At 71.5% G+C, this 54,585-nt stretch carries 57 protein-coding genes (2 of these 57 only partly in view); 34 read left to right on the forward strand and 23 right to left on the reverse strand.

Annotated features, from left to right (window positions below):
• From ACFYTE_RS18470 to ACFYTE_RS18490, 5 genes are all read right to left on the reverse strand, one after another.
• Positions 1 to 122, reverse strand: the start of a protein-coding gene (locus tag ACFYTE_RS18470; protein ID WP_388710982.1) for an aldehyde dehydrogenase family protein. Its footprint begins 1,342 nt before the window's first position; the window shows 122 of its 1,464 coding nt (coding positions 1-122); it begins with the start codon at positions 120 to 122; its stop codon lies beyond the left edge, outside the window.
• Positions 119 to 850, reverse strand: a complete 732-nt coding sequence (locus ACFYTE_RS18475) for an SDR family oxidoreductase (protein ID WP_388710985.1) — start codon at positions 848 to 850, stop codon at positions 119 to 121. The genes ACFYTE_RS18470 and ACFYTE_RS18475 overlap by 4 nt, the downstream gene beginning before the upstream one ends.
• A 121-nt stretch (positions 851 to 971) precedes the next feature.
• On the reverse strand, positions 972 to 1,763 hold the full coding sequence (locus ACFYTE_RS18480; protein WP_388710988.1) for an enoyl-CoA hydratase: 792 nt from the start codon (positions 1,761 to 1,763) through the stop codon (positions 972 to 974).
• Positions 1,764 to 1,773: 10 nt separating this feature from the next.
• A complete protein-coding gene (locus ACFYTE_RS18485) occupies positions 1,774 to 2,931 on the reverse strand; it encodes an acyl-CoA dehydrogenase family protein (RefSeq protein ID WP_388710991.1) in 1,158 nt (385 codons plus the stop codon).
• Positions 2,928 to 3,788 (reverse strand): acyl-CoA dehydrogenase family protein, encoded by an 861-nt coding sequence (locus ACFYTE_RS18490; protein ID WP_388710994.1) that lies wholly within the window; start codon positions 3,786 to 3,788, stop codon positions 2,928 to 2,930. Before ACFYTE_RS18490 ends, ACFYTE_RS18485 begins: the two co-directional genes overlap by 4 nt.
• A gap of 151 nt (positions 3,789 to 3,939) precedes the next feature.
• Between ACFYTE_RS18490 and ACFYTE_RS18495 the strand changes: the two genes are divergently transcribed.
• The 13 genes from ACFYTE_RS18495 (at position 3,940) to ACFYTE_RS18555 (ending at position 17,499) form a co-directional block, all read left to right on the forward strand.
• Positions 3,940 to 4,731 carry a TetR/AcrR family transcriptional regulator gene (locus tag ACFYTE_RS18495; RefSeq protein ID WP_388710997.1) on the forward strand — a complete coding sequence of 264 codons (792 nt, stop codon included), beginning with the start codon at positions 3,940 to 3,942 and terminating at the stop codon, positions 4,729 to 4,731.
• Between the two features lie 167 nt (positions 4,732 to 4,898).
• On the forward strand, positions 4,899 to 6,065 hold the full coding sequence (locus ACFYTE_RS18500; protein ID WP_388711000.1) for an acyl-CoA dehydrogenase family protein: 1,167 nt from the start codon (positions 4,899 to 4,901) through the stop codon (positions 6,063 to 6,065).
• Positions 6,066 to 6,094: 29 nt separating this feature from the next.
• Positions 6,095 to 6,862: an SDR family oxidoreductase gene (locus ACFYTE_RS18505; protein WP_388711003.1), complete on the forward strand. Its 768-nt coding sequence runs from the start codon at positions 6,095 to 6,097 to the stop codon at positions 6,860 to 6,862.
• A 100-nt stretch (positions 6,863 to 6,962) separates the two neighbouring features.
• Positions 6,963 to 7,730, forward strand: a complete 768-nt coding sequence (locus ACFYTE_RS18510; protein WP_388711006.1) for a FadR/GntR family transcriptional regulator — start codon at positions 6,963 to 6,965, stop codon at positions 7,728 to 7,730.
• A 120-nt stretch (positions 7,731 to 7,850) separates the two neighbouring features.
• The gene (locus tag ACFYTE_RS18515; RefSeq protein ID WP_388711009.1) at positions 7,851 to 8,651 is read left to right on the forward strand and encodes an enoyl-CoA hydratase/isomerase family protein; all 801 of its coding nucleotides are present in this window, start codon (positions 7,851 to 7,853) and stop codon (positions 8,649 to 8,651) included.
• Between the two features lie 2 nt (positions 8,652 to 8,653).
• On the forward strand, positions 8,654 to 9,670 hold the full coding sequence (locus ACFYTE_RS18520) for an acyl-CoA dehydrogenase family protein (RefSeq protein WP_388711012.1): 1,017 nt from the start codon (positions 8,654 to 8,656) through the stop codon (positions 9,668 to 9,670).
• Positions 9,667 to 10,842 (forward strand): acyl-CoA dehydrogenase family protein, encoded by a 1,176-nt coding sequence (locus tag ACFYTE_RS18525; RefSeq protein ID WP_388711015.1) that lies wholly within the window; start codon positions 9,667 to 9,669, stop codon positions 10,840 to 10,842. The genes ACFYTE_RS18520 and ACFYTE_RS18525 overlap by 4 nt, the downstream gene beginning before the upstream one ends.
• Before the next feature lie 13 nt (positions 10,843 to 10,855).
• Positions 10,856 to 12,439, forward strand: coding sequence for a FadD3 family acyl-CoA ligase (locus ACFYTE_RS18530; RefSeq protein WP_388711018.1), 1,584 nt, complete (start codon positions 10,856 to 10,858; stop codon positions 12,437 to 12,439).
• On the forward strand, positions 12,439 to 13,623 hold the full coding sequence (locus ACFYTE_RS18535) for a CaiB/BaiF CoA transferase family protein (RefSeq protein WP_388711021.1): 1,185 nt from the start codon (positions 12,439 to 12,441) through the stop codon (positions 13,621 to 13,623). The genes ACFYTE_RS18530 and ACFYTE_RS18535 overlap by 1 nt, the downstream gene beginning before the upstream one ends.
• Complete coding sequence (locus tag ACFYTE_RS18540) at positions 13,620 to 14,423, forward strand: enoyl-CoA hydratase/isomerase family protein (protein ID WP_388711024.1); 804 nt, start codon at positions 13,620 to 13,622, stop codon at positions 14,421 to 14,423. Before ACFYTE_RS18535 ends, ACFYTE_RS18540 begins: the two co-directional genes overlap by 4 nt.
• Positions 14,420 to 15,556, forward strand: a complete 1,137-nt coding sequence (locus ACFYTE_RS18545; protein WP_388711027.1) for a thiolase family protein — start codon at positions 14,420 to 14,422, stop codon at positions 15,554 to 15,556. Before ACFYTE_RS18540 ends, ACFYTE_RS18545 begins: the two co-directional genes overlap by 4 nt.
• A 14-nt stretch (positions 15,557 to 15,570) precedes the next feature.
• Positions 15,571 to 16,719 carry an acyl-CoA dehydrogenase family protein gene (locus ACFYTE_RS18550; RefSeq protein WP_388711030.1) on the forward strand — a complete coding sequence of 383 codons (1,149 nt, stop codon included), beginning with the start codon at positions 15,571 to 15,573 and terminating at the stop codon, positions 16,717 to 16,719.
• Between the two features lie 3 nt (positions 16,720 to 16,722).
• A complete protein-coding gene (locus ACFYTE_RS18555; RefSeq protein WP_388711032.1) occupies positions 16,723 to 17,499 on the forward strand; it encodes an SDR family NAD(P)-dependent oxidoreductase in 777 nt (258 codons plus the stop codon).
• A 13-nt stretch (positions 17,500 to 17,512) separates the two neighbouring features.
• On the opposite strand, the gene ACFYTE_RS18560 is transcribed toward ACFYTE_RS18555, so the two are convergent.
• Both ACFYTE_RS18560 and ACFYTE_RS18565 read right to left on the reverse strand, forming a co-directional pair.
• Entirely contained in the window at positions 17,513 to 18,766 is a 1,254-nt protein-coding gene (locus ACFYTE_RS18560; RefSeq protein WP_388711035.1) for an amidohydrolase family protein, read from the reverse strand.
• The gene (locus ACFYTE_RS18565) at positions 18,760 to 19,776 is read right to left on the reverse strand and encodes a CoA transferase (RefSeq protein ID WP_388711038.1); all 1,017 of its coding nucleotides are present in this window, start codon (positions 19,774 to 19,776) and stop codon (positions 18,760 to 18,762) included. The genes ACFYTE_RS18560 and ACFYTE_RS18565 overlap by 7 nt, the downstream gene beginning before the upstream one ends.
• A 3-nt stretch (positions 19,777 to 19,779) precedes the next feature.
• On the opposite strand from ACFYTE_RS18565, the gene ACFYTE_RS18570 reads away from it, so the two are divergent.
• The 4 genes from ACFYTE_RS18570 to ACFYTE_RS18585 all read left to right on the forward strand — a co-directional run bounded on the left by ACFYTE_RS18570 (position 19,780) and on the right by ACFYTE_RS18585 (position 22,571).
• Positions 19,780 to 20,793: an enoyl-CoA hydratase/isomerase family protein gene (locus ACFYTE_RS18570; protein ID WP_388711041.1), complete on the forward strand. Its 1,014-nt coding sequence runs from the start codon at positions 19,780 to 19,782 to the stop codon at positions 20,791 to 20,793.
• 87 nt (positions 20,794 to 20,880) lie between these two features.
• Positions 20,881 to 22,194, forward strand: coding sequence for a cytochrome P450 (locus ACFYTE_RS18575; RefSeq protein WP_388711044.1), 1,314 nt, complete (start codon positions 20,881 to 20,883; stop codon positions 22,192 to 22,194).
• Complete coding sequence (locus ACFYTE_RS18580) at positions 22,191 to 22,379, forward strand: ferredoxin (RefSeq protein WP_388711047.1); 189 nt, start codon at positions 22,191 to 22,193, stop codon at positions 22,377 to 22,379. The genes ACFYTE_RS18575 and ACFYTE_RS18580 overlap by 4 nt, the downstream gene beginning before the upstream one ends.
• Positions 22,380 to 22,418: 39 nt before the next feature.
• On the forward strand, positions 22,419 to 22,571 hold the full coding sequence (locus ACFYTE_RS18585) for a hypothetical protein (RefSeq protein WP_388711050.1): 153 nt from the start codon (positions 22,419 to 22,421) through the stop codon (positions 22,569 to 22,571).
• 81 nt (positions 22,572 to 22,652) lie between these two features.
• On the opposite strand, the gene ACFYTE_RS18590 is transcribed toward ACFYTE_RS18585, so the two are convergent.
• Positions 22,653 to 23,267, reverse strand: coding sequence for a TetR/AcrR family transcriptional regulator (locus ACFYTE_RS18590; protein ID WP_388711053.1), 615 nt, complete (start codon positions 23,265 to 23,267; stop codon positions 22,653 to 22,655).
• Positions 23,268 to 23,406: 139 nt separating this feature from the next.
• Here ACFYTE_RS18590 and ACFYTE_RS18595 point away from each other — a divergent pair, with 139 nt between their 5' ends.
• The 4 genes from ACFYTE_RS18595 (at position 23,407) to ACFYTE_RS18610 (ending at position 26,374) form a co-directional block, all read left to right on the forward strand.
• On the forward strand, positions 23,407 to 24,213 hold the full coding sequence (locus tag ACFYTE_RS18595; RefSeq protein WP_388711056.1) for a TauD/TfdA dioxygenase family protein: 807 nt from the start codon (positions 23,407 to 23,409) through the stop codon (positions 24,211 to 24,213).
• Positions 24,210 to 24,914 carry an SDR family NAD(P)-dependent oxidoreductase gene (locus ACFYTE_RS18600; RefSeq protein ID WP_388711059.1) on the forward strand — a complete coding sequence of 235 codons (705 nt, stop codon included), beginning with the start codon at positions 24,210 to 24,212 and terminating at the stop codon, positions 24,912 to 24,914. The genes ACFYTE_RS18595 and ACFYTE_RS18600 overlap by 4 nt, the downstream gene beginning before the upstream one ends.
• Entirely contained in the window at positions 24,911 to 25,432 is a 522-nt protein-coding gene (locus ACFYTE_RS18605; RefSeq protein WP_388711062.1) for a carboxymuconolactone decarboxylase family protein, read from the forward strand. Before ACFYTE_RS18600 ends, ACFYTE_RS18605 begins: the two co-directional genes overlap by 4 nt.
• A 108-nt stretch (positions 25,433 to 25,540) precedes the next feature.
• Positions 25,541 to 26,374, forward strand: a complete 834-nt coding sequence (locus tag ACFYTE_RS18610; protein ID WP_388711065.1) for a TetR/AcrR family transcriptional regulator — start codon at positions 25,541 to 25,543, stop codon at positions 26,372 to 26,374.
• A 131-nt stretch (positions 26,375 to 26,505) separates the two neighbouring features.
• On the opposite strand, the gene ACFYTE_RS18615 is transcribed toward ACFYTE_RS18610, so the two are convergent.
• The 6 genes from ACFYTE_RS18615 to mftG all read right to left on the reverse strand — a co-directional run bounded on the left by ACFYTE_RS18615 (position 26,506) and on the right by mftG (position 33,094).
• A complete protein-coding gene (locus ACFYTE_RS18615; protein WP_388711067.1) occupies positions 26,506 to 27,273 on the reverse strand; it encodes a carboxymuconolactone decarboxylase family protein in 768 nt (255 codons plus the stop codon).
• 64 nt (positions 27,274 to 27,337) lie between these two features.
• Positions 27,338 to 28,819 (reverse strand): aldehyde dehydrogenase family protein, encoded by a 1,482-nt coding sequence (locus ACFYTE_RS18620; RefSeq protein WP_388711070.1) that lies wholly within the window; start codon positions 28,817 to 28,819, stop codon positions 27,338 to 27,340.
• A 267-nt stretch (positions 28,820 to 29,086) separates the two neighbouring features.
• Positions 29,087 to 29,860 carry an SDR family oxidoreductase gene (locus ACFYTE_RS18625; RefSeq protein ID WP_388711073.1) on the reverse strand — a complete coding sequence of 258 codons (774 nt, stop codon included), beginning with the start codon at positions 29,858 to 29,860 and terminating at the stop codon, positions 29,087 to 29,089.
• Positions 29,857 to 30,642, reverse strand: coding sequence for an SDR family oxidoreductase (locus ACFYTE_RS18630; protein ID WP_388711076.1), 786 nt, complete (start codon positions 30,640 to 30,642; stop codon positions 29,857 to 29,859). Before ACFYTE_RS18630 ends, ACFYTE_RS18625 begins: the two co-directional genes overlap by 4 nt.
• 99 nt (positions 30,643 to 30,741) lie before the next feature.
• Positions 30,742 to 31,407, reverse strand: a complete 666-nt coding sequence (locus ACFYTE_RS18635) for a TetR/AcrR family transcriptional regulator (protein ID WP_388711079.1) — start codon at positions 31,405 to 31,407, stop codon at positions 30,742 to 30,744.
• A gap of 157 nt (positions 31,408 to 31,564) precedes the next feature.
• Positions 31,565 to 33,094: a mycofactocin system GMC family oxidoreductase MftG gene (gene mftG / locus ACFYTE_RS18640; protein ID WP_388711082.1), complete on the reverse strand. Its 1,530-nt coding sequence runs from the start codon at positions 33,092 to 33,094 to the stop codon at positions 31,565 to 31,567.
• An 87-nt stretch (positions 33,095 to 33,181) separates the two neighbouring features.
• On the opposite strand from mftG, the gene mftA reads away from it, so the two are divergent.
• The 7 genes from mftA to mftF are packed head-to-tail and all read left to right on the forward strand — an operon-like array spanning position 33,182 to position 38,445.
• The gene (gene mftA, locus ACFYTE_RS18645) at positions 33,182 to 33,319 is read left to right on the forward strand and encodes a mycofactocin precursor MftA (protein ID WP_388711085.1); all 138 of its coding nucleotides are present in this window, start codon (positions 33,182 to 33,184) and stop codon (positions 33,317 to 33,319) included.
• Positions 33,319 to 33,633, forward strand: coding sequence for a mycofactocin biosynthesis chaperone MftB (mftB, locus tag ACFYTE_RS18650; protein ID WP_388711088.1), 315 nt, complete (start codon positions 33,319 to 33,321; stop codon positions 33,631 to 33,633). The genes mftA and mftB overlap by 1 nt, the downstream gene beginning before the upstream one ends.
• Positions 33,626 to 33,841: an XdhC family protein gene (locus ACFYTE_RS18655; RefSeq protein ID WP_388711091.1), complete on the forward strand. Its 216-nt coding sequence runs from the start codon at positions 33,626 to 33,628 to the stop codon at positions 33,839 to 33,841. The genes mftB and ACFYTE_RS18655 overlap by 8 nt, the downstream gene beginning before the upstream one ends.
• A 39-nt stretch (positions 33,842 to 33,880) precedes the next feature.
• Positions 33,881 to 35,083: a mycofactocin radical SAM maturase gene (gene mftC / locus ACFYTE_RS18660; RefSeq protein ID WP_388711094.1), complete on the forward strand. Its 1,203-nt coding sequence runs from the start codon at positions 33,881 to 33,883 to the stop codon at positions 35,081 to 35,083.
• Complete coding sequence (mftD, locus tag ACFYTE_RS18665; RefSeq protein ID WP_388711097.1) at positions 35,080 to 36,282, forward strand: pre-mycofactocin synthase MftD; 1,203 nt, start codon at positions 35,080 to 35,082, stop codon at positions 36,280 to 36,282. Before mftC ends, mftD begins: the two co-directional genes overlap by 4 nt.
• Before the next feature lies 1 nt (position 36,283).
• Positions 36,284 to 36,985, forward strand: a complete 702-nt coding sequence (mftE, locus tag ACFYTE_RS18670; RefSeq protein WP_388711099.1) for a mycofactocin biosynthesis peptidyl-dipeptidase MftE — start codon at positions 36,284 to 36,286, stop codon at positions 36,983 to 36,985.
• A complete protein-coding gene (gene mftF / locus ACFYTE_RS18675) occupies positions 36,982 to 38,445 on the forward strand; it encodes a mycofactocin biosynthesis glycosyltransferase MftF (protein ID WP_388711102.1) in 1,464 nt (487 codons plus the stop codon). Before mftE ends, mftF begins: the two co-directional genes overlap by 4 nt.
• 554 nt (positions 38,446 to 38,999) lie before the next feature.
• Here mftF and ACFYTE_RS18680 read toward each other — a convergent pair.
• The 7 genes from ACFYTE_RS18680 to ACFYTE_RS18710 form a co-directional block, all read right to left on the reverse strand.
• Complete coding sequence (locus ACFYTE_RS18680; RefSeq protein ID WP_388711105.1) at positions 39,000 to 39,233, reverse strand: ferredoxin; 234 nt, start codon at positions 39,231 to 39,233, stop codon at positions 39,000 to 39,002.
• Positions 39,230 to 40,426 carry a cytochrome P450 gene (locus tag ACFYTE_RS18685; protein WP_388711108.1) on the reverse strand — a complete coding sequence of 399 codons (1,197 nt, stop codon included), beginning with the start codon at positions 40,424 to 40,426 and terminating at the stop codon, positions 39,230 to 39,232. The genes ACFYTE_RS18680 and ACFYTE_RS18685 overlap by 4 nt, the downstream gene beginning before the upstream one ends.
• A gap of 82 nt (positions 40,427 to 40,508) precedes the next feature.
• Positions 40,509 to 41,345: a mycofactocin-coupled SDR family oxidoreductase gene (locus tag ACFYTE_RS18690; protein ID WP_388711110.1), complete on the reverse strand. Its 837-nt coding sequence runs from the start codon at positions 41,343 to 41,345 to the stop codon at positions 40,509 to 40,511.
• Between the two features lie 54 nt (positions 41,346 to 41,399).
• Positions 41,400 to 42,848, reverse strand: coding sequence for an SRPBCC domain-containing protein (locus ACFYTE_RS18695; protein WP_388711113.1), 1,449 nt, complete (start codon positions 42,846 to 42,848; stop codon positions 41,400 to 41,402).
• Entirely contained in the window at positions 42,845 to 43,324 is a 480-nt protein-coding gene (locus tag ACFYTE_RS18700) for a (2Fe-2S)-binding protein (RefSeq protein WP_388711116.1), read from the reverse strand. The genes ACFYTE_RS18695 and ACFYTE_RS18700 overlap by 4 nt, the downstream gene beginning before the upstream one ends.
• A complete protein-coding gene (locus ACFYTE_RS18705) occupies positions 43,317 to 44,192 on the reverse strand; it encodes an FAD binding domain-containing protein (protein WP_388711119.1) in 876 nt (291 codons plus the stop codon). Before ACFYTE_RS18705 ends, ACFYTE_RS18700 begins: the two co-directional genes overlap by 8 nt.
• Positions 44,189 to 46,591: a xanthine dehydrogenase family protein molybdopterin-binding subunit gene (locus ACFYTE_RS18710; RefSeq protein ID WP_388711121.1), complete on the reverse strand. Its 2,403-nt coding sequence runs from the start codon at positions 46,589 to 46,591 to the stop codon at positions 44,189 to 44,191. The genes ACFYTE_RS18705 and ACFYTE_RS18710 overlap by 4 nt, the downstream gene beginning before the upstream one ends.
• Before the next feature lie 142 nt (positions 46,592 to 46,733).
• On the opposite strand from ACFYTE_RS18710, the gene ACFYTE_RS18715 reads away from it, so the two are divergent.
• Both ACFYTE_RS18715 and ACFYTE_RS18720 read left to right on the forward strand, forming a co-directional pair.
• Complete coding sequence (locus ACFYTE_RS18715) at positions 46,734 to 47,357, forward strand: TetR/AcrR family transcriptional regulator (RefSeq protein WP_388711124.1); 624 nt, start codon at positions 46,734 to 46,736, stop codon at positions 47,355 to 47,357.
• A gap of 337 nt (positions 47,358 to 47,694) precedes the next feature.
• Entirely contained in the window at positions 47,695 to 48,372 is a 678-nt protein-coding gene (locus ACFYTE_RS18720; RefSeq protein WP_388711127.1) for a CBS domain-containing protein, read from the forward strand.
• 257 nt (positions 48,373 to 48,629) lie between these two features.
• Here the strand turns inward: ACFYTE_RS18720 and ACFYTE_RS18725 are convergent, their stop codons facing one another.
• Entirely contained in the window at positions 48,630 to 49,655 is a 1,026-nt protein-coding gene (locus ACFYTE_RS18725) for an ADP-ribosylglycohydrolase family protein (RefSeq protein WP_388711130.1), read from the reverse strand.
• Entirely contained in the window at positions 49,652 to 50,620 is a 969-nt protein-coding gene (locus tag ACFYTE_RS18730) for an ADP-ribosylglycohydrolase family protein (protein WP_388711133.1), read from the reverse strand. The genes ACFYTE_RS18725 and ACFYTE_RS18730 overlap by 4 nt, the downstream gene beginning before the upstream one ends.
• A gap of 142 nt (positions 50,621 to 50,762) precedes the next feature.
• Between ACFYTE_RS18730 and ACFYTE_RS18735 the strand changes: the two genes are divergently transcribed.
• The 4 genes in view from ACFYTE_RS18735 to ACFYTE_RS18750 are tightly spaced (at most 10 nt apart) and all read left to right on the forward strand, a layout consistent with a single transcriptional unit that may run on beyond the window.
• Positions 50,763 to 51,773, forward strand: coding sequence for a LacI family DNA-binding transcriptional regulator (locus tag ACFYTE_RS18735; protein WP_388711136.1), 1,011 nt, complete (start codon positions 50,763 to 50,765; stop codon positions 51,771 to 51,773).
• Positions 51,774 to 51,783: 10 nt separating this feature from the next.
• Complete coding sequence (locus tag ACFYTE_RS18740) at positions 51,784 to 53,130, forward strand: ABC transporter substrate-binding protein (RefSeq protein WP_388711139.1); 1,347 nt, start codon at positions 51,784 to 51,786, stop codon at positions 53,128 to 53,130.
• Complete coding sequence (locus ACFYTE_RS18745) at positions 53,127 to 53,999, forward strand: carbohydrate ABC transporter permease (RefSeq protein WP_388711142.1); 873 nt, start codon at positions 53,127 to 53,129, stop codon at positions 53,997 to 53,999. Before ACFYTE_RS18740 ends, ACFYTE_RS18745 begins: the two co-directional genes overlap by 4 nt.
• Positions 53,999 to 54,585, forward strand: the 5' portion of a protein-coding gene (locus ACFYTE_RS18750) for a carbohydrate ABC transporter permease (protein ID WP_388711145.1). 244 nt of this gene lie beyond the right edge of the window; only the first 587 of its 831 coding nucleotides appear in the window; the start codon lies at positions 53,999 to 54,001; the stop codon falls past the right edge of the window. The genes ACFYTE_RS18745 and ACFYTE_RS18750 overlap by 1 nt, the downstream gene beginning before the upstream one ends.

The raw sequence follows: 54,585 nt of genomic DNA on the forward strand, positions 1-54,585 counted from the left end.
GCCGGCGTCGCCTCGGGCGCGTGTCCGACCAGTTCCCCGGTGGCGGGATTGTGTGAGGCGAAGGTCGCCTCGGCGGTGACGAGTTTGCCGTCGATCAGCTGTGACCTGGTGGGGATGTTCACAGCCGCACCACCGATCCGCCGTCGACGGCGACGACCTGGCCGGTCACCCAGTTCGCCGCGTCGGAGAGCAGGAACAGGAGCAGGCCCGCCGGGTCCGCCGGCTGCCCCATGCGTTTGAGTGCCAGCGACCGCACCAGCACCTCGCGGACCTGCTCCGGGATGATGTCGCGGGACCCCTCCGTGTCCGTCGGACCGGGCGCGATCGCGTTGACGCGGATGCCCCGGTCGCCGAGTTCGGCGGCGAGGGAGGCGGTGAGGTGGTTGATGCCGGCCTTGGCGAGGCCGTAGAAGCCGGTGGCCTGCCAGGCCGCGGTGGAGGACTGGTTGACGATGGCCGAGCCCTCCTTCAGATGCGGCAGGACGGCGCGGGTCAGGTGCAGTGCGCCCAGTAGGTTCACCTTGAGGAACCGGTCGAGGTAGTCGTAGTCGACGGTGGTGAGGCCCTCGCGGCGCATGCCCTGGAAGATCGCGGCGTTGTTGACCAGGTGGTCGATGCGTCCGAACTCGCGGATCACCGTGCCGGCGAGCGCTTCGGCGGACGCCGGATCGCCGACGTCGGTCCGCACGAAGAGGGCATCGCCGATCTCTTTGGCGACACGCTGTCCCTGCTCCTCGTTCAGCTCGGCCACGACGACTCGCGCGCCCTCGGCGGCCAGTGCTTTCGCGTATCCCTCTCCGATGCCCTGGCCGGCTCCGGTGACGATCGCCACCTTGCCCCTGAACCGCATCCCAGCCTCCCTGCTCGGTTGGTCGGAAACTACATTCTCTATTTCGGCGAATCAAGGATTCAAATGAGAGAACCTGGTACTGGCCGGCGACGACGTGTCCGTCGAGCCGTCGATGTGCTCCTCAGCCCTGTTTGAGGTGCTGCTTCATGTCGTCAAGGCGGGTCAGGATCGGGAAGCCGTGCACGCTCAGCGCGTGGCCGTGGCCGGTCTGGTGGACGTCGAACACGGACTGGAGCGCGGCGTAGAAACCCTGGACGTCCAGGGTCTGGTTGACGGCCCGCTTGGCCTGGCGCAGCCCGAAGGCCGGCATCCTCGCGATCCGGGCCGCCAGCTCACGGGCGCAGTCGTCCAGCTCGCCGAGCGGGACGACCTTGTTGACCATGCCCGTCTGCTCCGCCTCGCGCGCGGTGAGCGGCCGGCCGGTGAACAGGATCTCCTTGGCCTTGCGCGGGCCCAGCTCCCAGGTGTGCCCGTGGTACTCGACCCCGCCGATGCCCATGTGCACCACCGGGTCGGAGAACTCGGCGTTCTCGGCGGCCACGATCAGGTCGCACGGCCAGCACAGCATCAGCCCGGCGGCGATGCACTTGCCCTGGACGGCCGCGATGGTGGGCTTGGGCACGTTGCGCCACTTCAGCGCGTACTCCAGATAGCGGCGAGTCTCCGCGTCGTAGATCCACTCCAGGGTGATCTCGCCGGGGCCGGGCCAGCGGTCCTTCAGGTCGTGTCCGGCGGAGAAGTGCCGGCCGTTGGCCCGCAGCACGACCACCCGGACCTCCTCGTCCCGGTCCGCACGGGTCCAGGCGGCGTCGAGGTCGTCGAGGAGGGCCATGGTCTGGGCGTTGGCGGCCTCGGGACGGTTGAGCGTGATGACGGCGACGCCGTCTTCGGCTTCGTACAGGATCTGTGCCATGACCGGCGTCCTAACGCGGTAGGCCGAGAAGGCGCTCGGCGATGATGTTGCGCTGGATCTCGCTGGTGCCGCCGGCGATGGTGCCGGCGAAGCTGCGCGCGTACCGCTCGAACCAGCTGGAGACGAAGGGCTCGTGGTTCATGTGGTGGCAGGGGCCGGTGCGCGCGGGATGCCGTAGCCCGTCGGGGCCGTGCGCCTCCAGGGCGTGCAGCGAGGCGGTCTGGACGGCTTCACTGCCGAGCAGCTTGAGCACGGAGATCTCGGCCGGGTTCCGGTCCGGGCCGAGCTGCCGGTAGCCGAGCAGCCGCAGCGCCGTCAGATCCATGAGGAGGGTGGCGTACCACTCCTGGTCGCCTCCGACGTCCGCGGCGTCGTCGACCAGGTTCTGGAGGCGTTCGGCGTACGACAGCCACAGCAGGGTGCGTTCGTGACCGAGGGAGCCGCCCGCCACCCGCCAGCCCTCGCCCAGCGGCCCGACCAGGTTCTCGCGGGGCACGCGGACGCCGGTGAGGAACACCTCGTTGAAGTCGTGGTCGTCCTCGGCGGCGATCGACCCGAAGGGCCGGCACTCGACGCCGTCGGTGGCGGTCGGGATCAGCAGCGCGCTGAGCCCCTGGTGCTTGGGGACGTCCGGGTCGGTGCGCACGAAGGTCAGCAGCACATCGGCGTCGTGGGCACCGGAGGTCCAGATCTTCTGCCCGTTCACCGTGAAGACGTCCCCGTCGAGGACGGCCCGGGTGCGCAGGGCGGCCAGGTCGGAGCCGGCCTCGGGTTCGCTCATGCCGAGCGCGGCGGTGATCTCGGCGCGCAGGATCGGCACGGCCCAGCGCCGCTTCTGCTCCTCGGTGCCGAAGGTGAGCAGGGAGGCGGCGACGATGCCGAGCCCCTGGGGGTTGAAACTGTGGTAGATCCGGCGGCGGGCCAGCTCCTCCAGGTGGGCGAGTTGCTGGGGCAGCGTGGCGTTCCGGCCGCCGTACTCGGGTGGCTGTCCGGGCAGCAGCCAGCCGGTCTCGAAGAGGGTGCGCTGCCAGCGGCGGGCCCACTCGGGGATGTGGCCGCTGGAGCGGGAGCGTTCACGGGCCTCCGCCTCGGTGGGCAGACGGGCGTCGAGGAAGGCGGAGAACTCCGCGCGGAAGGTCTCCACCTCGGGGTCGTCGGCGAGCTTCATGCGGTCAGCAGGGCCTTCCTGTGGGCGGACGCGGTGCCGAGCAGCAGGTCGCAGGCCTGGGCCCGCTTCAGGTGCAGTTGCAGTTCGTTCTCCCAGGTGAAGCCCATCGCGCCGAACGACTGCAGACCGTGCCGGACGACCAGGCGCTGGCACTCCCCCGCCGCCGCTTTGGCCATGCGTGCCGCCCGGCCGCGGCGCGGGTCGTCCTCGGCGATGGTCAGTGCGGAGAACTGGGTGAGGGCGCGGGCGCGTTCGATCGCCACGTGCATGTCGGCGGCCTTGTGCTTGACGGCCTGGAAGGAGCCGAGCGGCCGGTCGAACTGCGTGCGCTGCTTCACGTGCGCGAGAACGAGGTCGAGGATGCGGCGGCAGGCACCGACCGCGGTGGCCGCGAGACCCGCGAGGGCCAGGTCGGGGACGCCGGGGGTGAGGGGGCCCGCGTCGACGTGCGCCACGTGCAGATGCGGATCGAGGACGTCGACGCGCTCGGCGCCGATGCCCGCCCCGGGGACGACGGTGACGCCGTCGGGTGTGAGCAGGGCGACCTCGTCGGCGCGGTCGGCGTCCAGGACGTAGCGGCCGGTGCCGTCGAGGACGGCCGTGCCACTGCCCTCGGGGAGCCGGCCGGCCAGCGGCGCGAACCAGGTGGCGGTGGCCAGGAACGGGGTCGGGTCGGCCGCGTACCCCAGCTCCTCCAGGATGAGGACCAGCTCCAGCGGAGGCGCCTCCAGCCAGCCGAGCTTCCGGTACGTCTCCCACTGCCGGTCCACGGGCTGCGGCCGCACCTTGGCGACCGTCTCGCGCACCGTGCGGCGCAGCATCCGCTGCTCCTCGTCGAGTTCGAACTCCACGCCCACGGCCTCCGCTCTCCCGGTGGCTCCTCGTACGGCGCCACGCGGGCGAGAATAGCATTCTCGTTAAGAGCAAGTAAGAGTCTCGTTCGGCGCTGAGTGCGATTCGGTAGGGGGCACGCCACGTCTTTTCACATAAGTGGAGTACCGTTCTTCCATGAGAGTCGTCCCCGCCGAACCGGTCGAGTCCCCCGAGCCCGCCTGGCGGCAGCGCGCCGTCGAGCGTTCCACCCGGGCCGCGAAGCTGCGCGCCGAGCAGCGCGTGCAACGTTTCCTGGACGCGGCACAGGAACTCATCGCCGACAAGGGCACCACCGACTTCACCGTGCAGGAGGTCGTGGAGCGCTCCCGCCAGTCACTGCGCAGCTTCTACCAGCACTTCGACGGCAAGCACGAACTGCTGCTCGCCCTCTTCGAGGACGCCCTGTCCAAGTCGGCCGCCGAGATCCGGGAGAAGGCCGCGGCCGTGGCGGATCCGCTGGAGCGGCTCAAGGTCGCGGTGGAGCTGTTGTACGAGTCCTCCACGCCCCGCGAAGGGCAGCAGTCCCCCCTGTTCACCGACTTCGCGATCCAGCTACTGGTCAGCCACCCCGATCAGGTGGCCACCGCGCATCTGCCGCTGCTCACCTTGTTCACCGAGTTGGTGGAGGGCGCGGTCGAGTCCGGCCGGGCCGTCGCGCCCCGGCCGCGCCGCACCGCCTCCCTGATCATGCAGACGGCGATGTTCACGGCCCAGGCGCCTGCCGCCCCGGTCGGGGCGCAGCCCTCCCGGATCGGCGCGCAGGACGTGTGGGAGTTCTGCCTGGGCGGTATCACCGGGGCGGGCCCGGGAACCGGTGGCTCCACGACCCGGACCGGGAAGACCCCTGCCGCCAAGAAGACGGCGGCGAAGCGGACCACCGCCAAGAAGTCCGCCCCGGCCAGGCGCGCCGCACGCGGCACCGCCTGACACCCGCCGTCCGACGCGAAGGGTCCGCACTCGATGCGGGCCCTTTTCGCTTGCCGAGTCGACCCGTGCGCACCAACCCGCCATCCGCGCCGGACAGTTGACGGCACCTTTTGGTCTGACCTTTGATAGGTTCCACACATCGGCAGTCGGCAGAGGGGTTCCCCGCCGTGGATTTCGAGCTGACCGAGGACCAGGAGACGATCCGCAGGGCCGTGGCCGGTCTCCTGCGCGACTTCGACGACCGGTACTGGATGGAGAAGGACCGCGACCACGCCTTCCCAGAGGAGTTCTACGCCGCCGTCGCGGGCGGCGGCTGGCTCGGCATCACCGTCCCGGAGGCGTACGGCGGCCACGGCCTCGGCATCACCGAGGCCACGCTGCTGCTGGAGGAGGTGGCCCGTTCGGGGGGCGGGATGAACGCCGCCAGCGCCATCCACTTGTCGATCTTCGGCATGCATCCCGTCGTGGTCCACGGCTGCGAAGAGCTGAAGCGCCGTACGCTCCCCCGGATCGCCGACGGCGACCTGCACGTCTGCTTCGGGGTGACCGAGCCCGGCGCCGGTCTGGACACGACGAGCATCACGACGTACGCCCGCCGGAACGGCGACCACTACGTCGTCAGCGGCCGCAAGGTATGGATCTCCAAGGCGGTGGAGTCGGAGCAGATCCTGCTGCTGACCCGCACGTCCCGGCGTGACGAGGTGGCGAAGCCGACGGACGGCATGACGCTGTTCCTCACCGACCTCGACCGCGACCACGTCGACATCCGTCCGATCCCGAAGATGGGACGCAACGCCGTCACCTCGAACGAGTTGTTCATCGACGAACTGCGCGTCCCCGTCCGGGACCGGGTCGGCGAGGAGGGCCAGGGGTTCCGCTATCTGCTCGACGGGCTCAACCCCGAACGGATGCTGATCGCCGCCGAGGCACTGGGCATCGGCCGGGTGGCGCTGGACCGTGCGGTGACATACGGCCGCGACCGAGGGGTGTTCGGCCGCCCCATCGGCATGAACCAGGGCATCCAGTTCCCGCTGGCCGACTCACTCGCCCGGCTCGACGCGGCGGAGCTGGTGCTGCGCAAGGCGACCTGGCTGTACGACAACGGGCGCCCGTGCGGGCGGGAGGCGAACACCGCCAAGTACCTGTGCGCGGATGCCGGGTTCACCGCCGCCGACCGCGCCCTGCAGACCCACGGCGGCATGGGCTACTCCGAGGAGTACCCGGTGGCCCGCTTCTTCCGGGAGGCCCGGCTGATGCGGATCGCGCCGGTCAGCCAGGAGATGGTCCTGAACTATCTGGGCTCCCACACCCTGGGGCTCCCGCGCAGCTACTGAATCACCGGCATCCACGACCAGGAGCGAGAATGACCGACCGTACGGGACTGTTCGACCTCACGGGGCGCTCGGCGCTGGTCACCGGGGCCGCCGGCGGGATCGGCTCCGCGGTGGCGGGGGCGCTGGCCCGCGCCGGGGCCGCGGTGCTCGTCACCGACGTGGACGGCGACGCGGCGGCGGCCGTGGCCGAAAGGCTCACCACCTCGGGGCTCACCGCCGACAGCGCGGCGCTCGACGTGACGGACCGGAACGCCGCCGACCGCGCGGTGTCCCGGGCCGCCGCGCTCGCCGACGGTGCGCTGCACATCCTCGTGAACAACGCCGGAATCACCGCGCCCGCGATGTTCGACCAGTTGGAGGAGGACTCCGTCCGACGGCTGATCGAGATCCATGTGATGGGCGCCTTCCACTGCACCCAGGCGGCGCTGCCCCACCTGCCGACCGACGGGACCGGTCGGGTCATCAACGTCACGTCCTCGGCCGGCCTCACCGGCACCCTCGGCCAGGTGAACTACTCGGCGGCGAAGGCGGGCATCATCGGCCTCACCAAGTCGCTCGCCCGGGAACTGGCGCGCAGGCGCATCCTGGTCAACGCGCTGGCGCCGCTGGCCGCGACCCCGATGACGCAGACCATCCGCACCGACCCGAGGTTCGCGGAGCGCATGCTCGCCCGCATCCCGCTCGGCAGGTGGGCCGAACCGGACGAGGTCGCGGGGGCGTTCGTGTTCCTCGCCTCGGACGCCGCCTCGTTCGTCACCGGGCAGGTCCTGCCGGTGGACGGGGGCATGGTCATGTGACAGCTCCCGTCCCGGCTGTGTTGAATGGTCCAGCCGAAACACCGAACCGCCGAACCGCCGAACCGCCGAAAACAGGGACGCCCGACGAGAGGCCCGCACCGTGTCCAGCGCCGAACACACGCCGCCCGCGCCGCACTTCGGGACGCTCACCGTGCCGAAGGCGTCGGACGTGCTGGCGGCCGAGGTCCGGGAGCGCATCCTGTCCGGGGAGTTCCCCGAGGGCACTGCGCTGCCGCCGGAACGTCAGCTCGTGGAGCAGACGGGGCTCAGCCGGGCGACGGTGCGCGAGGCGCTGCGCACCCTGGAGGTCGAACGGCTGGTCGAGATCCGGCCGGGGCGCGGCGGCGGGGCCTTTGTGCAGCGTCCGGGACGCCAGTCCCTCGCCGACACGGTGCAGTTGGTGATCCGCGGGCAGCGCATCCGGCTGGAGGCGCTGCACGAGACCCGCGAGGCGATCGAGCCGGCGTGCGCGGCACTGGCGGCCAGGCGCCGCTCCGAGCAGGACCTGGCGGACCTGGACGCGGCTCACGCCGAACTGGTCGGGGCGGGCGAGGACGTGCCGCGGTTCCTGCGGGCCAACATCCGCTGGCACAACACCGTGGCGCGGGCCGGCGACAATGAACTGCTCATCGGGTTCCTCGCCGCGCTCTCGGAGTCGATCCACGCCTCCACGGACCTGGCACAGTTCTTGGACACGCGCATCCGCCGACTCACCGCCCGCGCCCACGCGCGGATCACGGAGGCGATCCGCGCGGGCGACGCGGAGGCGGCGCACCGACGGATGAGCCGCCATGTGTGCGGCTTCGCGCGGGCTGCCGTCGAGGTGGACGGGCGAGAGCTGGTGGACCTGCCGGCGGCCGAGGACTGATTCCCGCCCGACGGCGTCCCCGTGGCGGTCGGGGCCCGCGGCCCCGGTCGCGAGAATGGAATTCTCGTATTCCGGCAAGACCATTGACAGTATCGGTCTGACCTTTAATACCATCGCCGCATGAGCGACGTGAGCCCCGTCCTGACCGTGGCCGTCGACGGCGACGTCCGCGTCGTCACCCTGAACCGGCCCGAACGACTCAACGGTGTATCGGAGGAACTGCACCGCCGGCTGTCCGAGGTGTGGCGGGAGCTGGCGGAGGACCCCAAGGCCCGGGCCGTCGTCCTGACCGGGGCCGGACGGGCGTTCAGCGCCGGCGGCGACTTCGACCACCTGCTCCGCCACCCTCACGACCCGGAGCTGCGGGAGCGCTCGATCCGCCTCGACCGGACCATCCAGACGGAGATGATCCGCTTTCCCCTGCCCGTGGTCGCGGCGGTCAACGGACCGGCGGTCGGGCTCGGTTGCAGCCTGGCCCTCGGGTGCGACCTGGTCCTGATGGCTGAGGACGCCTACCTCGCCGACCCCCATGTGTCGGTGGGCCTGGTCGCGGGCGACGGCGGTGTGACGCTGTGGCCGCTGCTGACCAGCCTGCTGCGGGTCAAGGAGTACCTGTTCACCGGCGACCGCATCCCGGCGGCCACCGCCGTCGAGTTGGGGCTGGCCAACCGCACGGTCCCGGCCGGAAACCTGATGGACGACGCTCTCGCGCTCGCCCACCGGCTGGCCGCCCAGCCCGCGGAGGCACTGCGGGCCACCAAGGCGGCCCTGGCCGCCGTGGTGGAACAGGTGTCGCGAGGCGGCATGGAGGCCGCACTGCTGGCCGAACGGTCCACGATGACCAGCCCGGACCACATCCGGGTCATCACCGAGCTGGCCTCCCGCGCACACCGCCGCCCGGCCGCACCCGAGGAGGACTGAGCGTGCAGCCTAAGGAGTTCACCCTGGTCCGCGACGCGCTGCGGTCGTTCGCGGCCCGGCACCGCGTCGGCTGCGCCGACGAGATCGAACCGCGGACCCGCACCACCGCGCAGCGGGCGCTGGACGAACTGGGCCTCGGGGAACTGCGCCTGACCTCCCCGCCGGCCGCCACGGCGCAGGAGTGCGCGCTGCTCGCCGAGGAGCACGGCAGGCAGCCGCTGACGACCTCCCTGCTCGGCACCGCTCTCCTCGCCCCGGAACTGCTGCGCCTGCTCAAGAACCCGGCCACGGCGTCCCGGCCCACCATCGCCCTCGCCCGTGACCTGCGTTTTCCCGGTCCGTATCGGTCGCCGCTCGTCGCTTGGGACTGCGACGCGGCCGACGGCGCGCTCTGTGCCGAGCCCGACGGGACCGTGCGGCGGGCCGGCCTCGGCCCGCCCGTGCGGACCGCCGATCTGCTCCGCGGTGTGCGCGCGGTCCCGGGCGACGGCAGCGGGGAGGTCGTCGGACGGCTCGGCCCCGACGACCGGCGGCGCTGGCAGTCGTACGCCCTGGTCGTGGTGGCCGCCGAACTGGTCGGCGCGGCACGTGCGTTCGTGGAACTGAGCACGCAGTACGCCCGCGACCGCCGCCAGTACGGACGGCCGATCGGGTCCTTCCAGGCCGTACAGCACCTGCTCGCCGACGCCCGGGTCCTGGTGGATGCCTGCACCAGTGCCAGCCGGTACGCCGCCTGGTGCCTGGACCACGAGCCGCCGGATGCGGCGCTGACGGCCGCACGGGTCGCCAAGGCCGAGGTGAACACCTCGGCGGTCGAGGCGGTGTACGCGGGCATGCAGGTGTTCGGCGGCATCGCCCAGACCTGGGAGCACGTCGCCCACCTCTACCTGCGCCGGGTCCTCGTCGGGGCGCGGCTGCTGGCGACCACGGACGACCTGCTGCCGGTCCTGGCCGAGGGGGTCCCTTCCGTCGCGGCCGAGGACGCCCCGGCCGCCGCCGAACCGGAGGCGACGCGATGAGCGATCTGCCGCTGGACTTCGGCGACCCCGCCGACCTGGACCGCCTGCGCCGCGACTTCCGCGCCTGGCTCGCCGGTCACCCGCTCCCCGCACGCGGCGCCGACGAACCGGTCCCCGTCCACCTGCACCGCTGGCACCGCATGCTGCACTGCGGCGGCTGGGTCGGGCTCGACGTGCCGCTGGAGTACGGCGGACGCGGACTGACCGCCCTGCACCAGGTCGCAGTGAGCGACGAACTGGGGGCCAGGGGCGCGCCCGGAGTGCCCCGCATCGGCTATCTCGCGCACGCGCTGCTGGAGTTCGGCTCCGAGGAACAGCGCCGGCGTCTGTTGCCGCGGATGCTCGCGGGCGACGACGTCTGGTGCCAGGGCTTCAGCGAGCCGGGCGCCGGCTCGGACCTGGCCGGCCTGAGCACCCGCGCCGACCGCGGCGAATACGGCCACTACACCGTCAACGGCCAGAAACTGTGGACCAGTTACGCCCAGTACTCCGACCTGTGTCTGCTCCTGGCCCGCACCGATGTCACCGGGCCCGCGCACGCCTCCATCTCGGCGTTCGTCCTGCCCCTTGACCGCCCCGGTGTGACGGTGCGCCCGCTGCGCGCGGCGGGCGGCGACGACGAGTTCTGCGCACTGTTCCTCGATGATGTCCGTCTGACGGAGTCCGACCGCGTCGGTGCCGAAGGGGACGGCTGGGCGCTGGCCATGACCACCGTGGCGTACGAGCGCAACGCTCTGGACACCGGACACCTGTCGAAGTACGGGCTGCTGGTGGAGCGGCTGCGCCGCCGCGCGCGCGAGAGCCGTGGCAGCCTCCCCGACGGGCTGCTGTCGGACATCGGCCGGTGCGTGGTCGACTACCACGTCCTGGTCGCCCACTCCCGCCGCCGTACCGCCGAGCGGCTGGCCGGGCAGGCCGCGGGCCCGGAGTCCTCCGTCGACAAACTCCTGATGACCCGGGCCGAGCAGCGGCTGTACGAGACGGCGCTGAAGGTGTTCCCCGAGGAACTGTACGAGGACAGCGAGGAGGGCGGGGAGAGCGAGGAGGGCGGGGAGATCTTCAAGGACTACCTGTACTCCAGGGCCGCGTCCGTGTACGGCGGTACGTCCCAGATCCAGCGGAACATCATCGCCAAGCGGCTGCTGCGCCTCACCGCCGACGACCGTGGCTGAACGGAGTCCCGTCATGCGACACGACCTGGAGTTCCAGAGCATCCCGAACGTGGTCAGGGCCGCCGCGCGGCGGTTCGGTGACGCCACCGCACTCGTCGACGGGGACCGGCGCATCGGATTTCGCGAGCTGGAGGATCACATGGTCCGGGCCGTCGCCTCGGCGCAGGCCTTGGGCATCAACCCCGGTGACCGGGTCGGCCTGTGCGCGCCCAACTCGGTGGAGTGGATCGTGGCGGCCCTCGGCATCCAGGGAGCCGGAGGCATCGTCGTACCGCTCAACACCCGGTTCAAGGCGCGGGAACTCTCCTACATTCTGCGCAGGTCCGGGGCCAGAGCCCTGTTCGCCGCGGCGTCCTTCCTCGGCACCGACTACACGGCGGAGCTGAAACGGGCCGACCCGGACCTGCCCGCGCTCACCGCCACCGTGTCCCTGCTGGGGGCAAGCGATGCGGCCGACATGACGTGGGGAGACTTCCTCTCTCTGGGCACCGTGTCCTGCGCGGCGCACGAGGCCATCGACCGGCTCACACCGGACGACGTCAGCGATGTGATGTTCACCTCGGGGACCACCGGCCACCCCAAGGGCGTCATGCTCACCCACGGGCAGTCCTTGCGCGCCTACGGCTGGATGTCGGCGGAGTACGGCTTCCGTGCCTCGGACAGTTTCCTGGTCATCCCGCCGTTCTTCCACTGCTTCGGCTACAAGGCGGGCTGGCTCGCCTCGTTCCTGCACGGCGTGACGGTGATTCCGATGGCCGTCTTCGACGCGGGACGGGCGCTGGAGCTGATCGAGCGGGACCGGGTCAGCGTCCTGCTCGGCCCGCCCACCATCTTCCACGACCTGCTCCATCACCCCGGCCGCCCAGGCCGCGACCTGTCGTCCCTGCGGCTGTCCATGACGGGCGGCTCGACCATCCCGGAGTCCTTGATCCACGCCATGAAGAAGGACCTGTCCTTCGACATCGTGCTGAGCGCCTACGGGCTCACCGAGTCGGCCGCGCTGGTGACCACCACCCGCGTCGGCGACACCGAGGAGACCGTGGCCCGCACCACCGGGCGCCCCATCCCGGATGTCGAGGTCCGGCTCACCGACGCCTCGGGAGGAGAGGTGCCGCCGGGCCGGGACGGGGAGATCCGGGTACGCGGCTACAACGTCACCCGCGGCTACTGGGACGACCCGGAAGCCACCGCGGCGGCGATCGACGGCGACGGCTGGCTGCACACCGGCGACATCGGGCGCCTCGACGCGGCGGGCAACCTCGTGATCGTCGACCGCAAGAAGGAGATGTACATCGTCGGCGGCTTCAACGCCTACCCGGCCGAGATCGAGAAGCTGCTGCTCGGCTGCGAGCGCATCGCACAGGTCGCGGTCGTCGGCGTACCCGACACGCGCATGGGCGAGGTGGGCTGCGCCTTCGTCGTAGCCGCGCCGGGCGCCCGACTCACCGAGGAGGATGTCGTGGCGTGGGCGCGGGACCACATGGCCAACTTCAAGGTGCCCCGGCATGTGCGGTTCGTGGACGCGCTGCCGCGCAACGCCGGCCTCAAGGTCCTCAAGGACGATCTGCGCGCCCGGTACCAGGACGGTGAGCGCTGATGGCGGGGCCGCTGTCCGGCGTCACCGTGGTGGCGCTGGAACAAGCCGTGTCGGCACCGATGTGCACCCGTGCCCTCGGTGACTTCGGCGCCCGCGTGATCAAGGTGGAGACCCCCCGGGGAGGAGACTTCGCACGGCACTACGACGACGTGGTGCGCGGCCTCGCGGCCCACTTCGTCTGGGTCAACCGGGGCAAGGAGTCGGTCGCGCTCGACCTCAAGTCCGACCCCGGGCTCGCCGTGCTGCACCGGCTGCTGGACCGCGCCGACGTGCTGGTCTCCAACCTCGCTCCCGGCACCACCGCGAAGCTGGGCCTGTCCCCCGCCGACCTGGAGGTCCGCCACCCGGAGGTGATCGCCGTGGAGATCGACGGGTACGGCCCCGGCGGCCCCCTGTCCCACAAACGGGCCTACGACCTGCTCGTCCAGGCCGAGTCGGGGGCGTGTGCGGTGACCGGACACCCGGGTGCGCCCGCCAAGCCGGGTCCGCCGGTGGCCGACGTGTGCAGCGGCCTGTACGCGGCGCTCTCCGTCCTCGCCCTGCTGCACGGCAAGGTACGGGGGCGGGCCGCCGCCTCGGTCGCGGTGAGCATGTTCGACACGATGACGGAGCTGATGGGCTACCCGCTGACCTACACCCGGCACTCCGGTGTCGAGCAGCAACCGCTCGGCATGGGCTCGCCCGCCGTCGCCCCGTACGGCGCCTACCCCACCGCCGACGGGCACACCGTGGTCCTCGGCACCACCAACGACCGCGAGTGGCAGCGTCTGGCGAGGAATGTGCTCGGCCGGCCGGACCTGGCGGACGACGAGCGGTTCGCCACGAACGCCGCACGGGTGGAGCACCGTGCCGTCCTGGACGCCGAGATCGCCGCCTGGTGCGCGCGGCACGACCTGCGCGTGGTGCAGGAGCGCGCGGACGCCACCGGGATCGGCAACTCCCGCTTCAACACGCAGGCCGATGTGCTGGCGCACCCGCAGCTGGCCGCCCGCGACCGCTGGCGGGAGATCGAGACCCCGGGCGGTCCGGTGCGTGCGCTGCTCCCGCCCCCCGTCATCGCCGGATACGAGCCGCCGATGGGGGCGGTGCCCGCGCTGGGCGCGCACACGGACGCCGTACTCGGCGAACTCGGTATGACCCGCGCCGAGATCGGCGCGCTGCGCGAGCAGGGGATCGTGCGGTGACCGTCCTCCTCACCGATGACGCCGGCGGCGTACGGACCCTGACCCTGAACCGCCCGCACCGCAAGAACGCCCTCGACGCCGCGCTGTGGGCGGCGCTGCGCGACGCCCTCGTCGAGACCGGCCGTGACCGCTCGGTCCGGGTGCTGGTCCTCACCGGCGCGGGCGGCGCCTTCTGCTCCGGCGCGGACATCTCCCAGGGGGTGAGCGCCGCCCATCCCCTGTACCGGATGCGGACGCTGACCGAGGTCACTCTGCTGCTGCACGAGCTGCCCGTCCCCACGATCGCCCAGGTGACCGGCGTGGCGGTGGGCGCGGGCTGGAATCTGGCCCTCGGCTGCGATCTGGTCGTCGCCACCCCCGAGGCACGGTTCTCGCAGATCTTCGCGCGGCGCGCACTGTCCCTGGACTGCGGCGGCTCCTGGCTGCTGCCGAAGCTGGTCGGACTCCAGCAGGCCAAGAGGCTCGCCCTGCTGGCCGACGTGATCGACGCCGAGAAGGCACGGATGCTGAACCTGGTGACCTGGGTCGTGGCGGCCGACAAGGTGGACGCCTTTGTGAGGGACCTGGCCGCGCGGCTGGTGGCCGGCCCTCCGGTGGCCCTGGCACAGACCAAGGCTCTGCTCAACGAGAACGCGGACCGCACGCTGCGGGACGCGCTGGCGAGTGAGGCGCGGGCCCAGTCGGTGAACTTCGCCGGCGGCGACGTCCCGGAGGCGTACGCGGCGTTCGCCGACAAGAGGGATCCGCGCTTCACCGGCGGCTGGGCGGTGCCCCGGCGAACGGAGGACGACGACGCATGACAAGGGAAGCGGTGATCGTGGCCGCGGTCCGTACCGCCGTCGGCAGACGCGGCGGCGGGCTGGCCGGCATGCATCCGGCCGGCCTGTCGGCGGCCGTGCTCAATGCGCTCGTCGAGCGCACGGGGATCGATCCGGAGATCGTCGACGACGTGATCTGGGGATGCGTGTCCCAGACCGGCGACCAGTCCGGCAACATCGGCCGCTACGCGGTGCTGGCGGCGGGCTGGCCCGAGAGCGTCCCCGGGACCACGGTCAACCGGGCCTGCGGATCGAGCCAGCAGGCACTGGAGTTCGCGGTGCAGGCAGTGCTGTCCGGGCGGCACGACGTGGTCGTGGCGGGCGGGGTCGAGGTGATGAGCCGGGTGCCGCTGGGTTCGGCCAAGGCGGGCGGAGTGCCCTACGGCCCCGAAGTCCTCGCCCGCTACCGGGGCTTCTCCTTCAACCAGGGCCTCTCCGCCGAGAGGATCGCGCAGAAGTGGGGCCTGACGCGGGCCCGGCTCGACGCGTATGCCGCCCGGTCGCACGAGCGGGCGGCCGCCGCGCAGGACGGCGGGGCCTTCGACGAGCAGATCGTGCCGGTGGCCGGGGTCGCGGCGGACGAGGGGATCCGCCGGGGCACCGGCGTGCAGACCCTGGCGGGCCTCAAGCCGTCCTTCCTGGACGGCGGAGTGATCCATGCCGGCAACGCCTCGCAGATCTCCGACGGCGCGGCGGCACTCCTTGTCACCACCCCGGACAGGGCGGCGGAGTTGGGGCTGCCGCCGCTGGTGCGGCACCGGGCGGGGGCGGTGGTCGGCTCCGACCCGGTGCTGATGCTCACCGGGCCTGTCCCGGCGACCGAGAAGGTCCTGCGGCAGGCGGGGGTGGGGCTTTCGGAGGTGGGGGTCTTCGAGGTGAACGAGGCCTTCGCTCCGGTCCCGCTGGCCTGGCTCGCCGAGACCGGCGCGGACCCGGAACGGCTGAACCCGCTCGGCGGGGCGATCGCGCTCGGCCATCCGCTGGGCGCCTCGGGGGCCGTCCTGATGACGCGCCTGATCCACCACATGCGCGCACGGGGGATCCGCTACGGCCTGCAGACCATGTGCGAGGGCGGCGGCACCGCGAACGCGACCCTCGTCGAACTCATCGACTGAAAGCGGTGGTTGCCGTGCGACGGGATCTGTTCACCGCCGACCACGAGGCGTTCCGTGCGCTGGTGCGGGACGTCGTGGCGAAGGAAGTGGTGCCGCACTACACCGCGTGGGAGGAGGCGGGGCGGCTGCCCCGGGCGTTCTTCGAACGCCTCGGGTCCCTGGGTGTGTTGGGCGTGGCGATCCCGCAGAGGTACGGCGGGGGCGGGCAGAGCGACTACCGGTACAACGTCGTCCTCCAGGAGGAGGCGGCCCGCGGCCTGGTCACCCTGGGCACCGTCCGCACCCAACTCGACGTCGTGCTGCCGTACTTCCTCGCCTACGCGGACGACGAGCAGTGCGAGCGCTGGTTCCCCGGCCTGGCCTCCGGCCGGCTGCTGACGGCGATCGCGATGACCGAGCCCGGCACCGGCTCCGACCTCGCCGGCATCCGCACGACCGCCGTGCGCGACGGGGACCGCTACGTCCTGCGCGGCGCCAAGACCTTCATCACGGGCGGGCTGCTCGCCGACCTGGTGATCGTGGTGGCACGCACCTTTACCGACCCGGACGACCGCCGGGCGGGGCTCACCCTGCTGGTCGTGGAGGACGGTATGCCGGGGTTCACCCGCGGCCGGGTGCTGGACAAGATGGGCATCAAGGCGCAGGACACCGTGGAACTGTCCTTCGACGACGTCCGGGTGCCCGTCACCAACCGGCTCGGTGAGGAGGGCCGGGCCTTCGAGTACCTCGGGCACAACCTGCCCCAGGAGCGGATGACCGTCGCGGTCGGCTCGGTCGCGCAGGCCCGTGCCGCGCTCGACGCGACGATCGCGTACGTCAAGGAGCGCAGGGTGTTCGGGACGCCGGTCGCCTCCTTCCAGAACACCAAGTTCGAACTCGCCGCCGTGGCCGCCGAGGTCGAGGCGGCGCAGACCATGCTCGACAGAGCGGTCCTGGAGCTGGTCGAGGGCCGGCTGTCCGGGGCGGACGCGGCGAAGGTCAAGCTGTTCTGCACCGAGACGCAGGCGCGCGCCGTGGACCGGTGCCTCCAACTCTTCGGCGGATACGGCTACATGCTGGAGTACCCGATCGCCCGCCTGTACGCGGACGCGCGCATCACCCGCATCTACGGCGGGACCAGTGAGGTCATGAAGGTCATCATCGCCAAGTCCCTGGGGCTGTGAGACATGTCCGTGAACGACTTCGCCCACCGGCCGGGCGTCGCCCTTGTCGCGGGCGGCACCGGCGGCATCGGAGCGGCCGTCGTCCGGCTCCTCGCACAGCGTGGCAGCACCGTCGCCTTCACCTATCGCTCCGCCAAGGAGGCTGCGGCCACCCTCGCCGACGAAGTGCGGGCGTACGGCCGCCGCGCCGGCACTCTGCGCGTGGACCTCACCGACGAGGAGGCCGCAGCGCGGGCCGTCACCGAACTCGCCACGGCAGGCGGCGGCCTGCACACCCTTGTCTACGCGGCCGGACCGCACGTACCCATGACGCATCTCAGCAAGGTGACACCCGGTCAGTACCGTGCGCAGCTCGAAGCCGACGCGGTGGCGTTCTTCAACCTCGTCCATCCCGCGCTGCCGTTGCTGCGGGAGAGCCGGGGCAATGTGGTCGCCGTGACGACGGTCGCCACCCGCCGCTTCCCGGTCCGCGACGGGCTGTCGTCGGGCACCAAGGGGGCCGTCGAGGCGGTCGCGCGGGCCCTGGCCGCCGAGGAGGGCCGCTACGGAGTCCGCGTCAACTGTGTCGCTCCCGGCATGCTCACGGACGGCATCGCGGGCCGGCTCGTCAGCACCGGTGAACTCTCCGCGGAAGCCCTCGACATCACCCGGCGCAACATCCCGCTCCGCCGCTTCGGACGGGCCGAGGACATCGCGGAGGCGGTCGCGTTCCTCGCCTCCGACCGGGCCGGGTTCATCACCGGGCAGGCGCTGGGGGTGGACGGCGGCTACAGCGTGTGAACCGCGGTCCGGGTCATGGGACGACCGGTCGGCCGCCGACGTAGGCGGCCCGCACCACGTCGGCGGACAGCGCGTCCAGCGCCTCGTGCAGCGGCACGTGCAGCAGGCACAGGTCCGCCTCCGCGCCGACGGTCAGGCTGCGGACCCGGCCGGGACGTCGGGGCGAGCCCAGGAAGAGCCGCAGGGCCGCCCGCGGTGTGACGCCCTCCCCGTCGTGGCGTGCCACGGCGGCCCGCATGGCCGCCCAGGGGTCATGGGTGCCGTACGGCGCGTCGGTTCCGGCGGCCACGGGGACGCCCGCCTCGGCCAGGCTCCGGCAGCGGTAGAGGTGCGGGCGGTCGTCGACGTGGACGTCGGTGGCATACGTGTCACCCCGCTCGACCGGGAAGTGCGGCTGGGTGATCACCGTCACGCCGAGTCGCCGCAGCCACGGCACGGTCTCCGCCGGGATCACGGCACCATGCTCGATCCGGTCCCCCTCGGCCGGGCCCGCCTCCTGAAGTGCGAGCAGCGTCACGATCAGCTGTACCCGGGTGACGCAGTGCACGGCGACCGGCCGGGGCCGTAGGCCGGCCACGGTGGCGGCCAGATCCGCGGGGGTGGGCAGAACCGGATCGTCGAGCATCAGTTTCACCGGCGGGTCGACGCCCATGACGACGAGCCGCTGGGGCAGCACGGACAGCATCTGCCCGAGACCCGCGGCGGGGTACGGGTCGGCGTTGGTGAAGCCGGTGACGCCGAGCCGCGCGGCCCGCCGTCCGAGCCCGGCCAGGTCGAGCGGCACGGGCGGCACGAAGGACCGCAGCCGCTCGTCCCCCCGCCAGAAACACCCGTCGCCACCGCCGCTGTCCAGCCCGGCCGCCCACAGGGCGGCGCTGTTGAGGATCCACAGGGCACCGGTGCGGTGCTGCACCCGGACCGGCCGGTCGGGCACGATCGCGTCCAGCGCCCACCGGTCCAGGTCCCCGGCGACGCTCTCGTGGTAGCCGGTGGCCCGCACCCACTGCCCCGGTGCCCCGGCCCGCAGCGCCGCCGCCATGCCGTCGCGTCCGCCCACGTCGGCGGGGCCGACCCGCACCGAGGATGCCTCGGCCGCCAGCGCCGCGAGGTGGATGTGGTGGTCGTGCAGGCCCGGCAGCAGCGCCCCGCCGCGCCCGTCGACATCGGCAGGGCCCGCCAGGCGCGGCCCGACCGCGGCGATCCGGCCGCCCGTGACACGCACGTCCACCCGGCCTCGGCCCTCGATCTCCACGTCCCTGATCAGCACGGCCGTACCGGGTCCGCCGAGAGGGAGGCCGCGCAGGCGGCCATGGACACGCACAGCAGTTCCCCGCCTCCCCGGTCGACGGCGCGGGCGACGGCGTGGGCGGCGTACAGGCCGGTGACGGGGTCGGCGAGCGCGTCGCCGAGGAACACCGGGTCGCTGTGGGCGTCGCGGCCGGTCAGGCCGCCGGCGACCGCGGCGTCGTCGCCGAAGGCGATGCGGTCGTCGGCGCGGCCGTACCCGGTGATGCCGAGCCAGATCCGGCCGGGGCGTGCGGCCAGGAACTCCTCGGCACGCACCCCGAGGCGGCGCAGTGCCCTCGGCCGTGACGCCTCGATCACGATGTCGGCGTCGGCGACCGTGGCGGCCAGGGCCCCTGAGGCGAAGTCGAGCACCAGGCTCTCGTGTCCCTCGTGCAGCCAGTGGTAGAAGGCCGGAGACCCGAAGCGGGCCCCGTCGGGCCGCGTCGCGCTCTCCACCTTCGTCACATGCGCCCCCGCCAGCCCAAGCAACCGTGCGCACAGGGGCCCCGCCCACAGCGCGGACAGGTCGACGACCCGCAGGCCGGCGAGCGTGCGCGGCCGGGGTGCCCCGTGGCGCTCGGCCCGTACGGGACCGCGGTCGCCGCGGGCCGAGCCGAGCGCCGCGGCGGCGATGCCCAGCAGCTGGGCGCTGCGGGCCAGTTCGACCGCCGTGGTGCGCCGTGCGGCCGTTGGCAGGTCCGCGTGGGGTGCGCCGAGGAGCGCGAGCAGGGCGGGAAGGGACGCGTGGTCGTCGGCACGTGCCAGGTTGACCGCGCTCCAGCCGTCGGAGGTCGCGAGGAGGCGGCACGAGCCGCCCGCCGACGACCTGCCGGGCGGGGCGTACCCGGCGAGCCGGGCGCGCAGGAACAGCGTGGTGGGCAGGTCGACGGTGACTCCGGTCAGCCCCGAGAAGTCGTCCACGACGGCGGAGAGCGGGCCCAGGCGGGGCTCGACCGTGGCCATCCACTCATCGAGAGTGTCATTCTTCATTACGTGAACACCCTTCTCCCGACGGTGCGGCAAGATTACACTCCGCTGCCCATGGAGCCGCCCTTTCTCTTGGTCGATCTGGACCGTGCGGCGCCCGCCACGCCCGGAGGCCAGCGGGTGCGGGTCGCCGTGGCGGCCGAACCGCGCCCGGTGGACGGGGAGTTCGACGTGCTCATCACGGCCGCCCCCGACCCGCCGCGCCCTTGGGTGCCGTCCGCGGATCCGTACACCACCGCACATCAGCTCCAGGAGACCGTCACCCGGCGGCCCGACGCCTGTCTCGCGCTCGTCCAGGTGCTCCGTCTGGGTCCCGCTCTCGCGCCGTCCGACCGGCTGATCGTCGAATCCCTCGCCTACTCCGCCTTGCAGGCCGGCGCGGCGTTCCGGGCCTGGCTGGCCTCGGCGCCCGCCCGCGCTCCCCGTCCCGCCGCCCGGCCCGTCCGGCTCCGCCGCGACGGCGCCCGGCTCACCGTCACCCTGGACCGGCCCTGGGTGCGCAACGCCTTCGACGCGGCCACGCGGGACGCGCTGTGCGAGGCGCTGGAGGTGGCCGTGGCGGACCCGACGATCGCCCGGGTGGACCTGTACGGCAGCGGTCCCGACTTCTGTAGCGGGGGCGACCTCGCCGAGTTCGGCACGGCGCGTGATCCGGCCGCGGCCCATCGGGTGCGCGTGCACCGCAGCCCGGCCGCGCTGCTCCAGGACTGCGCGGCCAAGGTGACCGCCCACCTGCACGGCGCCTGTGTGGGGGCGGGCATCGAACTGGCGGCGTTCGCGGGGCGGGTCACGGCCGCGCCGGACACGGTGATCCGGCTGCCGGAGATCGGCATGGGGCTGATCCCCGGTGCGGGTGGGACGGCGAGCCTCCCGGTCCGCATCGGACGGGAGCGCACCGCGTATCTGGCCCTGACCGGTGCTCCCTTGACGGCCTTGGAAGCACAGCGCTGGGGGCTGGTCGACGAGATCGACGCAGGGCCGGGCCGGCCTCGCGCTGCCCGGATCGACGCAGGCGACTAGCAATCCCGAGTCACGAGAATTAGATTCCCCCCATCGAGAACAAAATCACCGTCCATGTTGCCGTCGCACCCTGAAGGAGGCGGGCCAGTGGCGCGCTACGACGAGCCGTCCGACGATATCGATGCGATCGACTTCTTCCGCAACGACGCACTGCTGGCCGACCCCTACCCCTACTTCGAGGCTCTGCGCGCGCGGTGCCCCGTGCACCGCGAGCCCCACCACGGCGTGGTCATGGTGACGGGATACGACGAAGCGGTCGAGGTGTTCCAGGACTCCCGGACGTTCTCCTCGTGCGTGTCGGTGACCGGGCCCTTTCCCGGCTTCCCGGTACCGCTCGCGGGGGACGACGTGAGCGACCTCATCGAGCGGCACCGCGAGGAACTCCCGATGAGCGACCAGTTGCCGACACTCGACCCGCCCGTGCACACCGCGCATCGCGGGCTGCTGATGCGGCTGATCACTCCCAAGCGTCTCAAGCAGAACGAGTCGGCCGTCTGGGAGATCGCCGACCGTTTGCTGGACACCTTCCTGGCCCGCGAAGAGGGCGAGTTCATCGGCGAGTTCGCGGGCCCCTTCACACTTCTCGTCATCGCCGATCTGCTCGGCGTGCCCGAGGAGGACCGGGAGGAGTTCCTGACCCGGCTCCAGCGCCGGCCTCGGGCCGGCGGTGCGATCGGCAGCACCGGCGACGACACGCTCGCGCACGCGCCGCTGGAGTTCCTGTACGGGCGGTTCGCAAACTACATCGAGGACCGGCGCCGCGAACCCCGCGACGACGTACTGACCGGCCTCGCCACCGCCACGTTCCCCGACGGGTCCCTGCCCGAGGTCGCCGACGCGGTCCGGGTGGCCGCCAATCTCTTCTCCGCCGGGCAGGAGACCACCGTCCGTCTGCTCAGCTCCGCTCTCATGGTGATCGCCGAACGGCCCGACATCCAGGAACGGCTGCGCGGCGAACGCGACCTCGTCCCCAACTTCGTGGAGGAGACGCTGCGTACGGAAAGTCCGGTCAAAGGCGACTTCCGCCTCTCCCGCGTCCCCACCACGGTCGGCGGAGTCGCCGTCCCGGCCGGCAGCACGCTCATGGTGGTCAACGGAGCGGCCAACCGCGACCCGGGCCGCTTCGAGAACCCCGCCGTCTTCGACCCCGCCCGCCCGAACGCCCGGCACCACATCTCCTTCGGCCGCGGCATCCACACCTGCCCCGGCGCACCGCTCGCACGGGCCGAGGCGCGGGTGGCCGTCGAGCGCCTGCTGGACCGCACGACGGACATCAGGATCTCCGAGCGCGTGCACGGCCCCGCGGACGCGCGCCGCTACCGGTACCTGCCGACGTACATGCTGCGGGGCCTGACCCGCCTCCACCTGGAGTTCACTCGGGCCGAGGAAAGCACACGATGAGGGCCGCCGTCGACGAGGACCGCTGCCGCGGACACGGCGTCTGCTCCACTGTCTGCCCCGAGGTCTTCGACCTGAGCGAGGACGGGTACGCCGTCGTGCTGCTCCCGGACGTCCCGACGGAGTTCGAGTCGGCGGCACGCACCGCGGCGGCGAACTGTCCGGAGCGCGCCATCGCGGTGGACTGAGACGGCCCGCACAACGGGGACGCACCTGTCGACATCGACATGCGCTTCCCTGTGCCCGTCGACCGGATGGGCGCCGTCTCCCCCGGTTACACCGCCCACCGGGCCGTCAACGCCGTGCCCGCCGTCTGCGCCGCGGCCCCCGGCATCCGTACGACCCCGGAACTGCCCCCGTTCACCGCGGCGCTCGCCTGATCGCCGATGGTTTCCCGGTGACCGAGGCGGTGTGGGAGGCGTTCGCCGCGGGGCAGCCCGGCAGGCCGGCTTCACCCGCGTCTATTCCCTCACCGCGGGCGGCCTCTCCTGAGTGTCCGCGGGCAGCGGGGTGTCGGCGCGGTCCGAGCCGAGCAGCACGGACAAGGCCTCCCGCACGATCGGCGGGTAGCGTTCCGCCTCGTGGTCGACCAGCCACAGCTGATGGACGCCCTCCATCAGGGCGAGCACGGCGGCAGCGGCGGTCGGCGCGCTCAGTCCGCTCGGCAGCCGCTCCCCGTACCGCCCCGCCAGGTATGTGGTGAGGAGGTCCTGGAGGCTGCGGCAGCGTTCACGGACGTATCCGGCGGCCGGCTCCTGGCCGGTGACCGCCTCGGCCAGGACCACGCTGTGCACCCGCGCGAACGACGGGTGCTCCTGCTCGAAGGCGATGGCTTCGGCGAGGTCGGCGGCCCAGTCGCTGTCCGCCGGGCGGTCGGCCAGGTGCTCCCGGTTGAGCCGCTCCCGGAAGGCGAGGAGTTCCAGCAGCAGCCGCTTCTTGCTCGGGAAGTAATGCAGGACACCCTGCCGGGTCAGGCCGGCGCGCTCGGCGACCGCATCGATCGAAGCGCCCTTCACACCGCGTGCGGCGAACACCTCCAGCGCCGCTTCCAGGACCTGCTCACGCCGCGTCGACATCACGTCTCGCCCCTTCCTCCGCCGGACAGGTGCCCGCTCACAGTAACTGCCGCACTACCGATGAGGACCCCTCCTGCGCGGGGCTTCACGCGCGACAGCGAGTGAGAATATGATTCTCAAATAAGGAAGGGGAGTTTCCATGATCGAATCGAAGGCCCTGAGCCCGTCGCTCGGGGTGGAGTTCACCGGAGTGACCGACCCCCTCAACGGCGCCTTCCTCCACCGCTGCGTCGAGGCGCTGACATGGCGGGGTGTGCTCCTGGTCCGTGGACTGCACCTGGACGACGAGCAGCAGTTGGCGTTCAGCCGCTCGCTCGGCGACGTCGTCACACTGCGCGGCCAGGAGATCTTCCCGATCTCCGTCAACCCTGCCAAGAGCCGCACCGCCAAGTACCTCAAGGGCGCCTTCCACTGGCACCTCGACGGCACCAGCGACGACGTACCGATCAAGGCGGCCACGCTCACCGCCCGGCACGTGGCCACGGTCGGCGGCGGCACGGAGTTCGCCAGCACCTACGCGGCGTACGACAACCTGCCGGACAAGGACCGCGAACGCTACGAGAACCTGCGCGTGGTGCACAGCTTCGAAGCCTCCCAGCGCCTGGTGAACCCGCATCCGACACAGAAGGAACTGGCGGGCTGGCGAACCGTGCCCAGCCACGAGATGGCTCTGGTGTGGCACCGCCGGGACGGCCGCCGCTCGCTGGTGACGGGCGCGACCGCGGACCACGTCGTCGGAATGGACCCCGCTGAGAGCCGCGCCCTGCTGGACGAGTTGCTGGAGTGGACGACACAGGAGCGCTTCCGCTATGCCCACGGCTGGGCGGTCGGCGACCTGGTGGTGTGGGACAACACCGGCATCCTGCACCGGGCGCTGCCGTACGCCGAGGACTCCGAGCGGCTGCTGCACCGTACGACCATCGTCGGCGACGAGGCGTTCGCATGAGGACCGCCGTGGTCACGGGCGGGGCGTCCGGGATCGGCCGGGCGATCGCGCGCCGGCTCGCCGCGGACGGCATGCGGGTCGCCGTGCTCGACCTGGCCCCCGCCGAGTACGGTCTGACCCTCACGGCCGACGTCACCGACCGCGGCCAGGTCGACAAGGCGATGGACGCGGTGCGCGAGCGCCTCGGTCCGATCCACGTCCTGGTCAACGCGGCGGGCAAGGACGGCTTCACCCGTTTCGCCGATCTGGACTTCCGGGACTGGCAACGGGTCCTCGACATCAATCTCAACGGGGTGTTCCACTGTGTGCAGTCGGCGCTTCCGGACATGGCCGAGGCCCGCTGGGGCCGGATCGTGAACATCTCCTCGTCCAGCACGCACTCCGGCCAGCCGTTCATGGCGCACTACGTCGCCGCCAAGTCCGCGGTGAACGGCCTGACCAAGTCACTCGCACTGGAACTCGGCCCGAAGGGCATCACCGTCAACGCGATCCCGCCCGGATTCGTGGACACGCCGATGCTGCGCACCGCCGAGCGCAACCAGCGGCTCGGCGGCACCATCGAGGAGCACATCGCGCGCACCCCGGTGCGCCGGGTGGGCCGGCCGGAGGACATCGCGGCGGCCTGTGCGTTCCTGGTCGGCGAGGAAGCCGGCTATGTCACCGGCCAGATCATCGGTGTGAACGGAGGACGCAACACATGACGCGACTGTCCCCGGTTCCCTACGACGAGTGGGACCCCGACGCCCTGCGCCCCCTCACGGGCGGGCGCACTGTCCCTCCGTCCAACGCCCTCGGTCTGCTGCTGAACCATCCGCGCCTGGCGAAGACGTTCCTGACTTTCAGTACACAACTGGCGTACCGCAGCACACTGCCGGCGAAGACGCGCGAGCTGACGGTCCTCAGGACCGCATGGCGGCACCGCTGCCGGTACGAGTGGGCGCACCACGTACTGACGGCTCGTCAGGCAGGCGTGAGCGAGGAAGAGTTGGACCAGGTGCGTCGTGGCACGGGCACCCTGGTCAATCGGGCCGTGGACGAACTCACCGCCACGTCCGCTCTCTCCGACGCGACCTATGCCGAACTCGCGAAGGAACTCGACGAACGGCAGTTGATGGACTTCGTGTTCACGGTCGGCACATACGCTCTGCTGGCCATGGTCTACAACGCCTTCGGGGTGGAGCCCGATCCGGGCATGGACGACGGGGGGATGAGCCGCTGAGAGAATCACGTTCTCGCCAAGAGAAACTCGGAGTCTTGCTTCTCGCGGAGCGCGATGCGGTAGGGAGACGGTCCTCGCTTTTCACATGCGTGGAGTACCGTTCTACTCATGAGCGAGGTCCCCGCAGAGCCCGTCGAGTCCCCCGAGCCCGCCTGGCGGCAGCGCGCCGTCGAGCGTTCCACCCGGGCCGCGAAGCTGCGCGCCGAGCAGCGCGTACAGCGTTTTCTGGACGCGGCACAGGAACTCATCGCCGACAAGGGCACCACCGACTTCACCGTGCAGGAGGTCGTGGAGCGCTCCCGCCAGTCACTGCGCAGCTTCTACCAGCACTTCGACGGCAAGCACGAACTGCTGCTCGCCCTCTTCGAGGACGCCCTGTCCAAGTCGGCCGCCGAGATCCGGGAGAAGGCCGCGGCGGGGCGGGATCCGCTGGACCGGCTGCGCATCGCGGTCGACCTGCTCTACCACTCCTCGCAGCCCGGACCGGGCGGACAGTCCGCGCTGTTCACGGACTTCGCGATTCAGCTGCTGGTCAGCCACCCGGACCAGGTGGCGACCGCCCATCTGCCGTTGCTCGGCTTCTTCACCGAGCTGGTGGAGCAGGCCGCCGAGAGGGGCCAGGCCGTCGCCGCCGCACCGCGCCGCACCGCGTCCCTGATCATGCAGACGGCGTTGTTCACGCCCCAGGCCCCCACGGCTCCGGTCGGGGGCCTGCCGTCCCCCATCACCGCGGAGGAGGTGTGGGAGTTCTGCCTGGGCGGCATCACCGGCCCGGCGGGGCCCCCGGCATCCGTGGAGACCCCCGCCCGCGAGACCGCGAAGGCCACGGCGGGCACGGCGAAGAAGCCTGTGGCGAAGAAGGCGCCCGCCAGGAAGACGGCGTCCTCCCGGGGCACGGCGGCCAGGACCGCCCCGACCCGCGCGTCGCGCGGCAAGGCCTGACAGCAAGGATGCGCGGGGCAGGCGCTCCGCCGGACATGCCGCGATGAACCGTCGGCCGTCCGCGGCACCGTCGTGCCCGGTCGCGCGGTTCCCCGCGCTCGCTTCATGGCGCTGCCGAACCGCAAGGTGGGTCAGCTCGGCCTGGACGCCCACGCCGTCTCGACCGCTTCGGCGAGCGCGTCTCCCTTCGCGAAACCGTAGTACGCGGCGAACTGCAGCACGATCTCGTCCATCTCCTCCTTGGTGAGGTCGCCGGAGTGCAGCGCGGCGGTGACATGTGTCCGCAGCGGGACGGGCGAGTCGTCGAGCGCGACACTGGCGACGGTGACGATCCGGCGTTCCCGGCGGGTCAGTCCGGGCCGCTGCCAGACGTGGCCGAAGACGAAGCCGAGGATGCCGGCGTGCCGGTACGGCGAGTTCGGCGGTGGGGCCGGTGTGAGGTTGACGTCGATGAACTCCTGCACGCCCCGCTTCATCCGCTCGTCCCACGCGCCGGGACCGAGCGTGTCGTTCGCGAGGAGCGGCCATGGCGGGGTCTCCTCGCCGCGTTCGCGGTGGACGCGGTCCCACTGCCGGGCGATGGCCCCCTCCAGGTGCGAGGCCTTGGGCCAGCCGCAGTAGACCGCGAAGTGCAGCACGAACTCCAGCAGGGCTTCGAGTCCGATGTCGCCGCCGGCGAGTGCCGCATGGACGTGGTCCTCGATGGGCCGGGGTGAGTCGGCGGCGGCCACACACGTCAGCGTGACCCACCGCCGGTCCCTGCGGCTGAGTCCGGGACGCGACCACACCTCGCCGAACAGGAAGTCCCGCGAGGCCCGGCCGAACGGGGTGGCCACCGCCGGTGGCTCACCGGCGGCCATGACCTCGGTCATGGTCCGCTCCACGCGGCCGTCGTCCATGAATGCCTCCTGGTGCCGGTGGATGAATGCGGGATACGTCCGGAGACAGCCGGGAGTGAGCCGGTCACGCCCGGATGAAGACGTTCTTGGTCTGAAGGAACTCGTAGAGGCCCTCCCTGCCGCCCTCGCGGCCGTAACCGCTGCTCTTGTAACCCCCGAACGGGGCGCCGGGCGGCTGACCCGACGCGCCGTTGACGAGCACCGTGCCCGACTGCAGCAGGGGCACCATGCGCTGCACCCGCGACACGTCGCGGGTCTGCACGACGGTACCCAGGCCGTAGGGAGTGGAGTTGGCCAGTTCGACCGCCTCCTCCTCGCTGTCGAAGGGCATGACGGACAGCACCGGCCCGAACACCTCCTGCCGGCCCACCTCGCTGTGGGGGTCCACGTCGGCCAGGACCGTCGGTTCGATGAAGTAGCCGTCACGGATCCGAGGCGCCAGCCCCACCCGGTCGGGGACACGGCCGCCGACGACCACCCGGCTGTCCTCGGCCGCCCGCTCGATCACCCCGAGGATCCTCTCGTGGGCGGCTTTGCCGATCACGGGGCCGAGTGCCGTCCTGCGGTCGAAGGGGTCCCCGACGGGCAGCGCTGCCGCGGCGTCGGCGGTGGAGCGGACCACCCGGTCGTACACCTCGCGGTGTACCAGCAGCCGGGTGGTGAGGTTGCAGCCCTGGCCGGAGAGGGTGAAGCAGGACCGGACCGCCTCGGTGACGGCGGCGTCGAGGTCGGCGTCGGGGAAGACGAGGGCGGCCGTCTTGCCGCCCAGTTCCAGCAGGACCGGCTTGAGGGTGTGCCGCGCCGCGTCGAGGATCTTCTTCGCGGTCGGTATCCCACCGGTGAAGGAGATCTTCGCGACGTCGGGATGACGGACCAGGTGGTCGCCGGCCTCCGGGCCGCCGGGCAGCACATGCAGCACACCGGGAGGCAACCCGGCCTCCAGGGCGATCTCGGCGAACCGGGCCACCGTGAAGGGGGCCAGTTCCGGCGACTTGACCACGACGCAGTTTCCCGCGGCGAGCGCGGGGGCGATCTTCATACCGACCGACATGATCGGGCCGTTCCAGGTCAGGATGACGCCGATGACCCCGTACGGTTCCGGGACGGTGTAGTCGAGGCCCGGGACCATCCGCGGGCTCGGCGGAATCGTGACACCCTCGATCTTGTCGGCCCAGCCTGCGTAGTAGCCGAACCATCCGGCGCACAGGTGGGCCAGCGCCGCCGATGTGCTCAAGGGGGCCCCGAGTTCGAGGGTGTTCAGTCGGCCCAGCTCGGGCACGCGCTTGCGCATCGACTCCTCGACGCGCTGGAGGATGCAGCGACGTTCGTCCGGGGACGCCGCCCGCCACGCAGGGAAGGCGGCCTTGGCCGCGGCGACGGCCGCGTCGACCTCCTCGGGTCCACTCAGCAGGACGGTGCCGTTCACACGGGCGGTCGCGGGGTCGATGTGGTCCGTCTCGCCTGCCGACGTGCGGTTGGGCCAGGTGCCGTCGAGGAGGGGGCCGGTGGTGCCGAGGTCGTGGGACACGGAGGTGGTGGAGGTCATGTCGGTTCCGCCTTGCTGTCGTCCGGGTGGGCGGTGTGCGGGGAGCCGCGCTTCGTCCGTCGTGGGCGCGCCCTGCACGCTGGTGCCTGTGCGGTGCCACCGCGCCGGAGAACGCTCCGGCGTCGCCAGGGTGTGCGCGATGCGCCGCCGGTCGTCCGCCGCGCGCCGTCCGCGGCCGGTCGCGCAGTGCCCCCCCCGGCCCCTTCGGGGCGCCGGCGAACCGCGGCGGGCTTCGCCGGGCCTGCCGAGCGTGCTGGGGATGCGCTGTCACAGCCGGGTGACCCAGCCGCCGTCGACGTTGATCGTCTGGCCGTTGATCCATTCGCCGGCCGGAGAGGCCAGCAGGAGCAGCGTGCCGAGCAGGTCCTCCGCGGGCGCGGACTTCTTGCCCGGGATGGACGCCGTCAGGGCGGCCCGTGCGGGATGGTCGGCGGGCAGGCTGCGCAGGCCCGGTTCGTTCTCGACCAGGCCGGGCGCGATGGCGTTGACGTTGATGCCCAGCGGGCCGAGTGACCGGGCGAGCCCGACGGTGACGCTGACCAGGGCGAGTTTGCTGACCCCGTAGATGCCTCCGCCCATGAAGGCGCCGGCGGAGACCTGGTTGACGATCCGCCCGCCTCCGCGCTCCACCATCGACGCCTTGACCGCGCCCGCGCACACGACGGCGCCCAGCACGTTCACACGCATGACCCGGTCGAACCAGTCCGTGGGCAGGTCCAGGATGTCGACCTGGGGGATCTCCGCCATCAGCGCGGCGTTGTTCACCAGGATGTCGATGCCGCCGAAGGCGACGGTCGTCTTCGCAACCAGGTCGGCCGCCGAGACGCGGTCGGTGATGTCGACCCGCACGCCGAGGGCGCGCAGACCGTCGCGGGCGAGGGTCGCGGCGGCGCGTTCGGCGCCGTCGGCGTCGAGGTCCGCCAGCGCGACGGCGGCGCCGGCCTCGGCCAGCGCGCGGCCGTAGACCTGGCCGATGGCTCCGGCGCCGCCGGTGACGATGGCGACCTTGCCGTCCAGGCGAAGCCGGTCGAGTGTGCTCATAGGGCGTCCTTGATCAGACGGGACAGGTAGGCGTCGACGTCCTTTCCGTGCTCGCGCAGTTCGTCGGCGGCTTCCTGTGCGGTGAGAAGGAGAAAGCGGTCCTGTGTGACGCCGTCGGCGACGAGTTCGCCGACGGATGCCGCGTCGAGGACGGGGAAGCTCGGGCCGCGCGGCGGCGCCGGTTCCCCGTAGACGGTGATCTGTTCGACGATGTTGGTGGCGACGCCGGCCGGGCACAGGCACGAGACCCCGATGCCTCGGGGCCGCAGATGGAGCGCGAGCGCCTCGGAGAGTCCGACGACCGCGTGCTTGGTCGCGGTGTACGGCAGCCGGTCGGATCCGTAGGGCAGCAGTCCCGCCGTGGAGGCGGTGTTGACCACGTGGCCCGAGCCCTGCTCCAGCAGTACGGGGAGGAAGACGAGGTTGCTGCGCACCACGCCCAGCAGGTTGACGTCGATGACGTGCTGCCATGCGTGCAGGGGAATGGCCTCGACGGGCCCGACGGCCAGGATCCCGGCATTGTTCATCACCAGGTCGACGCGGCCGAAACGGTCGAGGGCCAGCTTCCGGACCGCCTCCAGGTCACCGAGGCTGGTGACGTCGCACACCGCGGCGACGGCACCGGGCCCGAGTTCACCGGCGACGGTGTGCGCCCGCTCGCCGACGACGTCGGTGACCACCACGCGTGCACCGCGCCGGGTGAGGGCATGGGCGGTGGCACGGCCGATCCCGCTGCCGGCGCCGGTGACCACCGCCACGGCGTTGTGCAGTTCGATGCTCATCGGACGGCAGTTCCTCTCCTCGCAGAAGGACGGACGGACGGGCGGAAGGACATGCAGGCGGGCGGTGCTCACTACTCAGATGCTCAGGTACTCAGATGCTCAGGGATGCAGCGGCAGGGCCGGTCGGCGCGGACCGGTCTCCGCGAGCGCCGAGGACGTCGCCGGGGACACCGGGGCCCGGAGGAAACCGATCAGGCCGTCGAGCAGGTCCCCGACGTGCGCGGCAAAGGGCAGTACGTGCCCGTCACGCGCCCGGATCCGTTCGCGTTCGGACGTGGCGTGCACGCTGAAGGCCAGGGCCTGGGCGGTGCGGTGCCCGCGCAGCGGTTCGGGGATGTGTGTGAGCAGCGCACCGACCCGCTCGATGAACTCGGCGGTGGGCCTGCTCAGTTCCTCGGGCAGGCGCTCGAAGACGTCCCGGCGGCCGTGCTGCTGGAGCATCGCGACGAAGCTCAGATAGTGGCTGCCCTCCTGCTCGCCCTGTTCCAGGACGGGCAGGACGTGGCACTCCACCCATGAGGCGAGGTCGTCCGGGCGCCGGCGGGCGACCAGCAGCCTGCGGCGTTCGTTCAGGCCCGGCAGCCGGAACTCGAAGATCTCCTGCACCAGACGGTCCTTCGACCCGAAGTGGTACTGAACCGCCGTGTTGTTGCCGTTCCCGGCGGCCGCGCTGATCTGGCGCAGGGACACCCCGTCGAGGCCGTGCTCGGCGAACAGGCTCTCGGCGGCCAGGACGATCTGTTCCTTGACGGACGGTCGCACCACGACACCGGACCCCTTGAGAGAGTGATGTTTCGTGTTTGCGAGAATGCAATTTCCGTATGCCGGGCATCGAATCACGCTCTGTGGCGGAAGTCAACTGCCTTAGCACTCAGGCAACTGCGGCACGGCACCGGTCCCATGACCGCGGTCCGCGCCCGCCTCAGACGCCGCGCCGCAGGGAGGCGGCGCCGAGTTCCCCGATGAGGACCGCGGTCGCGGCGGGGCCGCGCGACGGCGCGTCCGGCAGGATCGAGGTGTCGGCGACCCGCAGGCCGGCGACGCCGTGCACCCGCCCGTGGGCGTCGACCGCACCCGAGGGACCCATCGGGACGGTGCCGCAGGTGTGCTGGGCGGTGCCCAGGCGCGCCCGGATCCAGGCGTCAAGGGTGCGGTCGTCATCGAGGACGCCGGCTCCCGGATCGGACAGTCCCGCGCAGATCTCGCCGAACGCCGTCGTGCCGACCACGTCCGCCGCGGCCCGCACGGCCTCGCGCAGAGCGCCCAGGTCGGCCGCGGTCCCGAGGTAGCCGTGATCGACGCACGGCGGGACGTCCGGGTCGGCGGACACGGTGCGCAGCCCGCCGCGTCTTCGGGGTGTCTGCACGGACACCAGGAACACCTGCGGCGCCCGGCCGGCCGTGGTGGTCCCCCCGGTCAGGGCGGCCATGGGCAGCAGCGACTGCAGGATCTCCAGGTCCCCCGCGCCCGGCTCTGCGACGGAGGACGTCAGATGCAGCGCACCGCCGAGCCAGGTGCCCACGGGGTCGGCCAGGGGGCGCCCGGGGCGCCATGCCAGGGCCACCTGGGGGTGATCGCTGAGCGCGGCGCCCACGGCCGGCAGGTCCGCCGCGACCGGGATGCCGAGACGCGCGAGCCGGGCTCCGGGGCCGACCCCGGACAGATGCAGCAGGTGCGGCGTGGCGAGGGCACCGGCGCACAGCACCGTCTCACCGGCCGCGACGGCGGTGCGGCGCCCGTCGGTCTCGACGACCACCCCTCTCGCGCGCCCCCGGGTGATCAGGACCGAGCGGACGGTACTGCCGCCGCGCACGGTGAGGTTCGGCCGGTCAAGGGCACCGAGCAGAAAGGCCAGGCCCGTGTTGACGCGCAGGCCGCCGAGCGTGTTCGTCGGCACCGGACCGATGCCGGGAGGGTCCTGCGCGTTCTTGTCGGGCTCCGGGGGATGACCCAGCTCGCCGGCGGCCGCGGCGAAGGCGGCCGCCGCCGGGTGGGCCAGCAAGGTGCGCAGGACCGGGACGGGTCCGGTGGCGCCGTGCCCGGGTTCGTCCGGGTGGTCGAGGTCGGTCTCCAGAGCCCGCAGCGACGGCAGCACCCGCTCGTAGGACCAGCGCGGGTCGCCGCACACCCGGGACCACCGCTCGAAGTCCGCCCGCCGCGCCCGGATGAAGTAACCGCCGTTGACGGCCGTGGAGCCACCGAGCACACGTCCCCTGGGCGCGGTGTACCGGCGGTCGGGGGTGAGCCGTACCGGAAACGGGCGGACATAGGGGTGGCCGGGCTGCGCGCCCGGGACCAGCCGGGCGTCCAGCATCTTGTGCGCGAACCCGTGCCGGGGCACCGGTCCGGCTTCGAGCAGCAACACGTCGCAGCCCGGGTCCTCGCTGAGCCGTGCCGCCAGCACGGCGCCACCGGCCCCCGCCCCCACCACCACGACGTCTGGGTTCCGCACAGTCCCGGGGTTCCCTTCCACACACGACGGAAATACAGTTCTCAACAATCGAGAACTATCCTATCTAGCTGACGCGCAGGAGTTTCCATGGGAGAGACGAACGCGGTGGACGCGGCCGGGACCGAGCGCGCGGACACCCCGGAAGACCACGCCCCCGATCCGGACGTCCTCGCGGACCCGCTGATCGAGGACGTCTCCATCGACGGCATGTGCGGCGTCTACTGATGCCCGGCTTCGACCCCGACCGCGCGTGGGCGCTGCACCCCCGGGTCTCGCTGCGCCCGGAGCCGTTCGGCGCGCTGCTCTACCACTTCGGAACACGTCGGCTGACCTTTCTCAAGGACCCCCGGCTCGTCGAGGTGGTCCGCCGTCTGCCCGACGCCCCCTCGGCACGGTCCGCCTGCGCGTCCTGCGGCATCCCGGACGGTGAACTGCCCATGTTCCAGGCGGCCTTGGCCGCGCTGGCCGCAACCGGCATGCTCGTCGACCGGACGCCCGGCACACCGGAGTCCCCGCGGCCGGAGCAGGTGCATGCGTGAGATCGCCGCGGGGCTCTCGGCCTGGGAACGGGCCGGGCTGCACTCCCCCATCGGGCTCGACCTCGGTGCGCGCACCCCGCAGGAGACCGCGGTGGCGATCGCCGCCGAGACGGTCGCCGTCCGGCACGGCGGCAGCGCGCTGCCCCTGCGAAGCACCGGCGGGCCCCTCCACCACGACCACCCGGGCGACACCGCCGTCCGCCTCTGAACGTGCCAGAGACCCGACGACCCGAAGGACCCGGTGCCCATGACCGCCCCCGCGAAGCCACGGCGTCTGACCGAGCTGTTCGAGTCAGGTCTCGCCGCGCCGATCTGCCTGACCTGGGAACTGACCTATGCCTGCAACCTGTCCTGCGCCCACTGCCTGTCCGGTTCGGGGCGACGCGATCCGCGGGAGCTGACCACGGCACAGGCCCGGACCGTCATCGACGAACTGGAGGCCATGCGGGTCTTCTACGTCAACATCGGCGGCGGCGAGCCGACCGTGCGCGCCGACTTCTGGGACCTGCTCGACCACGCCACCGCCCACCACATCGGCGTCAAGTTCTCCACCAACGGGGTGCGGATCACTCCCGAGGCCGCCCGGCGGCTCGCCGCCGACGACTACGTGGACGTCCAGATCTCGCTCGACGGGGCGACCGCGGAGGTCAACGACGCACTGCGCGGGCCGGGTTCGTACGCCACCGCCGTGCGCGCCCTGCGCAACCTCGCCGAGGCCGGCATGCGGGGCGTCAAGCTGTCGGTGGTGTGCACCCGCCACAACATCCCCCAGATCGAGGAGTTCAAGCGTCTCGCCGACCGCTACGGCGCACAGCTGAGACTGACCCGGCTGCGGCCGTCGGGACGCGGCGCCGACGTGTGGGACGAACTGCACCCCACCCCCGAGCAGCAACGGGAGCTGTACGAGTGGCTGCTCGCCCACGGCGACGACGTGCTGACCGGGGACTCCTTCTTCCACCTGTCCGCGTACGGACGCTCCCTGCCCGGCCTGAACCTGTGCGGGGCCGGGCGCGTGGTGTGCCTGATCGACCCGGTCGGTGACGTGTACGCCTGCCCGTTCGCGATCCACGAGGACTTCCTCGCCGGAAACGTCCGGGATCCGGGCGGCTTCGCCGGGGTCTGGCGTACCTCGCCCCTCTTCCGGCGCCTGCGGGCGCCGCGGACGGGCGGGGCCTGCACCTCGTGCGCCTTCTACGACACCTGCAAGGGCGGCTGCATGGCCGCCAAGTTCTTCACCGGCCTGCCGCTGGACGGCCCGGACCCCGAGTGCGTGCGCGGTTTCGGGGAGGACCTGCTGGCGCGACGTCCCGCCGACCGCGCACACCTGCCACGCCCGGGCGCCGATCACTCCCGGCCGGTCCTCGTCCCCCTGACCCGCCGGCCGCCCGTATCCGCCTGCGACGAGAACCCCCTGTCCGGGTCGCGTCCCCCGAGGAGGCACACGCGATGAGTCCCATCCGCAGGAATCCGTGGTTCGAAACGGTCGCCGAGGCGCAGCGCCGGGCACGCGGGCGTCTGCCCGCCAGTGTCTACGGCGCCCTGCTGGCCGGGTCCGAACGCGGCCGGACGGCCAGCGACAACACCGCCGCCTTCGCCGACCTCGGCTTCGCGCCACGTGTGGCCGGACATCACGGCCACCGTGAACTGGCCACGACGGTGTTGGGCGTGGAGACATCCTTCCCGGTGGTCGTCTCCCCCACCGGCGTCCAGGCGGTCGATCCGGACGGCGAGGTCGCCGTCGCCCGGGCGGCGGCGAACCGGGGTGTGATCATGGGGCTGAGTTCGTTCGCGAGCAAACCGGTGGAGGAGGTCTGCGCGGCCCATCCGAACGTGTTCTTCCAGGTCTACTGGAGCGGCGAGCGTCAGGTGATGCGGCAACGGATGGACCGGGCGCGCCGGGCCGGGGCGAGGGCGCTCATCGCGACCCTGGACTGGTCGTTCTCGCAGGGCCGCGACTGGGGCAGTCCGCTGGTCCCGGAGCGGATCGACCTTCCGACGGCGCTGCGGATGGCGCCCCAGGTCCTCGCCCGGCCCGGCTGGTCGTGGCGGTTCGCGCGCTCCGGTGGCGTACCGGAGCTGACCGTGCCGAACCTGGCGGCGCCGGGCCGGCCCGCGCCGACGTTCTTCGGGGCGTACGGCGAGTGGCTGGGAACCCCGCCACCGACGTGGGACGACGTCAAGTGGCTGCGGGAGGAGTGGGACGGGCCGTTCCTGCTGAAGGGAGTGTGCCGGGTGGACGACGCGCGGCGGGCGGTCGACGCGGGGGTGGACGCGATCTCCGTGTCCAATCACGGGGGCAACAACCTGGACACCACACCCGCGACCATCCGTCTGCTGCCCGCGATCGCCGAGGCGGTCGGGGACGAGATCGAGGTGCTGCTCGACGGCGGAGTGCGGCGCGGCGGTGATGTCGCCAAGGCGCTCGCCCTCGGCGCGCGGGCCGTGCTCATCGGCCGCGCCTATCTGTGGGGGCTGGCCGCGAACGGCCAGGCCGGTGTGGAGAACGTCCTCGACATCCTGCGCGGCGGCCTGGACTCCGCGGTCCTGGGACTCGGCCGCTCCTCGGTCCACGAACTGGGCCCGGAGGACCTGCATGTGCCGCCCGGATTCACCGTGACCCTCGGCGGCGGCCCGGCCGCGGGGCGCTGAGGTGCCCGGCCGGCTCGCGGACACGCTCTGGCCCGACGTTCCGTACGGCGCCCTGGTCCTCGTCCCGCTCGGCTCCACCGAGCAGCACGGCCCTCATCTGCCCCTGTCCACCGACACCGTGATCGCACGGGCCGTGGCGGAACGAGCCGCCGGTCTCCTGCCCGGTACGGCGCTGGTGGCGCCGGCGCTCCCGTACGGGGCGAGCGGGGAGCACGCGGGTTTCCCCGGCACCGTCTCCCTCGGCCATGAGGCACTGCGGGCCGTGCTCGTCGAAACGGTGCGTTCCCTGGCCCTGTGGGCCGGCCGGACCGCGTTCGTCAACGGGCACGGCGGCAACCACGAAACCCTGAAGGCGGCCGTCGGCGCACTGCGGCGCGAAGGACACGACGTCGGCTGGACCGGCTGCGACGTCCCCGGCGGCGACGCCCACGCCGGTGTCACGGAGACGTCACTGCTGCTGCACCTCGCCCCGGAACGGGTGCTCATGCCACGTGCCGCCCCCGGGGAGCGCCGGCCGCTCCCGGCGATCATGCCCCGGTTGCGGACCGGCGGTGTCCGTTCGGTGTCCCCCACCGGCGTGCTGGGCGATCCGACCGGGGCGAACGCGGACCAAGGGCGGCGAATGCTGAGGGAGTTGGCGTCGGATGTGGCCGGGCGGATCACGGCCTGGCGCGTCGACGGCCTGGGGAGGCTGATGCGATGAGCACGAACGCACCGTCGTCGCCGGCGCCGCGCGGGCTGCCGGTCGCACTCGACCGCGGTCTCGTCTTTCGGGCAGGAGGGCGTGTGGTGACCGGCGGCGCCCCGTGGGCAGTCGCCCTCTTCAAGGAGGCCGCGCTCCCCCATCTCGCCGCTCTGCGCCGTGCCGGGCGGGCCGGTCTTTCCCCCGGCACGACGGTGGGGCGCGTCCTGGCCCGGCAGTTGCTCGACCGGGGTCTGGCCCACCCGGTACCCGCGCCCCGGCCGGGGCCGCATCCGGTGACGGTCGTGGTCCCCGCCTTCGGACGGCCCGGGGAACTGGACCGCTGCCTGGCCTCACTGCGGGGCCTGCCGGTCATCGTCGTCGACGACGGCTCGCCCGACCCCGCGCCGGTGCGCGCCGCAGCCGAGGCCCATGGAGCGCACCTGGTGCGGCACGCGGTCAACCGTGGCCCGGCGGCGGCCCGCAACACCGGCCTGGCGCTGGTCCGTAGCCCGCTGGTCGCGTTCGTCGACTCCGACTGCCGCCCCGAGGACGGCTGGCTCGACATCCTCGTCCCGTCCTTCGACGACCCGAAGGTCGCCGCCGTCGCCCCGCGGATCGTGCCGGCCGTCCCCTTGTGCCCGACCGGTCTGCTCGCCCGTTACGAGGCCGCCCGCTCCGCCCTCGACCTGGGGCAGGACCAGGCGCTGGTGCGTCCCGGCGCCCGGGTCGGCTTCGTACCGACCGCCACTCTCCTCGTCCGCAGGGACGTGCTGCGCGATGTCGCCTTCGACGAGGGCCTGCGGCTCGGCGAGGATGTCGACCTCGTCTGGCGGCTGCACGACCGCGGCCTGCATGTGCGGTACCAGCCGCGGGCCCGTGTCGCCCACACGCCCCGGCTCGGCCCGCGTGACTGGGCGCGGCGCCGCCATGAGTACGGCACGTCCGCGGCGGCGTTGGCCGACCGCCACCCCGGCAGGCTCGCACCGGCCCGCCCCTCGGCCTGGAACCTCCTCGCCCTGGCCTGCGCCGCCCGGGGGCACCCGCGCTCGGCGGCCGTGAGCACACTGCTGGCCATGGCGCTGCTACGACATCGTCTGAAGGGGATGCCGGGCGCGACGGGGCTGAGCGCGTCCGTGGTGGCCCAGGGCCTGGTCGCCGACACGGTCGCGCTCGGGCTGGCGTTGCGCCGCGAGTGGTGGCCGCTGGGACTGCTGTGTCTCGGCGCGGCGCGCCGCAGCGGGGCCGCCCGCGTGGCCTCGGCCGCCATGCTCGCCCCGCTCGTCGCGGAGTGGGTCATACGCGGCCCCGCCCTGGATCTCGGCCGGTGGACGGCCCTCAGATGCCTCGACGACCTGGCGTACGGCACCGGTGTGACCGCCTCGGCCTGGCACCACCGGTCACTCGCCCCGCTGCTGCCGAAAGTACGCCTGCCGTTCCCGCACCGTCCGGCTGCCCGGCGCACCCCGCCGACACGTTGACACAACGATCAGAAGACGTCCAGGACTTGACCTTCCGGGGCCACCCGGTGGACGCGGACGGTGGCTCAGCCGGCCCTTTCCGGCTGCCGCCGGGAGCCGACCGTACCGTGTGCGCCGGTCGTCCTGCTGGTAGCCGGGCGGCTGGGCCGGACACCGGTGCGAGGGAGCACGTCCCGGATGACTCCGCTGATGTTCCATCCGCGCCGCGGCCGCACGGTGCCGTCGAGGGCGCGGGAGTCCGCCGTCCGTCCGAGGGCCGAGGGCTGCGGGCCGAGCACCCGGGCCGGCCACCCGGCCGCCGTTGGTCCAGGGCTCGGGGGAGCCGGGTCCCGTGATGCCGAGCAGAGGTGTCACGTCCGGTCCGCGTCGCGGTCGACTCGCGCCACGGGGCCGACGAGCCCGCACTCTCCACCGGTCGCGGGCTCCAGCCGGCGACCGTGGCGCATGGCTGGCCGCCTGGGCGGCATACGTTTCTTCCCCCCGGGAGGGCCGGCGCGCGGCGCTCCGGGCGGAATCGGAGCGAAGCGGCGCCGCGCGCCGTCCGGGCCGCTCGCTCATGGCTCCGGCGGGAAGATCCTTTTCCCGGTGTCCGCGTCGGTGATCGAGATCGCCTCGATGGGGCACGACTCGGCCACTTCCAGCACCGCCTCGGACGCCGGCAGCGTCTCGGACCGCGCGCGTCCCCGGCCGTTGCGGTCCGGTTCGAACTCCGCGGGCGCAGAGGCCACGCACAGCCCCGTGCGGACGCAGACCCGCGGGTCGACGGCGACTTTCCAGTGATCGGTCACCGCGACGCTCCTTCGATGACGAGCGGCAGCGTCTTCCAGCCGCGCACGGTCGAGGTCTGCGCCAGTTCCGCGTGGTCCCAGTCCACGTCCCAGGCCGGGAAGCGCCCCAGGATCTCCTCCGCCGCCACCCGGCCCTCCAGCCTGGCCAGGGCCGCGCCCAGGCAGTAATGGGCGCCGACGCCGAAGGTCATGTGCTGGGTGACCCGGTGGATGTCGAACCGGTCCGGGTAGGAATAACGCCGCGGGTCGCGGTTGGCGGCGGCCTGGATGAACAGGACGGCGCTCCCGGCCGGCACGGTCCGGTCGTACAGTTCCACGTCCCTGGTCACGTAGCGCGCGGTGAACGGGCCGGTCGGCTCGAAACGCAGGATCTCCTCGATCGCGTTCGTGATGAGGGACGGGTCGGCCACGAGTTCCCTGCGCTGCTCGGGATAACGGGCCATCAGGGCGCCGAACCAGCCGATGAGGCGGCCCGTCGTCTCGTTCCCCGCGCCGGCCACCACGGTGCAGTAGGTGAGGACCTCGTCGTCCGTGAGCGTGCGCGTGGTTCCCCGCTCGTCCTCGAACTCGGCGGTCATCAACTCGGTCATGAGGTCGTCCGAGGGGTGCTGCTTGCGCCACTCGATGTAGTCCCGGAACGCCTCGGTGCTGAGGATGTCCTCCTGGTTGATCTTTCCGCCGTCCTGCGTGCCCAGCGTCTCGTCCGTGCGGTCGCGGATGGCCGGCTGGTCCGATTCCGGGATGCCGAGGAGCATACCGATCACACGCATGGGCATCTCCGCGCCGACGGCCTCGACGAGGTCGAACCGCTCGGCGCCGGTCACCGGCTCCAGCGCCCGCCGGCAGAAGGCCCGTACCCGTGGCTCCAGCATGGCGATCCGGCGGGGTGTGAACACCCGGGCGAGCAGACGGCGGTGGATGTCGTGGACGGGAGGGTCCTCGAAGATGAGGGTGCCGGGCGGAAGGTCGATGTCGGCCTGAATGATCTCCAGGATGTCTCCCCGTGCCGAGGAGAAGGTCTGCCAGTCGGCGAGGCCGCGCTGGCAGTCGGCGAAGCGGCTGATGGCGTAGAAGTCGTGCTTGTCGTTGTGGTAAAGCGGCTCTTCCTCGCGCAGCCGGTTGTACACGGGGTAGGGGTCGCGCGCGAGCGCGGGGTCATAGGGGTCCCAGTAGATCGTGTCGGCAGTGGTCACGAACACACCTCCTGACGGTGTGCGACGGGTTCTGGGCCGGCCGGGTGCCTCGTTCTCGCTGCCGCGGCCGGTGTCCGGCGGCTCACTTGAGCATGGCGCCGGCGTCGACCGGCAGCGTCACGCCGGTCACGAAGCGGGCCTCTTCGGAGGCCAGGAACAGGACGGCGTTGCTGATGTCCAGCGGCTCCACCCATGGAGTGGGCAGCAGGTGCATGTCCTGCGACACCGCCGCGAAGTCGTCGACGGTGGGGTTCTCCAGGTCCGGGCGGAACATACGGTAAGTGCCCTCGTGCATCACCATCGGCGTGTTCACCTGGGTGGGGTGCAGCGAGTTGACGCGTATGCCGTGTTCCCCCAGCTCCCAGGCAAGGGTGCGCATGAGTCCCACCACACCGTGCTTGGCGGCGATGTAGTGGCCGATGTTCGCGTGGCCCCTGAGCCCTCCGACGGAGCTCGTCAGGATGACCGACCCGCCGCGACCGCCCGCGAGGAGGTGGGGGGTGGACACCTTGGTGGTCAGCCATACGCCGGTCAGATTGACGTCGATCATGTCGCGCCAGGTCTTCTCGGACATGGCGTCGAGCCGGCTGCCGTCGCTGCCGAGGCCCGCGTTGGCCACGACGATGTCCAGACGGCCGAGTTCGGCCACACCGTCGTCCACCGCCGCCTTCAGCGCGTCGTGGTCGCGCACGTCGGCCTGGACGGCGATGATGCGCCGGCCCAGTTTCTGCACCCGGTTGACCGTCTCCTCCAGATCCTCGGGCGTGGACATGGGGAACTGCACGCCGTCGAGCTGCTTGCAGACGTCGACGGCGATGATGTCGGCGCCCTCTTCGGCCAGCCGCACGGCGTGGCTGCGTCCCTGGCCGCGTGCCGCGCCGGTGATGAAGGCGACCTTGCCTGCGACTCGTCCGGACATGACTACCTCGTTTCCTGGGGTGGGGAGCATGGTCATGGCGACGGGGAGACCTGGTCACCGGTCGTCGCGTCGTCGGCCGCGCCGTACGAGCGCGATGATCAGCAGCGCGGCGAGTGCCGTGGCGGGCGCCGCGAGACGCTTGGCGGCTCCCGTGCCGAGCGCGTCGATGAGGTCGATCGGTTCGGCGGTACGGCGCGGTGCGACGCGGCCGGGCTCATCCCGGCCGACGTCCGCGGTCCGCAGGGGTAGCGCTCCGTCCGCCGGGCAGCCGCGGGACGCCTGCCCTGACGGCGGGTTGGCAGGGGGCGGGCCTACGGAGGGCGAATCGTGCGACGCCGGGGCACCGGACGGCAGCCCGACGGGCGGCGAACCCGCGGACGTCGACTCCGCGGGCACCGGCTCTGCGGACGTCGGCTCTGCGGATGTCGGCTCCGCGGACGTCGGGTCCTGCGACGTCCGACCGGTGGACGGCGAACCCGCGGGCCGCAGGTCGGCAGGCGACGAACCCGCAGACGCCGACTCCGCAGACGTCAGGTCCTGCAACACCGGACCGGTGGACGCCGAACCCGCGGGCCGCAGGCCGGCAGGCGACGAACCCGCAGACGCCGACTCCGCAGACGTCAGGTCCTGCAACACCGGACCGGTGGACGCCGAACCCGTGCGCCGCAGGCCGGCAGGCGACGAACCCGCAGACGCCGACTCCGCAGACGTCAGATCCTGCGACACCTGACCGGTGGACGCCGAACCCGTGCGCCGCAGGCCGGCAGGAGACGAACCCGCAGACGCCGACTCCGCAGACGTCGGATCCTGCAACACCGGACCGGTGGACGCCGAACCCGCGGGCCGCAGGCCGGCAGGCGACGAACCCGCAGACGCCGACTCCGCAGACGTCAGATCCTGCGACACCTGACCGGTGGACGGCGAACCCGCGGGCCGCAGGCCGGCAGGCGACGAACCCGCAGACGTCGGCCCCGCGGACGTCAGATCCTGCAACACCGGACCGGTGGACGGCGAACCCGCGGGCCGCAGGCCGGTGGGCGCGGGATGTGTCGGCGATGTCCCGGTGAGTTCGCGGGCGAGGTTCTCGGCGAACTGACCGATGAGCGTGCCCGCGACCTCGCCGAGGGCACCGCGCCCGAACTGGGCGGGCTTGCCCGTGATGGCGAGGTCGGTGTCCATGAACACGTCGGTGGAGGCGTCGCCGGAGCCGACCAGGCGGCAGGTCACCCGGGCCGTGGCGGTGCCGTTGCCCCGTGCCTCCCTGCCGCCGGCCTCCAGCACGACGGTCCTGTCCGTCTCGCTCAGCGACAGGAACCTCACGCTGCCTCGGTAGGTGAGGCCGATGGGACCCAGCTTGACCTTGATCGAGCCGTGGTAGCTGTCGCCGCTGCGGGAGGTGAGCGTCGCGCCGGGCACACAGGGGGTGACACGCTCGATGTCGAGCAGGATCCGCCAGGCCTCCTCCGTCGACGCGGGAATGCTGAGCTTGTTCTGCAGCCTCATGCGCGGTCCCCGGTGTCGGCGGCGGCTCGGACGGCGTTGACGATTCCCTGGTAGCCGGTGCAGCGGCACAGGTTCCCCGACAGGGCTTCGCGGATCTCCTCGTCGGTGGGCTTGGGGTTCTCGGCGAGAAACGCGGTGACCGAGACCACGAAACCCGGGGTGCAGAACCCGCACTGCAGCCCGTGCTGCTCCCGGAAAGCCTCCTGGACGGTGGAGAGTTCACCGCTCGGCGAGGCAAGCCCCTCGACGGTGGTCACCTCCGAGCCGTCGGCCTGCACGGCGAACACCAGGCAGGCCCGGACGGCCTCGCCGTCCAGCAGGACCGTGCAGGCGCCGCAGACCCCGTGCTCGCAGCCGAGGTGTGTGCCGGTCAGGCCGCAGTTGATCCGCAGGAAGTCGGCGAGGGTGAGCCGGGGCGGCACGGTGTCACGGCGCGGGACGCCGTTGATCCGCATCTGGATGTCGATGTCAGCCATGGACTGCCTCCCGTACGGCGCGCCGCCAGGCGCGGGCCACCATGGCCGCGCCCACGCGCTTGCGATAGCCGGCCGATCCGTGCAGATCGGACGGAACCGAGTCGAGGGCCGACAGGGCGAGGTCCGCGATGTCGTCGGCCTTCTCCTCGGCGGGCTCGGACCCGATCAGGGCCGTCTCCGCCGCCTCGGCCCGGCAGGGGGCCGGGCCGAGGCCGAACAGGGCGATGGCGCACCGGTCGATCCGCCCGCCGGGGTCGAGGCCCACGGCAACGGCGGCCCCGGCGAGGGCGAAGTCGCCGCTCCTGCGGGCGAATTCATCGACGGCGAATCCGCAGGGGCGGTGCCAGACGGGGAAGACCACGGCCGTCAGCAGTTCGTCCTCGTCCAGAGCGGTGCTCCACATGCCGGTGAAGAACCGCGCGGCGGGAACGGTGCGGCGTCCGCGCACCGACAGGGTCTCCAGGCCGGCGTCCAGGGCCAGTGCCACCGCGGGATACTCGGCCGCGGCGTCGGCGTGCGCGAGCGAGCCTCCGACGGTGCCGCGGCTGCGGATCTGGAAGTGGCCGATCAGCGTGGTGGCGCGGGCCAGGAGGGGTACGGCGGCCCGTACCTCCTGCGATCGCTGCACGGTGGCCTGGGTCGTGGTCGCGCCGATCCGCAGCGCCCCCTCGCGGTGCTCGATGCCCCGCAGTGCGTCCAGGCGGCGCAGGTCGACGAGGTGTCCGAAGGACGCGAGGCGCAGCGCCAGCATGGGGACGAGGCTCTGCCCGCCGGCGATGGCCTTCGCCTCGTCGCCCAGGCCGGCGAGCAGGGCGACCGCCTCCTCGGCGTCGGCGGGGGCGTGGTACTCGAACGATGCCGGTTTCATACGGTCACCGCCCCGCGCAGGCCGGTTCGGGCCTCTTCGAGGAGTCCGACGATCGACGCCGGTGTCAGCGGCAGCCTGGTGATCTCCACCCCGAACGGCGCGAGGGCGTCGGCGACGGCGTTCACGACGGCCGGGGCGGAGCCGATCGCGCCGCCCTCGCCCACCCCCTTGTGTCCCCCGGGACCGGGGCCGGGGGTTTCGACGTGCCCGAGTTCGATGGTGGGCACCTCGGTGGCCGTGGGCAGCAGATAGTCCATGAAGGTGGTGGCCAGCGGGTTGCCCTCGTCGTCGTAGGCGAGGTGTTCGTAGAGGGCGCCGCCGATTCCCTGCACGGTGCCGCCGAGGATCTGGCCCTCCACCACACTGGGGTTGATCATGGGCCCGCAGTCCTCGCTGACGATGTACCGCAGCAGTTTCACTCCGCCGGTCACGACGTCCACCTCGCAGGTGCACAGGTGCGTGGCGTTGGCCCAGATCATGGGGTGCGGTGTGCGGTAGCGGCCGCTCGCCTCCAGTCCGGCCGGCACGCCCGGTGGCAGGGCGTGGACCTGGAAATAGGCGATGCCGGCGATCTCGGCGAGGGTGAGTGCGCGCTCGGGCCTGCCCCTGACCGATGCCCGGCTCCGGACGAACTCCACCTCGCCCACGGCGACGTCCAAGCGGTGCGCCGCGATCGCGAGGATGCGGGTCCGCAGCCCGGCGGCGGTCTCGGCGATCGCACCGGCCGTCATGGGCCCCGACCGGCTGCCGCCCGTACCGCCGCCGAACGGGGTGACCGCGGTGTCGCCCTGGATGGTGCTGACGTCCTCGATGGCCACGCCGAGCGCGTCGGCGGTGAGCTGGACGACGGTTGTCTCCAGGCTGTTCCCGCACGAGCCGCCGGCGACGTGGACGTTGACCTTGCCGGAGGGCTCGATCCGGATGGTCGCGCCCTCGGTGCCGTGGAACGGCGTGGCGCCCGCGGTGGGTTCCACATAGGTGCAGGTGCCGACGCCGAGGTGGCGCCCCTGGGCGCGGGCCCGTTCCTGCTCGCGCCGGAAGGCCGGGTAGTCGAGCATCTCCAGCGCCTGTTCGAAGGTTTCGTAGGGAGTGATGTGGTCGTAGGGCATTCCGAGGCAGTTGGCGGTGGGCAGGTCCTCGCGGCGCAGCATGTTCCGGCGCCGCAGTTCGACGGGGTCCATGCCCAGACGGCGCGCGGCGGTGTCGAGGAGGACCTCGCGCGCCATCGACTCGAACTGCCAGGGCCCTCGATAGGCCACCCGGCCGCTGGTGTTGGAGAACACGAACCGGGACTGGAAGGTGCCTTCGGGAATGCGGTACGGGCCGGGAAACAGCATGCCCACGGCGATGCCGCTCTGCACGGGCGACGGCGTCGGGTAGGCGCCCGCGTCCTGGACGTGGTCAAGGGTGGCGGCCAGGATCCGGCCGTCGTCGTCGAAGGCCATCCTCGCCTCGCCGTGCTCGTGGCGCGCCTGCCCGGCCGCCAGCAGATGCTCCTGCCGGTCCTCGGTCCACTTCAGCGCCACGGGCAGCTTGAGCGCCGCCAGCATGACGCACATGTCCTCGCGCTGCGGCAGCACCTTCTGCCCGAATCCCCCGCCGGTGTCCCGCGCCGTCACCCGCACCCGGTGTTCGTCGACGCCGAGCAGACGCGCGCCGAAGGAGCGGACCTCGTGCGGGGACTGGGTCGCCGCCCAGATCGTCATCTCCCCGGCGGGCGCCGCCCATTCGGCGACGATCCCACGGGTCTCCATCGGCACCGGCCCGTGGGACTGCTGGTGGACGGTGGTGCTCACCACGTGTGCCGCGTTCTCGAAGACGGGCGCGAGTTCGTCCATCGGGCGCCCGCCGAGCCGGCCCACCAGGTTGTCGGGATGGGTGGCGTGGACCGATTCGGGTGACTGAAGCGCGGTGGTGTAGTCGACGACGGGCACAAGGGGCTCGTAGTCGACCACGACCAGCTCGGCCGCGTCCTCGGCGATGTAGCGGTCCACGGCGACGACCATGGCCACGGGGTCTCCGACGAAGCGCACTTCGCCCTCGGCGAGCGGCGGGCGGGGGGTGTCGGGGTCGTCCCGCCCGTTGAGCGAGTACCACTGTTCGTGTACGCCGGGATTGAGGTCGGCCGCGACGAAGACGGCGTGGACGCCCGGGAGGACCAGCGCCTCCGAGACGTCAACCCCGGTGATGCGGGCCCGTGCGAGAGGACTGCGTACGAAGCAGGCGTGCAGCATCCCGGGCCGCACGACGTCGTCGACGTAGGTGCCGGTGCCGGTCAGCAGCCGGGGGTCCTCGACGCGCGGGGTGCGGGTGCCCGTGTAGGGGCTCTGCCCTGCCCGGTCGGGGCGCAGAGCCCGCGAGGAGCGGGCCGGCGCCGCCTCGTGGGTGGTCCCTGCCATCGGCCTCGCCCTCCGTTCACCCGGCCCAACCGCCGGTGATGGGTGGATCAGCCCGAAGAAGCCGGTGCTGAACGACTGTTTAACAGGCGCGCTGAACAACTGTTTAACATCGGGCCCCGGACCCGTCAAGGACAATGGCCCCATGACTGCGCCTCGCCGTATGGGTACCGAGAACTCCAGAACGCGCCTGCGGCTGCTGGACATCACCGAGCGGCTGATGCTCAAGGAGGGGTACGCCTCCGTCGGCATCCGCCGGGTGGCGCGGGAGGCCGATGTCGCGCCCGCGCTGGTTCTCTACTACTTCCGCACGCTCGACGACCTCTTCCTCGCGGTGCTGCGGCGGCGGGCGGAGCAGGAACTGGAGAACTCGGCACGCGTGCTCGACACCCCGCAGCCGCTGCACGCCCTGTGGCAGCTCAGCAGCCAGCCCGGAGCCGCCCTGATCACGGAGTTCATGGCCCTGGCCAACCACCGCAAGGCCATCCACGGCGAACTCGCCGCCCACGCGGAACGCTACCGCCGGGCGCAGGAGGAGATCATCGTCCGCAAGGCCGCCGAGGCGGGGCTCTCCCTGCCGGACGTACCTCCCGTCGCGCTGCTCGTGGTGACCACGGCGCTCGCCCGTGTCCTCGTCATGGAGAAGTCTCTCGGCATGACCGCCGGGCACACGGAGACCCTCGACCTCGTGGAACGGATCCTCCAGCGTATCGAGGGAGCCCCCGAGCCCGGCCCCGGCCACCCGGCCGACGGCCGCACAAGCGCGTGACCGTGACCTCCCGCTCGGTCCGACCGGCGCCACCGGCACGGGCTGCGGCGCACGCCGCACCATCAACTCTGGTCGGAATAAAGCTCGTTGATGCTCGTACGGCACCGCCGAGACCGCGGTCCCAGTCCCGGCGGCGCCCCGGACCGGGCAGAGCATGCAGCCGAGGTGGGCGGCGGGCATCTCATGGTGCGGGCGATGGCCCGCCGAAAAGAGGAAGGCCAGCCGCAATCCGGGACCATCGGCCCCGGCAGCGACCGCACACAGAAGGAGCACAGTGGAGACGTGGGGGGTGAGCCGGCGTCCACCGCGCGACGCGCAGGCAGGAAGGAGGTGCGAGATGACCGCCCAGCACAGCACCGTCAGTGAGGTGATGACACGGGATGTCGTTACCGTTCGACCGGACACCCTGTTCAAAGAGATCACGTCCGTCCTGTCCAGTCACGGCATCAGCGCCGTGCCCGTGGCCGACGAGCACGGTGCGCCGATCGGGCTGGTGTCCGAAGCCGATCTGCTCCGCAAACAGGCCGAACAGCCCGATGAGTACGGCCGTCAGGCAGCACCGCCCGGGTGGCCGCATGAGAAGGCCAAAGCACGCGCGGAGAACGCCGCCGGGCTGATGACCACCCCCGTGGCCACCGCCCACGCCGACTGGCCGGTGGCCCAGGCGGCCCGCGAGATGGACCGCCGCCATGTCAAACGACTGGTGGTCGTGGACGAGACGGAGCACATCATCGGCATCGTCAGCCGGCCCGACCTGCTGCGTGTGTTCCTGCGCCCCGACGAGGAGATACGCCAGGAGATACACGACGAAGTACTGACAGCGATACTGCGGCTGAGCGGACAGGAGGTGCAGGTCCAGGTTCACGACGGCGTCGTCACCCTGCGCGGCCAGGTCGAGAAGCACAGCACCGCCCGGATCGCCGAACAGCTCGCCAAGGGCGTGGACGGCGTGGTCACGGTCAGGCCCATGATCGACTACGCCATCGACGACAGGGCCGCCGAGAGCCCACGGTAGTCGGGTATCGATCTTTCGGAGCACCCCTCCCAGCAGCACGGGATCACCGGTGTCGTCGGCCACCGGGTTCCCCCGTCCGGCCTGGGCGGCAAAGGCACAGCAGGCCGTCGCCTCGCCTGCGCTGTCGGGGACGGGACCGTTGCGAAGTGATCTCCGTCAACGGCCCCGGCCACCGGGTCAAGAACCGCCTCCAGGCCGTCGTCGCGGGAACGAAGGGGCGCATCGCCGGCTGACGACCGCGACGGCAGGTGTGCCGTCTACTGGTTGCCGAACGCTGTCAGGCGGTCGGCGAGATCACTCAGGCGTATGCCTTTCAGCCGCGGATTGAGAACGCCGGGAACCTCGTCGACGTGGCGGCGCCAGGACTCCGGGAGCACGGCGCCCGCGGCCCCGCACACAGCGCCGACCATGGCGGGCATGCTGTCCGACTGGCGAGAGACCAGTGCGGCGGCGCCGAGGGCGGTCGGCAGATCGCCGCCGGACAGCTCAGCCAGCACGAAGGCCACCGGCAGGGTCTCCGTCGCCACGCAGGCATGGCTGTACACAGCGGGGGCCAGCTCGGCAACCAGGTCGGGGACGGCCTCGAAGGGGGTGGCCGCCGAGCCCCGAATCCGGCGTGCGACGGCCAGGTTGCGGCTGAGCCAGCTGTCATCGGGCACCGAGGACGCCGCATCGGCCAGAGCCTCGGCCAGCGGGACGCCGGAGACCAGCGCAGCAATGGCCCTGGCCATGGCCTGGGTGGCCCAGACGCCGTCCGCCGCGTGCGATATCCGGGCGTAGCGGCCCGCGACCTCAGCGGCGGTAGCCGGGTCACCCGCATAACGGATGCCGATCGGCACGCCTGCCGGCACGGCTCCGTCCGACCAGTGCTCGGGATTGTCGTTGCCGGTGGCCGGGGGAACCAGTCCGCGGGCCGCGTTGATGACGGCTGAGCGCTCGGCGACGCCCGTCCACACGTCATCACCGCCCATCCAGTCCAGCCAGCCGCTGAACAGGTCGGTCTGGCTGTTTTCCTCCTCACACTGAAGCAGGACCAGCGAGGCGATGGCGGCGGTCTCGGCGTCGTCGGTGCAGCTCAGCGGAACGGGATCCCCCGCGCCCAGCGTGAAGGGCAGCAGCGGGCGGGAGACCCGCTGCTCGTCCAGCGCAGCGGAGAACTTCCATCCCGCCTCCCGCGCCCAGGCCGACCTCGCCTGCCGGTGAAACTGGGCCGGCAGTCCAGTGGCGTCGCCGGCGGCCAGCCCGAGCAGTGCGTTGAGCGCGCGGTCACGAACATGTGTCATCCCGTGGTTCCCCGTTCCCTCAGACGATCGGCCAGTTCAACGAGGTCGGTCCCCGCTGTCGCAGTGACACACCGGCCGCGCACCTTGGTGACCTGGTCACACCATGTGGGCGGGATGGCCTGGGCGCCGTGCAGGGCACCTGCGAGAGCGCCGATCACGGCGGCGATGGTGTCGGAGTCCCGGCCGATGTTCACTCCGGCGAGGACCGCTTGCTCGAAGTCCGCCCCGTAGGCGGAGAAGAGACCAAAGGCGAGGGCCAACGCTTCGGGGGCGGTGTCCCACCAGGGATAGTGGAACAGCGGTATCTCCGCGTAGAGCTGCTCGTCCGGGGATCCGGAAGACGCGGCGATCTCAAGCGCCCGCGCGACCAGCCGTGCGGACCAGGAGTCCGGCGGCAACGCGGCCACCCCCGCTGCGACGGCCTCGGCCGGGGTGGTGCGGGTGAGGGCGGCTGCAACGGCTGCGGCGACGGCCTGGGCGGCGTAGATGCCGTCCCTGGAATGGCTGACAGACGCATCGACTGCGGCGATTCGAGCGGCTTGCGCGGGATCACCGGAGCAGAGGATTCCGACCGGGGCGACCCGCATGGCCGCGCCGTCGCTCCACGTCTCGTAGCTGTCCGAGCCGCTGACCGGTGGCCTCAGTCCGGACCGCAGGTTGGCGATGGCGACCATCTCGCTGAAGCCGGCGCCGTAGAAACCCCCTTGCTGCTCTCCGACCGTGGCCATCCACAGGTCGGCCACGTCGTCGCTGGTGATGTTTCGCCCGTGCCGTAGCAGGCCCAGAGCACACAGAACGGCGTACTCGGTGTCATCGGTGCCGGCGGCGTCGTCGGAGAGAAAGCCGGTGACTCGGCCGAAACGTTCGCGGATGGCATGCAGGGTCATGCCTTCCGTGGGCGCGCCGAGTGCGTCGCCGGCGGCGAGCCCCAGTAGCGCCCCTCTGGCTCGGTCCTGAGTGGTCACTCCACCTCCTGAGTTGCATCGTTTTGCGCGGCAGATGTTACAACGAAGAATCTTCTTAACTGCAGAGACGCTAGCCCGTTGACTTGTCGGCACGCAGTCATGCAGAGTACCGGCCAAATCGATTTGCGCACTGTGAGGCGGCGTGAGGGAAGCGAAGAAGCAACCAGGTATCGCGGAGGTCGCGGCGGCGGCCGGCGTCAGCGTGACCACGGTTTCGCATGTGCTCAGCGGGCGACGCCCGGTCAGCGCAGCGACCAGGGCGCTGGTGGAGAGGGTCATCAAAGAACTGGGTTACCGGCCGAACCCGTCGGCTCGCGGCTTGCGGACACAGCGCAGCGAGTCGATCGCGCTGATCGTGCCCGACCTGACCAACCCGTTCTACACACTGGTCGCCGCAGGCCTCCAGGACGTGCTGATGGAGAGTGGATATCTGCTCTCCATCACGGACGCCGCGCAGCCGGGGCGGGCACTCCCCGAAGTGGTACGCCACGTCCTGGCGCGGCGGGTCGACGGGATCGTGCTGGCGTCGTACGGAGCCACTGACGACGACATCGCCTCCATTGCGGAGACCGGCACCAAGCTCGTGCGGCTCGGCAGCCGGTTCCGTGCCGAGTTCGGCGACGTGGTCCGAGCCGACGACGTGGGCGGCATGCACGATGTGGTCAACCATCTGCTTGATCGCGGATACCGGCGGATCGGGTTGGTCAACGGCGAGTACAACGCGCAGCCGAGCCAGATGCGGCTGGAGGGCTACACCCGGGCGCTGCGCGAGGCGGGCCGGACAGCCGACCCCGACCTCATCCACTTCGGCACCTTCAGCCGGGCGAGCGGCGCAGAGGGCGCTCGGCGGCTGTTCGCCTCCGCACACCCGCCGGACGCCATCGTCGGCGGCAACGACCTGATCGCGGTCGGTGTGATGGACGCGGCCAGAGAACGAGGCCTCGCCGTACCCCGTGATGTGGCGATCACCGGCTACGACGACATCGAGGCCGCATCGCTCGTGACTCCCGCACTCACCACCGTGCACAACCCTGCCCGCGAGATCGGCAGGACGTGTGCGCGGATGCTGCTCGACCGGTTGGCCGGCAAATACGACGACGTGGCGCGCGAGACCGTACTCGCCCACCGCCTGGTCATTCGCGAATCATCCTGAGGAGACCACCATGCCTTCCCCCATGTCCCGCCGCAGCCTGATCAAGCTGGGCGGTGGCCTGCTGACCGCAGGCACACTGGCCGCGTGCGGCAGCGGCTCGTCGTCCGGCTCCGGCACGGTGACCTACTGGTCCGCCTTCACCGACAGCGACGTCGAGCGCTACTTCAAGAAGAACTTCATCGACACGTTCAACAAGAGAGCCAAGAACGTCCAGGTCAGAATGGATGTCAAACAGCTCCAGACCCTGGGCAGGCTGACCGACACCGCCGTCGCCGCCGGCCGCGGCCCCGACGTGGTCTACGCCGACGGTCCGTCTTCTGCGCTGTCCTTCGCCAAGAGTTCACACACCGTCCCACTGGACTCCTACGCCAAGAAGTACGGCTGGCAGGACAAGTTCCTTCCCTGGGCCTGGGAAGCAAGCAAGGTCGACGGAAAGCTGTACTCCGTGCCCATCGGATACGGCTCAGTGGTGCTCTACTACAGCCCGGCGGTTTTCCACAAGAACGGCTGGGCAGTGCCCACCACACTTGCGGAGTTCGAGGATGTCTGCACCGCGGCCAAGGCGAAGGGGATGATCCCGGTCGGCGCAGGCAACAGCGGGTACACAGCCCAGAGCGAGTGGTACCTGACCGCCTTCCTCAACGCCACGGCCGGACCCCAGGCACTCTACGAGGCACTCACGGGCAAGCGCCCCTGGGACGACAAGGTGTTCGTCGACGCGATCACGCTGTACAAGCATCAGATAGACAAGGGCTGGTGGGGCGGCGCCCCGGATCGGTACTTCACCAACACCGACACCGACATGTTCACCGGACTTGCTCAGGGCAAGGTCGCCATGTACATCACCGGCACCTGGAGCTTCGCGTCCGCTGATTCCTTCTTCACCGGAGACCAGAAGTGGGAGTGGGCACCGCTGCCTTCCCTCAGCGACACGGTGAAGCCCGGTGTGTTTCCACTCGCCATCGGAACCGCGCTGTCGGTCAACGCACGGGCGAAGAACCCCGCAGGCGCGGCCGAGTTCATCGATTCCATGGTCGCCGACCCGCAGGACATGCTCGACTATCTGGCTGCCACGGGCACCAACCCTGCCCCGCTCAAATTCGATCAGTCCGCCTACCCGCCCGGTACGGATGACCGCGTGGCCCGCCTGTATCAGACCATTCAGCAGTCGACGAACCTCGGCTACGCGAGCTGGTGTTTCATGCCCCCGAAGTCGGACACCTACCTCTACACCGAGTTCGACAAGGTCATCACGGGCAGCATGAAGCCTGCCGAATTCTGCAAGGGCCTGCAGAACACCTTCGCCGACGAACTCGCCGCCGGGTCGGTCCCCACTCCCTTCGAGCCCACGTCATGAGGGGTGCACGACTCAGGGCGTGGCTGTTCATGGCCCCGCTCGTGGCGGTGAACCTCCTGGTCATCGCCGGCCCCGGGCTCATGTCGGTCTACTATTCGTTCACCGACTGGGACGGCCTCAATTCCCCCGCACTGGTCGGCTTCGCCAACTACACCGCGATGTTCGGTGATCCCGACTTTCTCAGGGCTCTGCTGCACAACCTGCTGTGGACCGCGTTCTTCCTCGTGGTACCGATGTCACTGGGTCTGCTCGGCGCCTTCCTGCTGACCCGGATCAAGCGGTTCCAACTCGTGTTCCGGGTGCTCTACTTCGTCCCCTACGTCATCGCCACCGTGGTCTCAGCCACCATCTGGCGGCAGATACTCAGCCCCACCAGCGGTATCGGCCCGGTACTGGGCGACCTGGGCATACCGGGGCTCAAGGATGTCAACTTCCTCGGCGACGGAGACATCGCACTCGGCACTGTCGCGTTCGTCAACAACTGGCAGTGGTGGGGATTTCTGGTGGTCATCTTTCTGGCCTCCATGCAATCCATCGAGCCCTCGCTCTATGAGGCGGCCAGAATGGACGGCGCGAACACCTGGCGGGAGTTCTGGCACATCACGCTGCCGGCCATCCGCCCGACCTTCATGTTCCTCTCCCTGATGACGGTGATCTGGTCGTTCCTGGTCTTCGACTACATCTACATCCTCACCCAGGGCGGACCCGCAGGTTCCACCGACGTACTGAGTACGGTGATGTACCGCATGGCCTTCGAACAGCAGCAAGCCGGGTACGCGTCGGCGATCGGCGTCGTCCTCGCCCTCATCAGCGCCGCGACAGTCGGCGGCTACCTCTACCTCCGCCGACGCCTGAAGTGGGAGATGTGATGGCGCGACGTGGCACAGCGAAACATCCCTTCGCTTACCTCATCCTGATCATTCTTGCCGCCTATGCCGTCGTACCGATGGTGATTTTCCTCCTTGCCTCGCTGAAGACTCCGGGCGAGATCAGCCAGAGTCCGCTCAGCCTGCCGGGCACGTTCCGCTGGGAGAACTTCGCCACCGCGTGGTCCGATGCGGACATGGGCCGCGGTCTGGGCAACAGTGCACTCATCGCGCTCTCCACCGGAGCCGGGGTCGCCGTGATCGCCGGGTGCGCCGCCTACGCTCTCACCCGGCTTGCGCTGCCCAAGCCAGGGCTGTTCATCATGTACCTGCTGGTTGCCAGTTCGCTTCCCATTCAGCTCTTCCTGGTGCCGCTGCTCTCGCTGTGGACGAAGATCGGCCTCTACGACAACAGGTTCGGGCTCATCGTCATCTACTGGGCGATCTACAGCCCGTTCGCCACGCTGCTGATCCGTACCTTCCTGCTGGCGGTGCCCAAGGACTATGAGGCGGCGGCACGGCTGGACGGCGCCGGTGAGATCACCGTCTTCACACGGATCGTGTTCCCACTGATCTGGCCGGGCGTGCT

This window comes from Streptomyces sp. NPDC004629, assembly GCF_042873595.1.
Taxonomy (GTDB): domain Bacteria; phylum Actinomycetota; class Actinomycetes; order Streptomycetales; family Streptomycetaceae; genus Streptomyces.

What these genes read in the sequence shown, in the direction of transcription:
- ACFYTE_RS18545 (WP_388711027.1), top strand. Translation starts at nt 14,420, where the DNA reads ATGACAAGGGAAGCGGTGATCGTGGCCGCGGTCCGTACCGCCGTCGGC.
- ACFYTE_RS18720 (WP_388711127.1), top strand. Translation starts at nt 47,695, where the DNA reads ATGACCGCCCAGCACAGCACCGTCAGTGAGGTGATGACACGGGATGTC.
- ACFYTE_RS18655 (WP_388711091.1), top strand. Translation starts at nt 33,626, where the DNA reads ATGCGTGAGATCGCCGCGGGGCTCTCGGCCTGGGAACGGGCCGGGCTG.
- ACFYTE_RS18710 (WP_388711121.1), bottom strand. Translation starts at nt 46,591, where the DNA reads ATGGCAGGGACCACCCACGAGGCGGCGCCGGCCCGCTCCTCGCGGGCT.
- ACFYTE_RS18715 (WP_388711124.1), top strand. Translation starts at nt 46,734, where the DNA reads ATGACTGCGCCTCGCCGTATGGGTACCGAGAACTCCAGAACGCGCCTG.
- ACFYTE_RS18610 (WP_388711065.1), top strand. Translation starts at nt 25,541, where the DNA reads ATGAGCGAGGTCCCCGCAGAGCCCGTCGAGTCCCCCGAGCCCGCCTGG.
- ACFYTE_RS18580 (WP_388711047.1), top strand. Translation starts at nt 22,191, where the DNA reads ATGAGGGCCGCCGTCGACGAGGACCGCTGCCGCGGACACGGCGTCTGC.
- ACFYTE_RS18615 (WP_388711067.1), bottom strand. Translation starts at nt 27,273, where the DNA reads ATGGACGACGGCCGCGTGGAGCGGACCATGACCGAGGTCATGGCCGCC.
- ACFYTE_RS18625 (WP_388711073.1), bottom strand. Translation starts at nt 29,860, where the DNA reads ATGAGCACACTCGACCGGCTTCGCCTGGACGGCAAGGTCGCCATCGTC.
- ACFYTE_RS18725 (WP_388711130.1), bottom strand. Translation starts at nt 49,655, where the DNA reads ATGACACATGTTCGTGACCGCGCGCTCAACGCACTGCTCGGGCTGGCC.
- ACFYTE_RS18495 (WP_388710997.1), top strand. Translation starts at nt 3,940, where the DNA reads ATGAGAGTCGTCCCCGCCGAACCGGTCGAGTCCCCCGAGCCCGCCTGG.
- ACFYTE_RS18565 (WP_388711038.1), bottom strand. Translation starts at nt 19,776, where the DNA reads ATGAAGAATGACACTCTCGATGAGTGGATGGCCACGGTCGAGCCCCGC.
- ACFYTE_RS18620 (WP_388711070.1), bottom strand. Translation starts at nt 28,819, where the DNA reads ATGACCTCCACCACCTCCGTGTCCCACGACCTCGGCACCACCGGCCCC.
- ACFYTE_RS18535 (WP_388711021.1), top strand. Translation starts at nt 12,439, where the DNA reads ATGGCGGGGCCGCTGTCCGGCGTCACCGTGGTGGCGCTGGAACAAGCC.
- ACFYTE_RS18740 (WP_388711139.1), top strand. Translation starts at nt 51,784, where the DNA reads ATGCCTTCCCCCATGTCCCGCCGCAGCCTGATCAAGCTGGGCGGTGGC.
- ACFYTE_RS18555 (WP_388711032.1), top strand. Translation starts at nt 16,723, where the DNA reads ATGTCCGTGAACGACTTCGCCCACCGGCCGGGCGTCGCCCTTGTCGCG.
- ACFYTE_RS18605 (WP_388711062.1), top strand. Translation starts at nt 24,911, where the DNA reads ATGACGCGACTGTCCCCGGTTCCCTACGACGAGTGGGACCCCGACGCC.
- mftC (WP_388711094.1), top strand. Translation starts at nt 33,881, where the DNA reads ATGACCGCCCCCGCGAAGCCACGGCGTCTGACCGAGCTGTTCGAGTCA.
- mftD (WP_388711097.1), top strand. Translation starts at nt 35,080, where the DNA reads ATGAGTCCCATCCGCAGGAATCCGTGGTTCGAAACGGTCGCCGAGGCG.
- ACFYTE_RS18505 (WP_388711003.1), top strand. Translation starts at nt 6,095, where the DNA reads ATGACCGACCGTACGGGACTGTTCGACCTCACGGGGCGCTCGGCGCTG.
- ACFYTE_RS18590 (WP_388711053.1), bottom strand. Translation starts at nt 23,267, where the DNA reads ATGTCGACGCGGCGTGAGCAGGTCCTGGAAGCGGCGCTGGAGGTGTTC.
- ACFYTE_RS18480 (WP_388710988.1), bottom strand. Translation starts at nt 1,763, where the DNA reads ATGGCACAGATCCTGTACGAAGCCGAAGACGGCGTCGCCGTCATCACG.
- mftF (WP_388711102.1), top strand. Translation starts at nt 36,982, where the DNA reads ATGAGCACGAACGCACCGTCGTCGCCGGCGCCGCGCGGGCTGCCGGTC.
- ACFYTE_RS18530 (WP_388711018.1), top strand. Translation starts at nt 10,856, where the DNA reads ATGCGACACGACCTGGAGTTCCAGAGCATCCCGAACGTGGTCAGGGCC.
- ACFYTE_RS18585 (WP_388711050.1), top strand. Translation starts at nt 22,419, where the DNA reads ATGCGCTTCCCTGTGCCCGTCGACCGGATGGGCGCCGTCTCCCCCGGT.
- ACFYTE_RS18630 (WP_388711076.1), bottom strand. Translation starts at nt 30,642, where the DNA reads ATGAGCATCGAACTGCACAACGCCGTGGCGGTGGTCACCGGCGCCGGC.
- ACFYTE_RS18695 (WP_388711113.1), bottom strand. Translation starts at nt 42,848, where the DNA reads ATGAGGCTGCAGAACAAGCTCAGCATTCCCGCGTCGACGGAGGAGGCC.
- ACFYTE_RS18595 (WP_388711056.1), top strand. Translation starts at nt 23,407, where the DNA reads ATGATCGAATCGAAGGCCCTGAGCCCGTCGCTCGGGGTGGAGTTCACC.
- ACFYTE_RS18690 (WP_388711110.1), bottom strand. Translation starts at nt 41,345, where the DNA reads ATGTCCGGACGAGTCGCAGGCAAGGTCGCCTTCATCACCGGCGCGGCA.
- ACFYTE_RS18475 (WP_388710985.1), bottom strand. Translation starts at nt 850, where the DNA reads ATGCGGTTCAGGGGCAAGGTGGCGATCGTCACCGGAGCCGGCCAGGGC.
- ACFYTE_RS18705 (WP_388711119.1), bottom strand. Translation starts at nt 44,192, where the DNA reads ATGAAACCGGCATCGTTCGAGTACCACGCCCCCGCCGACGCCGAGGAG.
- ACFYTE_RS18745 (WP_388711142.1), top strand. Translation starts at nt 53,127, where the DNA reads ATGAGGGGTGCACGACTCAGGGCGTGGCTGTTCATGGCCCCGCTCGTG.
- ACFYTE_RS18700 (WP_388711116.1), bottom strand. Translation starts at nt 43,324, where the DNA reads ATGGCTGACATCGACATCCAGATGCGGATCAACGGCGTCCCGCGCCGT.
- ACFYTE_RS18525 (WP_388711015.1), top strand. Translation starts at nt 9,667, where the DNA reads ATGAGCGATCTGCCGCTGGACTTCGGCGACCCCGCCGACCTGGACCGC.
- ACFYTE_RS18485 (WP_388710991.1), bottom strand. Translation starts at nt 2,931, where the DNA reads ATGAAGCTCGCCGACGACCCCGAGGTGGAGACCTTCCGCGCGGAGTTC.
- mftB (WP_388711088.1), top strand. Translation starts at nt 33,319, where the DNA reads ATGCCCGGCTTCGACCCCGACCGCGCGTGGGCGCTGCACCCCCGGGTC.
- ACFYTE_RS18515 (WP_388711009.1), top strand. Translation starts at nt 7,851, where the DNA reads ATGAGCGACGTGAGCCCCGTCCTGACCGTGGCCGTCGACGGCGACGTC.
- ACFYTE_RS18600 (WP_388711059.1), top strand. Translation starts at nt 24,210, where the DNA reads ATGAGGACCGCCGTGGTCACGGGCGGGGCGTCCGGGATCGGCCGGGCG.
- mftA (WP_388711085.1), top strand. Translation starts at nt 33,182, where the DNA reads ATGGGAGAGACGAACGCGGTGGACGCGGCCGGGACCGAGCGCGCGGAC.